This is a genomic window from Vibrio sp. V30_P3S12P165, from assembly GCF_009904905.1.
Taxonomy (GTDB): domain Bacteria; phylum Pseudomonadota; class Gammaproteobacteria; order Enterobacterales; family Vibrionaceae; genus Vibrio; species Vibrio fujianensis.
Genome location: NZ_WXWH01000041.1, coordinates 57672 through 115342, shown reverse-complemented (window position 1 = coordinate 115342; position 57671 = coordinate 57672). Strand labels below are relative to the sequence as shown.

The following is a 57671-nucleotide window of genomic DNA, read 5'->3' as shown; positions in this document are numbered from 1 at the left end:
GCATATATAATATGCAAAATAGAGGTTGGTGTAGCGGTCAAGCAGTCTGGGAGTTCATGCATTAAACTGTAATATGTTCTAATTAACCCAAGTAGTTGATTCGACTCAATATCCATTCAGTTACTTTCTCTACGTGCACTTGCGGCATAAAACTATTACGGTAGGTATCGAGAATCGCCCCTTCACCTGCGTTTAAGCGGTCATAGCGCCTTATTCTCCACAATCCTTAGCTGATGATCGTTATTCATCGCCAGAGAAAGCTTGGGTTGATAACCGGAAATACTCATGCCTTTTTGTTTTTTGGCAACTCAGTAACAAATTCAGTGCGCGAAAAAGGCAATTGGATCTGAAATTTATTCGAGCCTAGTAGGGGGTTGATCTCCAATTTTTTATACTCGACTTGTTCTCTATATTGTTCATGACCAACGACGATTTCAACAACCGAAGAACCCCTATATCTTTGCCGGAGATGCCCCCGGTAGACCTATCGCCCACCCGAAGAAGGCATTCGCTCGAACTAAGAAAGCTGCCGGAATTACAGACAACTTCCGAATTCATGATTTGAGGCATAGCTTTGTATCGATTCTGATCAACTCAGGCAATGCCACGCTTTATGATGTTCAGCATTTGTTGGGGCATCAGAGTCCACAAACTTCGACTCGTTACGCCCACTTGGCTTCGAGTAGGTTGAGAGAAGTCAGTGCGAATGTGGAGGAGTTGGTTGGAGATGTGAGTAACGGGTAGCCTAAAAACAGTGGGTAAACGCTCGCTGTTTTTTTGGGGGGGGGGCTTTGAGGAAGGGTTTGTAGGTATTTGGCGAGCATTCATCCATGCCACATTATGTGATACCTTGAGCATAATGGTAGCTAACAGAGGAAGTGAATAACTTGGATTGTTATAGAAAGAAAATATCAGCAGACGCAAAACTTACTGATCAAGATGGTAAATCGATTATGGTTGATTGCTCTGTTATATTACCTTTGCTTTTTGGTCAGCCTGCAGAGGTTCGGGTTGGAATTCCAAATGAGGCAATGCCTATACCGAACCTCAAGACTCCTTGGCAGATTAAAACTCTTCAAGGGACTGAAATAATTACTTTAGAAGATGTTCATTACCGAAGCTTAACTACCGATACCCTTTTAAAAAGAAAACTTGGTTCAACCCCAGTAGGTCTGAGTCATATAAAAAGTTTGACGATAGAAATGCCTCTTAATTCGTCTGATTATAGCTTTTCAATTTACATATCTGATACTGAATATTTTAACACATTACGTCTGGAAGATGGTCTAAATGGCATTAGCCAAATAGCTATGTTCAGTCACCCAACTCTTGGCGAAATTGTTTTACAAAAATATAGTATTGAATCCGCAATGCTTAATGATAATGGCTCATTAAAGCTACATGGCTATAGGCTAGAAGTTAAATATTGCAGACCTAATACTAGCCCTGAATCTATCATTAATATAATCCAGCCCTTACTTGATATATTGTCTTTTGTTTCACGCCAAAGAGTGTTGGTTTTAGGTTGGGAACATCAAACGGGAAATGAATATATTAGGCACTGGAAGTATCCACTAAATGCGATACAGACTAATTATGCTTTATATGAGCCTAGATCTTATTTAGTGAGCGGTAAAGTTGATGAGCTAGAAAAAATGATCAATATAGGTTTATCGAATTATTATGGTTTGGAAGACTCAGAACAGGATATGGTACATAAACTTAGCTTTGATCTTTGTTCATCAGTGCAACGTAGAGATGATGCTAAATATATGGCCTTATTCACAGCTTTGGAGTCTTATGCTAAAAAACTGAGCCTTACATTAGAGCTAGATAAAACAAGGTCAAAATCCATTCAATTAATAAAAGAAGCGGCAAAGCCACATAAAAAAGTCGACCATGAAGTATACGATATGCTAATGAACCTAACTTCAAACATTAAAAAAATTTCTGCTGCTGACTCAATCGATAATTTTTTATCTAAACATCGAGTTTTTAAAGAAGATCTTTGGGCAATCAAGACAAAAAACGGTCTACTTACTATTAGAAATCATTTAGCACATGAAGGCAATCACGGTGTAGATCATCAGGGGTTAGCAGTCGCAACGTTGCATCTGAGTATACTTATTGAAAGACTTGTTTTGGGGGTGCTTAAGTTGAAGCTTGAAACATCTGTTCAGCAGGAGCTCAGAAGAGAACCTTGGCTCGATTTAGAATACGCTAATAAATTGAAAGGGCTAATAATACAGAAGTAAATCCTAGATCGCTGGGTCGGTCACACCAGACTGGCCCTGTAATCTTACTCTAAGGCTTGCTCTGCCTAACTTCCTGCATGATGTAGTTCCAGCAACTTTGCCGACGGCGTCGTCGGTCCGGTCCCTATCCGGTCTTTAGCTGTGATTTTGGCTAGATACCGAGCTGGACACGAACCCTAATGTAAATTTCCTATTTAGGTTTTCCGTCGTCGTCGACGGTAGTTACATCCTATTCTACTAACCCAACTTGACGCTCTAACTCATACCAGATTCGCGCTGTAATCCAGTGTGGCGTTGGTTTTTCCGGTTCCAGTATGAATATCCGATGATTAGCCGCTGTTTCTGGGGCTGTGGTTGAGTGGTATGTATCTGCTCTGATTCGTGCTGTACAGACTAGAGAAGGTTCTGATGGTGGATATCACTCTAAACTAGGAACTGCGTCTCTGTGGTGACTACGTGGCGTGTTTCGGCTGACATAATGGACCAGAGCTTACCGGAAGTAATCGCAGACCGGATATAGACCGGACTAGAACGAAAAAAGGCTTACGGATTTCTCCATAAGCCTTCTGGAATTTGGTGGCCCCTATGTGACTTGAACACATGACCAATCGATTATGAGTCGACTGCTCTAACCACTGAGCTAAGGGGCCGATAGGTGTGTGATTATAGGGGAAGGCTGAGTGTCTGTCTAGCCGGAAAATAGGGTAATAGCGCTTAGTTTTTATTCACTTAGCATTTGGGGTAATAAAAAAGGCGAGCATTTGCTCACCTTTTAAACACGTTAGTTTGATTTACTCATCAAGGAAGCTGCGCAGGGTTTCTGAGCGACTTGGGTGACGAAGTTTACGCAGTGCTTTGGCTTCGATTTGACGAATACGTTCGCGAGTAACATCGAACTGTTTGCCCACTTCTTCCAGTGTGTGGTCTGTATTCATATCAATACCAAAACGCATCCGTAACACTTTAGCTTCACGTGGTGTGAGGCCAGCAAGTACATCGCGAGTAGCGGCTCTTAGACTGGTTGCTGTTGCTGAGTCTAGAGGCAGTTCAAGCGTAGTATCTTCAATAAAATCACCGAGATGTGAATCTTCATCATCACCGATTGGCGTTTCCATTGAAATTGGTTCTTTGGCAATTTTGAGCACTTTGCGAATTTTATCTTCCGGCATTTGCATGCGTTCTGCTAATTCTTCAGGCAGTGGCTCACGACCCATCTCTTGTAGCATTTGGCGCGAAATTCGGTTCAGTTTATTGATCGTTTCGATCATATGAACTGGAATACGAATGGTACGTGCTTGATCGGCAATAGAACGGGTGATGGCTTGGCGAATCCACCATGTTGCGTAGGTTGAGAATTTATAACCACGGCGATATTCAAATTTATCCACTGCTTTCATCAAGCCGATATTACCTTCTTGAATTAAATCCAAGAATTGTAAACCACGGTTGGTATATTTTTTCGCAATAGAAATAACCAGACGTAAGTTTGCTTCGACCATCTCTTTTTTCGCTCGGCGAGCTTTAGCCTCACCAATCGACATCCGACGGCTAATATCTTTGATACGGCTAACATCGAGCGACGTTTCTTGCTCAATGAGTTTCAGCTTTTGAATCGAGCGACGAATCGCTTCTTCATTGGCGCGAATTTTTTCTACGTAAGGCTTATCAGAAGCGAGGACTTGGTCAAGCCATGCTTCACTTGATTCGTTACCAGTAAAGAGAGCGATAAATGACTTTTTCGGCATTTTCGCAACTTCAACAACCGATTTCATGATCAAGCGTTCTTGAGTTCGCACTCGATCCATCGAGGTTCGCAGCGTGTTAACCAGATGGTCAAACTGCTTAGGTGTTAAGCGAAACTCGCGGAAAATGTCGAGCATTAACCCAGTGGCTTGCTGAGTTTTGTTGTTGTCATGACCGTGTTCATTGATGGCGAGCTGTAAGTCTTGATACTTATTACGTAGTTCCGTAAATTTCTCTAGCGCAAGCTCAGGGTCGATGCCGCTTTCTTCTTCGGCATCATCATCGTTGCTGTCACTCTCTTCGTCTTCATCTTCGTCGTCATCGAGATCTTTATCGTCACTGAGTTCGGTTTCTGCTAGCTCTGAACCGATGTGAGTAGCGGTTGGTGCCGTTGTACCATCTTCGTTCGGATCGATGAAACCGGAAATTAGGTCGGTCAGGCGTAATTCTTCGGCTTGAACTTTATCAAATTGTTCAAGAATATAAGGAATTGTGCCCGGATATTCAGCGACTGCGCTTTGAACTTGGTTAATACCTTCTTCAATGCGCTTAGCAATATCAATTTCACCTTCACGAGTCAGTAGCTCTACTGTACCCATTTCACGCATATACATGCGTACAGGGTCAGTAGTTCGACCAATCTCGCTCTCTACGCTTGAAAGCGCTGCGGCAGCGGCTTCAGCGGCATCTTCATCAGTGATCGTGTTATCGTCGCTTAAAGCGAGATCATCAGCATCAGGAGCCGTTTCTACGACTTTGATGCCCATGTCATTGATCATCTGAATAATATCTTCTACTTGCTCGGAATCGACGATTTCAGCAGGTAGGTGGTCATTTACTTCGGCGTAGGTCAGATAGCCTTGTTCCTTGCCTTTAATGACAAGTAATTTTAGCTGTGACTGCGGATTTTGATCCATAGACGGTATCCAACTTCGTATCTGGTGAAGGAATAGTATGCGAAATGCAAACCACGTATATTAACAAATTTATTCGTTGCTGACTATTTAAACTGGGTTACGCTTTTAATTCTAGCATTAATGCTACTAGCTCCCTTCTTTCATCGGCTGATAAACCGACGCTTCTTTCTTTTGCCTGCAAGTTTTCAATTTGTTTTTCTACGCACTGGGCAAGGATTTTGTCCAATGAGTCTAAAAAAAGTTCTTCTTGGATGTCTTCGACAAGGGGGATTTCCCAGCTTGCCAGACGAGACAGAAGTGCCTCATTTTTATTATCACGCCAATGTTCAAGTAATTGGCCGGTAGTGATATGGGGGTATTGTCGGCAATTTTCAAGCACCTCAATCAATAAACTCAATCCGGGTAGGGGTAACTCTTTCACACTAGAAAGATCGGGTACCATTTCAGCATAGCTCGGATTTTGCACAAGCAAAGCGATAACTTCACGCATTGGGGTTCGTTTGATCTCTTTGTGTGGTTGAGGTCGAGTGCTTGGTGATGCGTTGCGTTGCCGTTTATGGCCCATAAATCCAGTGAGCTTATCCAGTTTTTCATCCAGTTCTTGCTGAAAACCGGGATCGGGAATTTTCTCGATCAGTTCGCTTGATAATGTCCGTAAGGTTGATTTACCTTCCACAGTACCTAAATTGATATTATAGGAATCAATTAGGTTATCAAAGAGGTAGCTTGAAAGCGGTTTGGCTTCTTTTATCGCTTGTTCAAAACGTTCTTTACCCTGTGTTCTAATATAGCTATCCGGATCTTCGCCGTCAGGTAAAAAAAGAAATTTAAGAATATTTCCTGTTTTTAGATAACCAAGCGCATTTTCTAAAGCTCGCCATGCCGCTTCTCTTCCCGCTCTATCTCCATCGTAACAGCAGACAACGGTATTGGTTTGTCGAAATAACAGTTGGAGATGATCGCCAGTTGTTGATGTACCGAGTGATGCGACCGAGTAATCCACCCCATATTGAGCCAGCGCAACCACATCCATATAACCTTCAACAACCAAAATCTGTTCTGGTTCTCTGTAAGCTTCTAAAACTTCGTATAACCCGTAAAGTTCTTTTCCTTTATGGAAAATGGGTGTTTCTGGTGAGTTGAGATATTTTGGCGTGCCATCACCAATGACTCGGCCACCAAAGCCGATTACGCGCCCACGGCGATCTCGTATGGGGAACATGATTCGGCCACGAAAGCGATCATAGCGGTTGCCTTTGTCGTTTTCGATCAGCATACCGCCAGTCACGAGCATCTCCTGATTTTGGCGGCTTTGACCAAAATTTTTACGGATCAGATCCCATTCATCGGCCACATAACCAATGCCAAATTTTTGGACGATCTCGCCGGATAAGCCTCGATTTTTTAAATATTCAATCGCTTGACGACTGGTTGGCGCTTTTAATTGTTGGCGATAGAACTGCGCAATGCTGCCCATGAGATCATAGAGAGTGCGTTTTTCTTCACTATTCGTGCGAGGGGCTTGTTTATTAAAAGGGCCGCCGGGACGTTCTTCTCGGGGAACCTCTAACCCAAGTGATGAAGCAAGCTCTTCAATCGCTTCTGGAAATTCAAGCCGTTCATATTCCATGAGGAAGTCGATCGCATTACCGTGTACGCCACAACCAAAACAGTGATAAAACTGCTTTTCTTGGCTCACACTAAACGAGGGGGTTTTCTCATTATGAAATGGACAACAAGCGCTGTAATTTTTACCCTTTTTTTTAAGTTTTACGCGTGCGTCAATGATGTCGACGATATCGAGTCGAGCAAGCAGATCATCAATGAAACTACGGGGGATTTGTCCTGCCATACAACCTAAAAAAAGAGATAAAAAACAAAAAGTGTAGATACGAACAAGCCGTGCTGACCAAAAGATAGCACGGCTTGATGCGATAGGGTGTGGGATTAAGCGAGTTTAGCGCGAACCAAACCGCTCACTTTACCCATATCTGCACGCCCTTGAATTTGTGGTTTTAGGATAGCCATCACTTTACCCATGTCTTGCATACCCGAGGCTTGTGATTCAGTCATGGCATTTTCAATGAATGCCATGATTTCTTCATCAGTCAAAGGTTGAGGCATAAATTCCTCAAGGACCGTGATTTCAGCTTTTTCCACATCAGCGAGATCTTGACGATTCGCTGCTTCATACTGCGCAACAGAGTCGCGACGTTGTTTAACCATCTTAGTGAGCACAGCAATAATATCGTCGTCGTTCAGAGTAATCTGTTCGTCAACTTCTCGTTGCTTAATGGCCGAGAGGGCTAAACGAATAGTGCCAAGGCGCGCTTTGTCCTTGGCTTTCATCGCTAATTTTTGCTCTTCTTTGAGAGTGTCAATCAGAGCCATAACTAATTCCTTTTCTGGATTCAGCTATTAGTACAGGCGAACGCGACGAGCGTTTTCGCGAGCAAGCTTTTTAGCGTGACGCTTTTGAGCTGCTGCTTTAGCACGTTTGCGAACAGTAGTTGGTTTTTCGTAGTGCTCACGACGACGCACTTCAGAAAGGATACCTGCTTTTTCGCAAGAGCGCTTAAAACGACGTAGAGCTACGTCGAACGGTTCGTTTTCACGTACTTTAACTATTGGCATATGCCTTTCACCTCAGGGGTTAATTCGTTAACGCTGGCATTTTGTGACCAAAGTAACAAGAAAGTTTGTTAACTAGGGCGAGAACCAGCTTGATCAAAAATGGTGCCGAATTTTAATCCGATCGCTCCCCCTTTGTAAAGTACTTTGTTGTTTACTGTCTGCGCAAAATTTGTTTGTGATGCAAAGGCGAGGTAACATGAGCGCAATTTTGATTGATAGCAGGCAGCGTGCTGAGAATACTATGCGCATTATTGGAATTGAAACGTCTTGTGATGAAACAGGAATTGCGATTTATGATGACCAACAAGGCTTGTTGGCACATAAGCTTTATAGCCAAGTCAAACTGCATGCCGATTATGGTGGCGTGGTGCCAGAACTCGCCTCGCGTGACCACGTTAAAAAAACCATTCCTTTGATTAAAGCGGCAATGGCAGAAGCAAAAGTTACTGCCGATGATATTGACGGGATCGCTTATACGGCAGGGCCCGGTTTGGTCGGAGCCTTGTTGGTGGGGGCAACCATTGGTCGTAGCTTAGCTTATGCTTGGAATGTGCCTGCGGTAGCGGTTCATCATATGGAAGGGCATTTACTGGCTCCAATGCTCGAAGATAACCCCCCTCCGTTTCCTTTTGTTGCGGTACTGGTTTCTGGTGGCCACTCGATGATGGTGGAAGTGAAAGGTATTGGTGATTATACCATTTTGGGCGAGTCAATTGATGATGCGGCGGGCGAGGCGTTTGATAAAACCGCTAAGCTGATGGGGCTTGATTACCCCGGTGGCCCATTATTAGCGCGTTTAGCGGAAAAGGGTACGCCTGGACGCTTTAAGTTTCCTCGCCCCATGACGGATCGCCCAGGGTTAGATATGAGTTTTTCTGGGCTAAAAACGTTCACGGCCAATACCATTGCAGCTAATGGAGATGATGAACAAACGCGGGCCGATATTGCCTATGCTTTTCAAGAAGCGGTTTGTGACACGTTGGTGATTAAGTGCAAGCGTGCATTAGAACAAACCGGAATGAAACGAATTGTGATAGCCGGAGGTGTGAGTGCGAATCAACAATTGCGTGCAGCGTTGGCAAAATTAGCGGAAAAAATCGGCGGAGAGGTTTATTACCCTCGAACCGAATTTTGTACCGATAATGGTGCAATGATCGCGTATGCTGGAATGCAGCGTTTGAAAAATGGTGATGTGACCGAGCTTAGTATTGAGGCGAAGCCTCGCTGGCCGATAGATCAACTGACTGCAATTATCTGATAATGCTGATATATGATACGACTACGGCTACCTTTGGGTAGCCGTGATTTTTTTCGTTTTGAGTGAGATGGGGGGGCTTCACCCAGCCGTTTGCTTTAGGCGAACAGGTTTTGGCGAGCGAGTGGTGTTGGTACTCAAGGTTCGCCGCTTGAGTGTCTTTCTTCCCCCACTTTGGGTTCAGTGCCAGCAAAAAGACGTTTTATGTTTTCCTGATGACGCAAAACAATTAAGCAGCAGAGCATGGCGACGGGCAAAGTATATTGCGGTTTGACCATCCAAGTATAAAACGGAGTGAGCAGAACCGTTACCAGAGCTGCGAGTGATGAGTAACGAAAAAGAATGATAACCGCTAGCCATGTCACCATCACCATTCCTGTTAAATCTAATCCAATCGGCGCTATGGCACCTAATGCGGTGGCCACCCCTTTTCCGCCTTTAAAATGAAAAAAAAGTGGGTACATATGGCCAAGGCAAGCGGCAATACCGACTAATCCGAGCATCAATGGGGAGATATTTAAATAATATCCGCCCCAAACAGGCAGTGTTCCCTTTAACATATCGCAAAGTAAAACGGCTATCGCAGCGTGTTTGCCACCGAATCGCAAGACGTTGGTCGCGCCAGGGTTATGTGAGCCGACTGCGCGAGGGTCTGGTAAGCGTAGTACACGACAAATCAGCACCGCACTGGATATGGAACCCAGTAAATAGGCGCAAATGATCATCGTCAGTGCAAATGGCGTCATAGAATCCTCACAGGCTGATTTTGCTCACCGAGGTTTACAAGTCCTTGTTAACCAAGCTCAAAAATAAAAAATTCGATGGGAATTTCGCATCAAGAGGTGGTTTAGGTATATGATATCTCGATTAATCACAATAGTACGTTTTTTTACTCAATTTGGGTATCCGACCTGTAAAAAGGATGTAATACAATGATGGATAAAGTCTTTATCGAGCAGTTAACGGTGATCACCACGATTGGTGTCTATGATTGGGAGCAAACCATTAAACAAAAGTTAGTGCTTGATCTGGAAATGGCGCACGATAATCGCAGCGCTGGAAACAGTGATGATGTGGCAGATGCATTGGATTATGCACAGGTGAGTCAAGCGGTGATTGAACATATAGAGCAAGGCCGTTTTTTATTGGTTGAACGCGTGGCTGAAGAGGTTGCTGAACTTATCATGCAACGGTTTGCTGTGCCTTGGGTTCGTATCCGATTAACCAAGCCAGGTGCTGTTCCTCAAGCCAAAGGTGTCGGTGTTGTCATTGAACGAGGACAAAGATGATCACCTGCTATATTGGTATCGGATCCAATATTGAGCGGCGTAAGCATATTGAAGCGGCTTGTCGTGCATTAACTCAACTCGGAGAAAGGTTGCGTTTGTCGACGATTTATCAGTGCGAATCGCTAGGGTTTGATAGCCATCCTTTTTATAACCTTGTGGTTGAGTTACAAACGGCCTTGCCTTTAACCACGTTGGTTGAAAAATTACGGGCAATTGAGCATGGCTATGGTCGGGCTCTCGATGCACAGAAATTTCAAGATCGAACGTTAGATTTGGACTTAATTTTGTATGGTGACGCCATTTCTGATCAATCGCCGAAGATTCCACGGCCGGATATTTATTATTATCCTTTTGTGATTCAACCTTTATATGAACTGTGCCCACAGTTATCCATTCCCGGAGATGAGCAAACCGTTGAGCAAATATGGCTTAAGGCGGCCAATCTTACTTGTCTTACCCCCGTTCCTTTGTGGTTTTCGATTGATAATGAATAGAGAATAAAATGAATTATTTTGAAGCGTTTATGTTGGCTCTTATCCAAGGTTTGACCGAATTTTTACCCATTTCCAGTTCTGCTCATTTAATTTTACCGTCTGCTATCCTCGGTTGGGCTGATCAGGGGTTAGCCTTTGATGTGGCCGTCCATGTGGGGACTTTAGCGGCTGTGGTGATTTATTTTCGCCATGAAGTGGTGACACTGCTTCATGCTTTTTTTGCCTCTATTTTTAAGGGGGAGCGTGGTAAAGAGGCAAAATTGGCATGGTTAATTATTTTAGCAACCATTCCGGCCTGTGTTTTTGGTTTGCTTATGAAAGATATCGTGGAGTTTTATCTGCGCAGCGCATGGGTGATTGCCAGTACCACGATTATTTTTGGTTTACTGCTGTGGTATGTTGATAAGCGTGCTCGTTTAGTCAGTGATGAATATCAAGCCGGCTGGAAACAAGCTCTGTTTGTTGGGGTGGCCCAAGCTTTTGCCATTATTCCTGGCACCTCCCGCTCGGGAGCGACCATGACCGCGGCACTTTATCTAGGTTTTACTCGTGAAGCGGCGGCTCGTTTTTCTTTTTTGATGTCGATTCCAATCATTACACTTGCTGGTGGTTATTTAGGGGTGCAATTAATCTCGAGTAGTGAGCCTGTTGCGGTGAATTTTTTACTCACAGGAATAATCACTTCTTTTGTGAGTGCTTATCTGTGTATTTTCTTTTTCTTAAAGCTGATTTCACGCATGGGAATGACTCCTTTTGTTATTTACCGACTTATTTTAGGCGGCGGCTTGTTTCTCTTCTTACTGAGTCAGTAAATGGGGTTACCACTGCGAGCGATAGGGATCGCTCACTCGCCTGAGTTTTTGGCTTATGGTATAAGTGAGCTTTTGCTAGTCGAACAATCGCGACTGTGTTGTCGAACATGGCGCAGTCATGGGTCATAAGTGTGGATGTGATGCGAGTATTTGCAATAACGTTATTATTGTTATTTGGGTGGCTCCAATACCATTTGTGGTGGGGAAAAAACGGTATTGTCGACTATCGGTTAGTGGCGAGTGAAATTGCCGTGCAGGAGCAAGTAAATCACAATTTACAACTGAGAAATCAAGAAATGTTTGCTGAAATTGATGATTTACGCCAAGGGTTAGATGCCATTGAAGAGCGAGCGAGGCACGAGCTGGGGATGGTCAAAGAGGGCGAAACCTTTTTCCGAGTTGTTGGTGAGGAGGCTCGCCCATGATGCCATTGATCACCGCGATTGTCCCGGCTGCAGGCGTTGGTAAGCGTATGCAGGCAGCTTGCCCGAAACAATACCTCCGGCTAGGAGAGCAAACCGTGCTTGAGCACACTGTTGCGGCTCTATTTGCTCACCCAAAGGTCGATAAAGTTGTGATTGCGATCAGTGCTGACGACCCTTATTTTGACTCACTTCCGCTTGCGCATCATCCAAAGGTGATATGTGTTCATGGTGGCAAAGAGAGAGCCGATTCAGTGCTCAATGCGCTGCGTTTGGTGAGTCAAGCAAAGTTGAGCCATTGGGTAATGGTGCATGATGCCGCTCGTCCTTGCATTACTCAAAGTGATATAACTCGGCTAATTGCTGGTGCAACGGAGCATTCTGTCGGTGCTATTTTAGCCTCTCCGGTACGTGACACGATGAAGCGAGGAGACGCGGGAAATCGTATTGTTCATACGGTTGAACGTGAGGCGCTCTGGCATGCGTTAACACCGCAAATGTTTCCGGTCGAACGACTACTGACCGCATTAGAAAAAGCTTTAGCAGAGCAAGCTACCGTAACCGATGAAGCGTCTGCATTAGAGTGGGTGGGGTTAAAGCCCGCTTTGGTTTGTGGGCGTGCCGATAACATCAAAATTACCCAGCCAGAAGATCTCGCGCTCGCCGAGTTCTATTTAAATCGAAATAAGGAAACAAGATGATACGTATAGGTCATGGGTTTGACGTGCATAAATTTGGCGGGAATGGCCCAATAATGATTGGTGGTGTTGCCATTCCTTATGAGCAAGGACTTATTGCTCACTCAGATGGTGATGTTGCGCTGCATGCTTTGTGTGATGCCTTGCTGGGCGCTATTGCTGCAGGAGATATCGGTCAACACTTTCCTGATACCGATGAGCGCTGGAAAGGGGCGGATAGCCGAGCTTTATTAAGAGATGTGTATCAGAGAGTGAAGCAGCAAGGTTATCGATTAGGGAATGCGGATATTACCATTTTAGCTCAAGCCCCCAAAATGGCTCCGCACATCAATGCGATGTGTCGTACCATTAGTGAAGATTTACAAACAGCGCTTGGTAATATAAATGTCAAAGCTACGACCACTGAGCGTTTGGGGTTTACTGGGCGTAAAGAAGGTATTGCTTGTGAAGCGGTTGTCTTATTAGTTAAAGCAGAATAAATATTCATACTGGGCCTACGCCTAAATGACAGGATAAGTTAAATGAGCGATCTTCTCTCTTCGTTGGCCTATTTATATGGTCAGCCTATCGCAAAAGCAAAAATTAAAGCTGCCCCCGAGCACTTTAAAGTGGTTGAAGACCTAGGCTATGAGTTTTCAGGGCAAGGCGAACACGTCATGGTCTATATTCGTAAGACGGGTGAAAATACCAGTTTTGTCGCTAATGAACTGGCGAAAGCATGTGGTGTAAAATCCAAAGATGTTGGTTGGGCAGGCTTAAAAGATCGTCATGCCGTCACCGAGCAATGGTTGAGTGTGTATCTGCCGGGTGGAGGCTTTCCTAACTTAGCGACGTTTGAAGCACAATACCCTAGTATCGAAGTATTAGCGATGACGCGTCATCATAAAAAATTACGTCCAGGCGATTTGCGAGGTAATCACTTTGAGTTGTTATTGACGGACGTTACTGACCTTGATGATGTACTGCAACGCTTGCCTGCTATGGCGAAGCACGGTGTGCCTAATTATTTTGGTTCGCAGCGCTTTGGACGAGAGGGGCATAACGTCACCGAAGCGCGCCGCTGGGGACGGGATAATGTGCGGTCACGTAACCAAAATCAACGCAGTTTATATCTCTCGGCTGCTCGTTCATGGATTTTTAATCATATTGTTTCTCAACGTATTAATGCGGAGTGTTTTGAACACTTTATTGAAGGCGACATTGCCTTAAAAGCGGGGCAAACGACCTTAGTCAGTTCTGAGCAATTGGCGGAATTTAATCACCAACTCGCTCAGAACCATGTACAAATTTCAGCTGCATTGGCGGGCGATAATGCTTTACCCACCGAAAAACAAGCACGACGGATTGAGCAGCAAGTGTTGGATGCGGAGCCTGAATTGATGGCTTTGATTCGAGCGAATCGTATGCGTCATGAGCGACGTGCGATTACACTGCTGCCTCAACATTTCCGTTGGGAAGCTGAGAACAATACCATTACACTTAAATTTACCTTAGATGCCGGTAGTTTTGCTACTTCGGTCATTCGAGAGTTAGTTGAAGAAATCCCAGTTGAGCGCGTCTATGAGTAGAGAAAAACTAAAAATATTATTAAGTAATGATGATGGTGTGTATGCTGAAGGGATCGATGCTCTTGCTTGTGCCTTAGCCGATTTAGCCGATATTGTGATTGTCGCTCCTGATCGTAATCGCTCTGGCGCATCAAACTCATTAACTTTAGAGCAGCCCCTAAGGGTGACGAATATTGCAGCGAATACTTATTCGGTGCAAGGCACTCCGACTGATTGCGTCCATTTTGCACTCAACGAGTTGTTGAAAGAAGATTTACCAGATTTGGTACTTAGTGGTATCAATCACGGAGCAAATCTTGGCGATGATGTATTGTATTCCGGTACAGTGGCAGCCGCAATGGAGGGGCATTTTTTGGGGGTTCAATCGATCGCTTTTTCATTAGTGGGCCAACGGCATTTTGCGACGGCGGGGAAAATCGCTCGTCAATTAGTTTTACAGCATTTAGCCTCTCCCATTCCGACCAATCGATTGATTAATGTGAATATTCCCGATCTGCCCTTTGAACAAGTTCAGGGAATCAAAGTCACTCGTCTTGGTGCTCGCCACCACGCTGAGAACATGGTTAAACAAAAAGATCCTCGTGGTCACGACATTTATTGGCTTGGGCCTCCGGGGCGAGAGCAAGATGCAGGTCAAGGAACTGATTTTCATGCCGTGGAACATAAATTTGTCTCCGTCACGCCTATTTTGGTTGACCTAACCGCGCATGAGTCTCTTACCGCGATGGCAGAATGGGTGAAGGAATAAATCAATGGCAAACCCGAAAGCGGATAAATTGGTTGAATTTTTAATCCATCAGGGCATTGATGATCATCACGTCTTATCGGCGATACATACATTGCCTCGCGAACGCTTTGTTTCTCAGGCAATGATGCATCAAGCGTATGATAATAACGCATTACCTATTGGCTTAGGGCAAACGATTTCTCAGCCTTATATTGTGGCAAAAATGACCCAAATGTTAGCACTAACGCCCTCTAGCCGTGTGTTAGAAGTCGGGACGGGATCAGGGTATCAAACGGCAGTGTTGGCACAACTTGTTGAGCATGTTTTTTCCATTGAGCGGATTAAAAGCTTGCAGTGGGAAGCGAAGCGGCGTTTGAAGCAACTGGATATTTATAATGTTTCTACTAAGCATAGTGATGGATGGCAAGGTTGGCCAGCCAAAGCGCCCTTTGATGCCATTATTGTGACTGCCGCGGCGCAAGAAATTCCACAAGCGCTACTTGAGCAACTCAATGATGGTGGACGTTTAGTGATCCCTGTTGGCAATGATGAACAACAACTACTAAAAATTGTTCGGCAAGGAGATACTTGGGTGAGTCAGGTGGTCGAAATGGTACGTTTTGTTCCTTTAATTGCCGGTGAATTGGCGTAATGTGGAGCCAGTTCAGGTTCGGTTGGGTCATTGCTCTGTGTAGCTTGATGTTCGGCTGCACCTCGCTGACTCCTGCTCCCGTGTCTGGACTGAATAAAGACTATCATTCAATTCCTAGAGGAAGTTATCGAGGAAGTTATTACCAAGTAAAGAAGGGGGATACACTCTACTTTATTTCTTATATTACCGACAAAGATGTGAATGATATAATTCGTTACAATCAATTACAGCCCCCTTATACCATCCATCCGGGGCAAAAAATACGTCTTTGGCAGCCAGCTTATACGCCGCCAGCATACGGTGGTACAGGTGCCGGGGCTATTGTATCCACGGCCTCTGCAGCCTCTAATGTCAAAAAAACGGTGGTGGTTCCTCCTCCTATTCCCAGTGTGAGCAAAACCACGAATCCTGTTTCAACTTCTCAAAATCATAAAAAAACAGCCTCTTCAGTGAGCAAAACTTCACCAAAATCTATTGATCAGGGAAAAACAAAAGGGTATGTTGGTGGTGAAAGTAAAATAAATGTTAATAATAAGGTTGTCACTAAACCGAAACAATCTAATGATAAAATCGCTAAGTGGTTGTGGCCAACAAAAGGGAGGGTTATCAAAAACTTTTCGGCAGGAGATCAAGGAAATAAAGGGATAGATATTGCGGGTCAACGCGGTCAATCGATTATTTCTACTGCAGCCGGAACCGTTGTGTATTCAGGCAATGCGCTACGAGGTTATGGAAACTTGATTATTATCAAGCACAATGATCATTACTTAAGTGCTTATGCTCATAATGATCAATTGCTGGTAAAAGAAGGGCAAAGTATTAAAGCTGGACAAAAAATAGCAACGATGGGCAGTTCAGGAACCAACAGCGTCCGTCTACACTTTGAAATTCGTTATCAAGGCAAACCGGTGAATCCACAACGTTACTTACCATAAATTGATGAAGAGTATATCGCGACATTTGACGTTTTAATGTCTTGCTAGCTCGCCAGGGGAGGCGTTATGAGTATCAGCAATACAGCAGTAACTAAAGTCGAAGATTTTGATTTTGGCCCAGAGGTTCTCAATACCCTAGAGTCAGACTCTACCATTGAGCAATCACCCTCCAACACTAACCTCCGAGAAGAATATGACGCATCAAGTAAAAGCTTAGATGCGACACAAATGTACCTTAGTGAAATTGGCTTCTCACCATTACTGACTGCAGAAGAAGAAGTGCTTTATGCTCGAAGAGCATTACGAGGCGACGATGCAGCACGTCAACGTATGATTGAAAGTAACCTTCGTTTAGTCGTGAAAATTTCTCGCCGTTATAGTAATCGAGGGCTCGCTTTATTGGATTTAATCGAAGAGGGCAACTTAGGTCTGATTCGTGCGGTAGAGAAGTTTGATCCTGAACGCGGTTTTCGTTTTTCAACCTACGCCACTTGGTGGATTCGACAAACGATTGAACGAGCACTGATGAATCAAACTCGTACGATACGTTTACCGATTCATGTGGTTAAAGAACTCAATATTTATTTACGTACCGCGCGTGAACTCTCTCAGCGCTTGGATCATGAGCCCACCGCAGAAGATATTGCAGCAGAACTGGACAAATCTGTTGATGATGTTAATAAAATGCTGCGTTTAAATGAAAGAATTAACTCGGTGGACACACCAATTGGTGGCGATGGCGATAAAGCATTGCTGGATATTATTCCTGACTCTAACCATTCAGATCCTGAATTTTCAACTCAAGATGATAATATTCGAGACTCATTGATGAATTGGTTGGATGAGCTGAATCCAAAACAGAAAGAGGTATTGGCTCGTCGCTTTGGTCTATTAGGCTATGAACCATCAACCCTTGAAGAAGTGGGAAGGGAAATTAGTTTAACTCGTGAACGAGTAAGACAAATTCAAGTTGAAGGATTACGCCGGTTACGAGAAATTTTACTCAAGCAAGGGTTGAATATGGAGGCGTTGTTTAGTGTTGAAAATGACAGCTAAACCGATTCGCCCCTAACCGTAATACAGGCACTTATATGAGTGCCTGTATTGGTTGAACCATGTTATTACAGCATTTTCTTTAATCGATATAACGCTTCTAATGCTTGGCGAGGCGTTAGATCGTCAGGATCAATACCAGCTAAAGCTTGCTCTACTTCACTCGGTTCTGGAATTAAACTCAGTTGATTGGCAATATCAACATGGGCGCTTTTTTTCTCTGGTGATAAGCTAAGTTGTTCTAACTGGCTAAGTTTCGCTCTAGCTTGTGTGATCACCGCTTTAGGGACGCCAGCCAAACCAGCAACAGCTAAACCATAGGATTTACTCGCGGCACCTTCTTGCACAGCATGCATAAATGCAATGCTATCGCCGTGCTCAATGGCATCTAAATGGACGTTGGCTAAGTGAGGTAACTGGTTGGGTAATTCCGTCAACTCAAAATAATGGGTGGCAAATAAGGTTAGCGCACCGATCTTTTTTGCTAGCCATTCTGCGCTGGCCCAAGCCAGTGATAGGCCATCATAGGTACTGGTGCCTCGGCCAATTTCATCCATTAACACTAAACTACGATGGGTGGCATTGTGTAAGATATTGGCTGTTTCTGTCATTTCAACCATAAAGGTTGATCGACCCGAAGCGAGATCATCCGATGCACCAATACGCGTAAAAATACGATCAAGTATTCCGATTTTGGCTGATGCCGCTGGCACATAACTTCCGATGTGAGCCATCAGTGCAATCAAAGCAGTTTGACGCATATAGGTTGATTTTCCCCCCATATTCGGCCCTGTTATGATTAACATTTTCCGCTGTGGGTGTAGCTCTACGGGGTTGGCAATAAAAGGAGCATCCATCACTTGTTCTACAACCGGATGGCGTCCTGCTTGAATATGTAACCCTACATTTTCGCTTAAAGTCGGACGGCAGTAATCTAAACTTTCTGCTCTTTCGGCTAAATTTTGTAACACATCTAATTGAGAGAGAGCAGAGGCTAAGTTTTGCATATGTTCTAAATCGGGCAGTAGCTGATCAAATAATTCATCCCATAGCTGTTTTTCTAACGCCAATGCTTTTGATTTCGAGTTTAAAACTTTGTCTTCATGCTCTTTTAGCTCAGGAATAATGTAACGCTCGGCATTTTTTAATGTTTGACGACGCACATAATGGGGCGGCACAAGGTGGCTTTGGCCACGGCTGACTTGAATATAAAAGCCATGCACGTTGTTATAACCCACTTTTAAGGTATCAATGCCATGCCGTTCACGCTCTTCGGCTTCTAATTGGGCTAGATATTCAGTAGCACCTGCTGCTAAGTTGCGCCATTCATCTAATTCTGCGTTATATCCGTCAGCCAGTACACCGCCATCACGGATCACTACTGGAGGGTTATCTTTGATGGCTCGCTCAAGTAATTGACATAATTCGTCCATCGGTTGCACATCTTGCCGTAGTTGCTGTAAGTAAGGCAGCGTCACAGAGGCTAAGCATTCATTGAGTTCAGGTAACTGTTGCAGTGCATGACGCAGTCGAGCGAGATCGCGTGGTCGAGCAGAACGTAAGGCGAGGCGAGCTAAAATCCGTTCAATATCACCAATCTGCTTGAGTATAGGCTGTAAATCCGCAAACAGGGCCTGCTGTTTAAGTTCGCCAATCGTATCTAATCGTTGATTTAAACGGTCGATGCTGCGCATGGGTTGATGAATCCAGCGCTTGAGCATTCGGCTGCCCATTGGCGTTGCGCAATGGTCTAAAACGTCTGCCAGTGTGTTGTCAGTGCTGCCCGATAAATTTTGTGTCAGTTCTAAATTACGGCGAGTGGCGGCATCAAGAATAACCGACTGATCTTGACTATCGAAAGTGAGTGCCCGAATGTGGGGGAGTGCGGTACGCTGGGTATCTTTGACGTATTGAATTAGGCATCCCGCAGCACAAAGCCCTAATTTTGCTTGTTCGACGCCAAATCCGACTAAGTCTCGGGTACCAAATTGTTGATTAAGTTGCTGCTTTGCGGTGTCGAGTTCAAATTCCCATATCGGACGGCGACGGTTACCTTTACGGTTGGCCATCAATTGAACGGCGGAGAAATCTTCTGGAAACAGCAATTCTCTCGGCGAGGTGCGTTGTAGCTCTGCAGCCATTGATTCTAGAGAGTCCGGTTCGCAGAGTTGAAAGCGCCCAGAGGTAATATCAAGTGTAGCGTAACCAAATTTACCCTCTTGATGATAAATCGCAGCAATCAGGTTATCACTTCGTTCTGAAAGTAAGGCTTCATCGGTAATGGTACCCGGGGTAACAATACGCACGACTTTTCTTTCGACCGGGCCTTTACTGGTGGCCGGATCGCCAATCTGCTCGCAGATAGCGACCGACTCACCAAGCTGAACCAGCTTGGCTAGGTACCCCTCAACAGCGTGGTAGGGAACACCGGCCATAGGAATGGGTTCCCCAGCTGAAGCGCCACGCTTGGTGAGCGAAATATCCAACAGTTGTGAAGCTCGTTTGGCGTCATCGTAAAATAATTCATAAAAATCCCCCATACGATAAAACAATAGGATGTCAGGATTTTCAGCTTTTAGCTTCAGATATTGTCGCATCATCGGGGTATGTTGTTGCTCTAACTCTACTGAAGAAGCCTTGGATATACTCATGTTATTTATCACTCGGTGGCCAAGTCGTGTTGCTGACAGTCAAAGCGCTTTCAGTGGGATAGAAAGTCACTGTACTACGGCACTTTCTGATCATGCGGCCATCTTTGATCAGAACCTGAAAATAGTTAAAGAGAATAACAAATTTCGCTATTGCTGAGCAATCAAGCGATGCATCGGAAAATCGGAGTGGTAAAAGGGTACCACTCCTTCGGTGATCAAGTGCTTAAGAAAAAAGCCCAGAAGAGAGGTAACGATCCCCGCGATCGCAGATTATCGCAACCACAACAGAGCCGGGATTGGCTTTAGCAACTTGTAGAGCAGCAAAAACTGCACCTCCAGAGCTTACGCCTGCACAAATACCTTCTTGTATGGCTAAGGCGCGTGCGGTATTGATTGCATCTTGTTCGGTAATATCTAAGATGACATCTACTCGGGACTGTTCAAAAATACCGGGGAGGTATGCTTGGGGCCAGCGCCGAATTCCGGGAATCGCGCTTCCTTCAGCCGGCTGTAGTCCAACAATGGTCATGTCAGGGTTTTGTGATTTTAAGTAGCGTGAGGTGCCCATAATGGTGCCCGTTGTCCCCATGCTTGAAACAAAGTGAGTGATTTTTCCTTGGCTTTGTTGCCAGATCTCCGGCCCTGTAGAACGAAAATGCGCATCCGGATTATCGGGATTATTAAATTGATCTAATACCTTGCCTTTTCCTTCACTTTGCATTTGGAGAGCTAAGTCTCGAGCACCTTCCATTCCCTGCGCTTTACTGACAAGAATCAGTTCACAGCCATACGCTTGCATCGCATCTTTGCGCTCTTGGGTTGCATTGTCTGGCATGATTAAAATCATTTTGTAGCCTTTAATCGCGGCCGCCATTGCTAAAGCAATGCCCGTATTGCCACTGGTGGCTTCAATAAGGGTATCTCCGGGCTGAATCTCGCCGCGCAGCTCTGCTTGCACAATCATATTGAGGGCAGGGCGATCTTTAACTGAACCTGCCGGGTTATTGCCTTCGAGTTTGACTAAGACTGTGCTGGAGGTGTGTGCGGTCAGCCGCTGTAAACGCACCAGAGGGGTTTGTCCAACATAGGCTTCAATAGTGGGAAAGTCAGCCACGTGCTTATCCTTAATATAAATAGTGGATGGATCCGTTATGATGATCAAATCAACAACTCGCTTTCTATATTACAAGTATGTTACTCAAAGGGGCATACAATTTATTGCTAGATTTTATTCCAAAAAGTTCTATTAGGATGCTTTTTTATAATTCAATTTCCTCATACTCTACTGATTAAGAAAGCCATGCTGGCCATCGTAATTATGGAGTAGGAAAATATGAAATTGATTAAATCAGCGCTAGCTGGTCTATTAATGCTAGGGTCATTGAATGTATCTGCTGCCGATCAAACCATTCTCAATTCGTCATACGATATTGCTCGTGAGCTGTTTTCCGCTTATAACCCATTGTTTATTCAACATTGGAAAGACAAAACAGGTCAAACGGTAGACGTTAAACAGTCGCATGGCGGCTCTTCTGCTCAAGCTCGTTCTATCTTACAAGGTCTAGCGGCTGATGTGGTGACTTTTAATCAGGTTACGGATGTGCAGATCTTACATGATCGCGGTAAGTTGATCGCGGCAAATTGGCAGGAAAAACTGCCCAATGCCAGCTCACCCTATTATTCCACCACCGCTTTTTTAGTTCGTAAAGGTAACCCAAAGAATATTCAAGATTGGAACGATCTTGCACGAGAAGACGTTGCTTCTGTTTTTCCTAATCCCAAGACATCAGGCAATGCGCGCTATACCTATCTCGCCGCTTTAGGCTATGCACAAAAAACCTTTGGCCGAGATGCTCAGGCAGCACAAGATAAATTCCTTAAACAATTTTTAGCTAACGTAGCCGTGTTTGATACCGGTGGCCGCGGCGCGACAACCTCATTTGTTGAACGTGGTATCGGTGATGTTTTAATCACTTTTGAATCGGAAGTGAATAATATTCGTCAGCAATATGGCGTCGATGATTATCAAGTGGTGGTTCCCAAAACTTCGATCTTAGCCGAGTTTCCTGTCGCGGTGGTGGAAAAGACGACTCAACGCAAAGGAACCCATGCCGTAGCAACAGAATATTTGTCATATCTCTATAGTGAAGAGGCCCAGCGTTTGTTAGCCGGATTTAACTATCGGGTGCACAATGAAACGGTCAAAAGCGAATTTGCCGATCACTTTCCAGAGGTGGAATTGCTGACGGTTGAAAGTATCGCAGGCGGTTGGGATAACGCGATGAAAATGCATTTTGCGAATGGAGCAAAGCTAGACCAATTGCAACGTCGTTAATCGATCTTGCCACTTGCCAGTCGAGTGGCTCTTTTTGCTTAATAGAGTTTAAGAGGGCTTATGAGTCATACTCTTACTGCCGCTACCCTTCGGCCACGACATCAAAGAGTGCTGCCAGGTTTTGGGATCAGCCTCGGTACATCACTATTTTTTATCAGTTTGATATTACTGCTTCCGGCCAGTGGCTTGATTATGCAAACCAGTCAAATGTCATGGAGTGACTATTGGCAAGTGATTACAGACCCTCGTGTGGTGGCCAGTTATAAAGTGACGATTGGAGCGGCGCTCATGGCTTCGATCTTTAATGGGCTACTTGGTCTGCTGTTAGCTTGGGTACTGGTTCGTTATGATTTTTATGGTAAGCGAATTCTTGATGCTTTGGTCGATTTACCTTTTGCGTTGCCGACGGCCGTTGCTGGGATTACCTTAGCAACACTCTATTCATCAAACGGTTGGGTGGGAAGTATTCTGGAATCATTGGGAATTAAAATCGCTTATACCCCGCTTGGTATTGTGTTGGCAATGACATTTACCAGTATTCCGTTTGTCGTTCGCACGGTTCAACCCGTATTAGAAGACATATCTAAACAAGAAGAAGAGGCAGGGATGACTCTGGGGGCTTCAGATAGCACGGTTTTTTGGAAAGTGATTATGCCGTCGATTCGCCCTGCGCTTTTGGTCGGCGTTGCTTTATCGTTTACACGTAGTTTGGGGGAGTTTGGCGCAGTCATTTTTATTGCAGGCAATATGCCTTATGTGAGTGAAATTACCTCATTAATGATTTTTGTGCGTTTGCAAGAGTTTGATTTCCCTGCGGCCAGTGCGATTGCGTCAGTAGTGTTGATCACTTCTTTATTATTGTTGTTTGCTATCAATGTATGGCAAGGCGCTTATCTGCGTCGTATTCATGGACGTTAAGGAATAAAAAAGATGAGTGGACATCAACCCCGACGTGTCGGTGAAAGCCCTTGGGTTAAATGGAGTTTGATTACATTGGCGCTATTTTGGGTGACCTTATTATTGATTATTCCTTTGGTCAGCATTTTTCAGCAAGCCTTTGCTAGTGGTTTATCCAATTACTTAAAGAGTTTACTTGCCGCGGATACACGTCATGCGATTGGTTTAACCTTGATGGTCGCACTACTGACGGTACCGGTTAATTTAGTATTTGGTGTGTTGCTGGCTTGGGCGGTAACACGCTTTGAATTTCACGGCCGAAAAATACTAGTGACGTTAATTGATATTCCTTTTGCGGTTTCCCCTGTTGTGGCTGGGCTGTTGTATCTACTGTTGTATGGCAGCAGCGGTTGGTTAGGAGCATGGTTGTTTGAACGTGATTTACAAGTCATGTTCGCTTGGCCGGGGATTGTGTTGGTGACCATTTTTGTGACTTGTCCTTTTGTCGCGCGTGAATTAATTCCATTAATGCAGCAACAAGGACGATCTGATGAAGAGGCGGCAGTCATTTTGGGCGCATCGTGGTGGCAACTGTTTCGCCGTGTTACTTTGCCTAATATCAAGTGGGCACTCATTTATGGGGTGATTTTAACCAATGCGCGAGCGATTGGTGAATTTGGTGCCGTCGCGGTCGTTTCCGGTAATATTCGTGGCGAAACCAACACCTTGCCACTGCACGTGCAATTACTTTATGAAGATTATCAATCGGAAGCTGCATTCGCGAGTGCCTCATTATTAGCCTTTATCGCCTTATTAACCCTTATCTTTAAAGCCTATGTGGAATGGCGACAAGAATATAACCAGATAAAAAACAACAGTGAGCAAGGGACGGTATGAGTATACGTTTAGATAATATCTGCAAAAACTTTGGTCAATTTCAAGCCATTTCCCCGCTCTCTTTACATATTGATGATGGAGAGATGGTCGGTCTGCTTGGGCCATCTGGATCAGGGAAAACTACGCTATTACGGATCATTGCTGGTTTAGAAGGAGCGGATAGCGGCACGATTCACTTTGGTAATAGAAACGTGACCAATGTGCATGTTCGTGAGCGTCGCGTCGGATTTGTCTTTCAAAATTATGCGCTCTTTCGCCATATGACGGTGGCAGATAATGTCGCTTTTGGTTTACAAGTGATGGAACGACGCAAAAGGCCGCCAGCTGCAGTGATCGCTCAGCGCGTAAAACAGTTATTAGACATTGTTCAGTTAGGGCATCTCGCTGAGCGTTATCCAGAGCAACTTTCTGGAGGACAAAAGCAACGTATTGCATTAGCACGCGCGTTAGCGACCCAACCTGAAGTATTGCTACTCGATGAGCCTTTTGGAGCATTAGATGCCAAGGTACGTAAAGAGTTACGCCGCTGGTTACGTAACCTACATGATGAATTGAGCTTTACCAGTGTTTTTGTCACCCATGATCAAGACGAAGCATTAGAACTGTCAGATCGTGTCGTGGTGATGAGTGATGGACGGATTGAGCAGATTGACTCTCCCGTACAGCTTTATGCTCAACCTAACAGTCGGTTTGTGTTCGATTTTTTTGGTAATGTGAATGTGTTCCAAGCCGAGTGGCAACATGAACAGTGGGCTAATGGTCAGGCATTTATCTTGCCACCAAAACAACAAGCCATTTGTCACTCTGGCAAGCTTTATGTCCGCAGCCATGAGTTAACTTTGTCGCGCAAGCCTAACAGCCAAGCATCGTTACCATTTGAGGTTATTTCTATCAACCCGGTTGGCGCGGAAGTGCGTGTTGAATTGGCACCGTTAGGATGGCAAAGTAATGATCACTGGGAAGCGAAATTAACCCACCGAGCATTAAGCGAACAACCGTTGACTCGCGGCGATCATACCTTCGCAACACCACAAGTCGGTTATTTTTTTGGTGAGCAGCAAAGTACCCCACACGTGATCCGTTGGCCATTCTTAGATGCTGATAGTCTAATGTTTGAAATATAACTTCATGTTATATATTACAGCCTTGCATGGGTACGCTTATGTGCCCATGGTATGTTCTCATCACTCGAACTGTGCTAAGGGTATATACCTAATCCGTATCAATGGAGAGAAACATGACAACGCTATTTTCATTAAGCCAGCAATTAGGCCAACAGCTATTACGAAGTCACCAGGTGTTAACCAGTGCCGAGTCGTGTACCGGCGGCGGGGTTGCTTTTGCTATTACCGACATTCCGGGCAGTTCGGCTTGGTTTGATCGTGCTTTTGTTACCTATAGTAATCAGGCCAAACAAGAGATGATTGGTGTGCAAAGCGAAACATTGGCTAAATTTGGTGCGGTTTCTGAGCCGGTGGTACAAGAAATGGTACAAGGGGCGCTGGCGCATTCACGTGCGACAATGGGAGTGGCGATCAGTGGAATTGCTGGCCCGGATGGTGGTAGTGAAGAGAAACCGGTTGGAACGGTTTGCTTTGCTTGGGCTGATACACAAGGTTGGCAAAAAATTGAGACAAGGCATTTTACTGGCGATCGAGCGCAAGTTCGTCAACAGGCGATGATTCATGCATTACAAACCATAGCGGATTATTTACCTGCGCTCAGTTAACTTGAGGTCAAACACAAATTTTTCTACACAGCTCTGGACACTGTATGAATCAACAGTATAATGAGTAGCAACTTGACGAATCTGTCGACACACTATCTAAGCATTCACCGCTCACCATTTAGGTGACAGTCTGGAGAAAGTAATGGACGAGAATAAACAAAAAGCATTGGCCGCCGCGCTTGGTCAAATTGAAAAGCAATTCGGTAAAGGCTCGATCATGCGCCTCGGTGATAACCGAGCCATGGATGTTGAAACCATTTCAACCGGTTCTCTTTCTCTCGATATCGCATTAGGTGCGGGTGGTTTGCCAATGGGGCGAATTGTGGAAGTGTTTGGCCCTGAATCTTCAGGTAAAACCACACTAACCCTTGAATTGATTGCTTCTGCACAGCGAGAAGGTAAAACCTGTGCTTTTATTGATGCAGAACACGCACTTGATCCTGTCTACGCACGCAAATTGGGCGTGAATATTGATGAACTTTTGGTATCCCAGCCTGATACGGGTGAACAAGCGCTGGAAATCTGTGATGCGCTAGCGCGTTCAGGAGCCGTGGATGTTATCGTTGTCGACTCTGTGGCGGCATTAACCCCAAAAGCTGAAATTGAAGGTGAAATGGGGGATAGCCACATGGGGCTTCAGGCGCGTATGCTTTCTCAAGCAATGCGTAAATTAACAGGTAACCTCAAACAGTCTAATTGTATGTGTATCTTCATCAACCAAATTCGGATGAAAATTGGTGTGATGTTTGGTAACCCAGAAACCACAACCGGTGGTAACGCACTAAAATTCTATGCTTCGGTTCGTCTTGATATTCGCCGTACCGGTGCCATAAAAGAGGGTGACGAGGTTGTTGGTAACGAAACTCGTATTAAAGTGGTTAAAAATAAAATAGCGGCACCATTTAAAGAAGCGAATACCCAAATCATGTATGGCCAAGGCTTTAACCGAGAAGGTGAACTTGTCGATCTGGGGGTCAAACATAAGCTGATTGAAAAAGCGGGCGCTTGGTATAGCTACAACGGCGATAAAATTGGTCAAGGTAAAGCCAATGCTTGTAAATTCTTACGAGAAAATCCTGAAGCTGCTAAAACGATTGATAGCAAGTTACGTGAAATGTTACTAAGTCCAGAACAAATTGCAGTTGAAGAGCCTGAGTTTGGGATTGTACCTGAGCAAGACGAATTGTAAGTGCGGTTTTATCTGGTTTATTTAGCCCTGCTTTGCAGGGTTTTTTTACAATTGGAGCATTCGATATGTCTTTTCTTCCTCACAGCAAAGGAGAACTTAAGCCCCAAAGACGTTGCCAAGAGAGTGCGCTGGGATTGTTAAGTCGGCGAGATCATAGCCAATATGAACTGATGCAAAAGCTTTTGATGAAAGGATTTTCGCACTCAGATGTTGAGCAAGCCATTTTATACTGCCAGCACTATGGTTATATCGATGATTTACGCTACGCACTTAGTGTTATTCGTCAGCATATCAGTAAAGGACATGGTGAGAGACGGATTCGTCAATCTTTACAACAAAATCGAGTCAGTGATGATCTGATCGTCATCGCCTTTTCGCAAGTAGAGATCGACTGGTTTGAACTCGCCAAGCAGGCGGCAGATAAAAAATTTAACTCTTGCGCTTCTATCGACAGAAAAACGCAAGCAAAGCGTATTCGCTTTTTACAGTATCGTGGGTTTAGTTTTGAGCAAATTCAGTACGCATTATCTGATTTGAGTGAGATTGAAAATGAGTCTGCTTGACGCTGATGATCCCACCCCAGCCTTGTTTTTGAGAGGCTATGTTTTGCAATTTTCCTCTTTTAATTAAGAAAACTAGTCGAAGCCTTATCCATGCTTTACAATAGCTCAAAATTCTAACTTGAGTCATTCAGGAAGAGCTGCATGTATATGAGCACCGATGAGGTTCGCCGCGCGTACCTCTCATTCTTTGAAAGTAAAGGGCACCAGATCGTTGATAGTTCATCATTGGTGCCTACTAATGATCCGACCCTGCTATTTACTAACGCAGGAATGAACCAATTTAAAGATTGTTTTCTTGGCCTAGAAAAACGCGCTTATACGCGAGCGACAACCGCTCAACGTTGTGTACGTGCTGGTGGTAAGCATAATGATCTAGAAAACGTTGGCTTTACTGCTCGTCACCATACTTTTTTTGAAATGTTGGGTAACTTCAGTTTTGGTGACTATTTCAAAGAAGATGCGATTCAGTATGCATGGGAATTTCTCACCGAAGTTCTTCAGTTACCTAAAGAACGCTTATTGGTTACCGTGTATCAAACGGACGATGAAGCCTTTGATATTTGGCATCAAAAAGTCGGTATTCCACAAGATCGCATTATCCGCATTGGTGACAAACCTGGAGGGAAAGCTTACGAGTCGGACAACTTCTGGCAAATGGGTGATACCGGCCCTTGCGGTCCTTGTACCGAAATATTTTATGATCATGGTGAACACATTTTGGGTGGGCCTCCAGGATCAGCAGAAGAAGATGGTGATCGTTTTATTGAAATCTGGAACGTGGTGTTTATGCAGTTTAATCGCCATGCCGATGGAAAAATGGAGCCGTTACCGAAACCGTCGGTCGATACTGGAATGGGGATTGAACGGATTTCTGCGATTGTTCAAGGCGTCCACTCTAACTATGAGATTGATGTTTTCCAAACCTTGATCAAAGCGGCCGCCGAAGTGATTGGTGATCAAGACCTGACCAATCAATCATTGCGTGTGTTAGCCGACCATATCCGTTCATGTGCTTTCTTAATTGTCGATGGTGTAATGCCGTCGAACGAAGGGCGTGGCTATGTATTACGCCGGATTATTCGCCGTGCCGTTCGTCATGGTAATAAACTGAGTGCTCAAGGCGCATTTTTCTACAAGCTGGTGTCACCACTCATTGACGTTATGGGTAGTGCAGGCAAAGAGTTGCATAAACAGCAAGCGTTGGTTGAAAAAATCCTTCGTATTGAAGAAGAAAACTTTGGTCGTACTCTTGAACGAGGACTGGCTATTCTTAATGACGCGTTAGATGCCTTAACGGGTCAAGAGCTGGATGGTGAAACGGTTTTCAAACTGTATGATACTTATGGCTTTCCAGCCGATTTAACTAATGATGTAGCACGTGAACGAGGCTTTACCATTGATGAAGCGGGTTTTGAAACCGCAATGGAAGAGCAGCGTCAACGCGCTCGTGAAGCAGGGCACTTTGGTACAGACTATAATCGTTTGATTAAGGTTGAGGGCCAGTCTGAATTCTGTGGTTATAACGCAGTGCAACAGGCAAGCCCAGTATTAGCGATGTTTGTTGATGGTCAAGAGGTCAATGCGTTATCGGCGGGTGATAAGGCCATTGTGGTACTGGAGAAAACGCCGTTTTACGCTGAATCGGGTGGCCAATGTGGTGATACCGGCGTGTTAAAAACAGCGTCGGGGGTATTTCAAGTCGAAGATACTCAGAAATTAGGTCATGCCATAGCCCATTACGGCTTGTTACAAGAGGGGGTTATGGCCAAAGAAGATCAGGTTGAAGCGATCGTTGATGCCAAGCGCCGTGCTGCAATTTCACTAAACCATTCAGCCACTCACTTATTGCATGCGGCATTGCGTCAAGTGTTGGGTGAACATGTTGCCCAAAAAGGTTCACTCGTAAAAGCAGAAGGCTTGCGCTTTGACTTCTCACACCTTGAAGCGATGACCACTGATGAGCTTAAAGACGTTGAGCGCTTAGTTAATAGCCAAATTCGTCGTAATCATGTGATTGAAACGGCGATCATGGACATTGAAGCGGCGAAACAGAAAGGGGCGATGGCACTCTTTGGTGAAAAGTATGATGAGCAAGTACGCGTTCTTTCCATGGGTGACTTTTCAACCGAATTATGTGGTGGTATTCATGCCTCACATACAGGAGACATTGGCTTATTTAAGATTCTGTCCGAAGGCGGTATCGCGGCTGGAATTCGTCGCATTGAAGCGGTTACCGGTGAAGCCGCTCTCGATGCTTTAGAGAATCAGCAACATAAATACGAAGAAAAACTCTCTGAAACTGCCCATAAAGTGAAGCAACTTGAGAAAGAAATCCAGCAGTTGAAAGATAAATTGGCTACCCAAGCAAGCGCATCTTTAACCGATCAAGTGAAAGAGATCGCTGGGGTTAAAGTGCTTGTTGCACAACTCAATGGTGCTGATAATAAAGCACTACGTGGGATGGTTGATGAATTAAAAAATCAGCTAGGTAGCGGTATTATCATGTTAGGTAATGTCGTGGATGATAAAGTCGGCTTGATTGCAGGAGTGACCAAAGATTTGACCAGCAAAGTGAAAGCCGGAGATTTGGTTAATATGGTTGCACTACAAGTTGGTGGTAAAGGGGGCGGCCGCCCTGATATGGCACAAGCGGGAGGGAGTGACGCCAAAGCGCTTCCTTCTGCTTTAGAGTCTGTTGACGCTTGGATTGCAGAGCGTCTATAACATAGTGATAAGTTACGCTCAATCAATTATCTTTTGATTGAGCGTAATTTTATCTGGTTAACCAAGTGGTGTAATTGGCGTTGTTTTAAACAAAACCAGTTATCCACTTGGTTTTGTTGTTTATATCCCTCAATGACTCATCAAGCAATTGATTCATTGTTGGGGCCATGAGACTTTGTCTTGGGAAGGTGAATACTGGTGAAAAATCCCCTTATCGTACAAAAGTTCGGTGGAACGTCGGTCGGCTCTATTGAGAGAATATATACCGTTGCTGAACACATCATTAAAGCAAAAAATGATGGGAATCAAGTTGTTGTGGTTGTATCTGCCATGGCTGGTGAAACGAACCGTCTGTTGGGCCTTGCCCAACAAATTGAGCGTGTACCGAATGCAAGAGAGCTTGATGTTTTACTCTCTGCTGGTGAGCAAATGTCGATGGCATTACTTGCCATGGTTTTAAATAAATTGGGGTATCCCGCTTGTTCCCTTACTGGAACGCAAGCCAACATTGTCACCGATAACCAACACAACAATGCAACGATCAAGTCGATCGATACCCGAACCATTCGCGAATTATTGACTCAAGGGCTTATTGTGGTCATCGCAGGCTTCCAAGGGGTGAATGAGAAAGGGGATATCACCACATTAGGTCGAGGTGGATCGGACACGAGTGCCGTGGCGTTAGCTGGCGTACTCAACGCTGATGAATGTCAAATTTTTACGGATGTGGATGGCATATATACCTGTGATCCTCGCGTGGTGCCATCTGCGCGTAAATTGGCGGTGATCGACTTCCCTTCGATGGAAGAAATGGCCCGTAAAGGGGCGAAAGTGTTGCACTTACCTTGCGTTCAATATGCGTGGAAACATCAAGTCCCACTCAGAGTGTTATCGACCTTTGATACCAATCAAGGGAGCTTAATTAAAGGTGAGCGGGGAACACAGAACATATGTGGCATTGCGATTCAGAGGGAGATGCTACTCGTCAAGATTGAATCTGACGATGCCACGATTCTGGAAAAGCAGTGCCATATGCTGGGGATCGAACTATGGAATGTGATCGAGGAAGCAGAATGGACGGCGATAGTGATAAAACAGGACGCTTATGCGAAGTTAGAACTGGTGTTTAACGGTAAAATCCGCAATAGTGAACCTGTGAGTTTGTTAACCACCGTTGGATTGCAAGCTGCTATGTTGGTGGAGCATTCTTGTGCTTTATTGACCGAACAAGGGATAGATGTGCATTATGTCTCCACAAGCTCGCAATCATTGATGTTAACGCTTGCGCCGCATAAGGTGGATAATGCGGCTAATATTTTGCACAAGGCTTATATTTATTCGGACACTTCGCTGGCGTTTGAGGCAAAGCAGATGCTTTTAGGCTGATTTAGATGCAATAAAGTTTACTGGGAGATAACTTTTAGTAGATAATAGCGTAGTTGCAAGATAATACAGAGATTACTCAAGGAGCAAAGAATGCTAATTTTGACTCGCCGCGTTGGCGAAACACTGATGATCGGTGATGAAGTAACGGTAACAGTTTTGGGTGTAAAAGGTAATCAAGTACGGATAGGTGTTAACGCTCCCAAAGAAGTATCTGTGCACCGTGAAGAAATTTACATGCGCATTCAAGCAGAAAAAGGTAATGGTAACGTTGCTCCTAGCAACTACTAATTATCGAGATAAGGCTGGTATTAACCGGCCTTATTTATTTTTTGTTCGTTAAGAATCACGGTATTGTGCATTTGAAATAGCGTGATAAATCCTAGGCTTTGGTACTTAAGTGTAAAAAGTCAACGCTTTGGTTAAATAGCCAACGGTTAACGTTTTTTTTAAAACTTTTACCAAGAAAGTGTTTGACATATTTTTGGTAAATCGTAATATGTGCCTCCGCAAGACGGTGAGGTGGCCGAGAGGCTGAAGGCGCTCCCCTGCTAAGGGAGTATACGGTTTGTAGCCGTATCGAGGGTTCGAATCCCTCCCTCACCGCCATTCTTGCAAGGCTTATAATAATTAAGCAACTGCGCGTCCTTAGCTCAGCTGGATAGAGTACCTGGCTACGAACCAGGCGGTCGGAGGTTCGAATCCTCCAGGACGCGCCATATAATAGAGAAACATGCTTGTGGTGAGGTGGCCGAGAGGCTGAAGGCGCTCCCCTGCTAAGGGAGTATACGGTTTGTAGCCGTATCGAGGGTTCGAATCCCTCCCTCACCGCCATTTGTTGGTTTATTGCTAACAATTTTGTTTCGAAGAGATTTTAGTGTGATTTATCACATTCTGCGCGCTCATAGCTCAGCTGGATAGAGTACCTGGCTACGAACCAGGCGGTCGGAGGTTCGAATCCTCCTGAGCGCGCCATTATTTTAAGTTAGTGATATCGTCACTAGCGCCGTGCGTCCTTAGCTCAGCTGGATAGAGTACCTGGCTACGAACCAGGCGGTCGGAGGTTCGAATCCTCCAGGACGCGCCATTATTTAAGGTCATAAACAACCTTGGTGATTTGACTGTTGTGTAAAGTTTAATTTCACCGAAGCCCTGCGCGCTCATAGCTCAGCTGGATAGAGTACCTGGCTACGAACCAGGCGGTCGGAGGTTCGAATCCTCCTGAGCGCGCCATTATTTCAAGTTAGTGATATCATCACTAGCACCGTGCGTCCTTAGCTCAGCTGGATAGAGTACCTGGCTACGAACCAGGCGGTCGGAGGTTCGAATCCTCCAGGACGCGCCATTATTTAAGGTCATAAAAAACCTTGGTGATTTGACTGTTGTGTAAAGTTTAATTTCACCGAAGCCTTGCGCGCTCATAGCTCAGCTGGATAGAGTACCTGGCTACGAACCAGGCGGTCGGAGGTTCGAATCCTCCTGAGCGCGCCACCTTTTAAACCTCGCAATTAAGCGGGGTTTTGTTTTTTTACAATCCTGTAGCATTTTTTTTATTTCATTTTCACAACATACTGTTTTTATTGGTCTGTTCTCCTTTTACTAGCTGCATCTCAAATTTTATTTCAAATTCCTATTAATCTACTCATATTCACTAAAAACGTGCGAGTTTCTTAGCTCAATTACATCACGTTTTGTGATTTGTATGACGGTTCTTTCACTTGGTTACTCTGATTTGTTTAAAAATCCTAAACAAAATTGACAATTTTTCACAAGTCGAGATAATCCTGTTGGCTTTTGTCGGAATAATAATGGTTTATCGCAGACAATTGCTGTCAGGATGACACAGAAAGGAAGCAACATGACAAATATTGGAAGCCTGCTAGTTGATGCGGCTACCCTGATGGTTACAGGGATGGTCGTCGTATTTCTATTTTTAACCATTTTGGTCTATCTCGTTCGGTTCATGTCTAAATGGGTACCGCAAGAAGTACCTCAGACGATAGTCAGCCCCAAAAAATCGATTCAACCAACCTCTGCTGCAGTTCCCCCTCAGGTGGTAGCGGCTATCTCTGCCGCTGTACATCAGTACCGACACTCAGCTGCTAAGTAGTACCAATTAAAAGGAGTTAATGAGCATGTCTAAAGCACTTGCTATTACCGATGTGGTGTTAAGAGACGCCCATCAATCATTATTTGCGACGCGCATGCGTCTTGAAGATATGTTGCCTATTGCAGCAGAGTTGGACAAAATCGGCTATTGGTCGTTAGAAACTTGGGGTGGGGCTACCTTTGATGCGTGTATTCGATACTTGGGAGAAGATCCTTGGGAGCGTCTGCGTGCGCTAAAAAAAGCGATGCCCAATACCCCAATGCAGATGTTATTACGAGGGCAGAACCTGCTTGGTTATCGCCATTACGCGGATGATGTGGTTGAGAAGTTTGTCGAGCGTGCTCACGTTAATGGGATGGATGTATTCCGTATTTTTGATGCAATGAACGATGTACGCAACTTTCAGCAAGCGATCAAAGCAACGGTCAACGTTGGTGCACATGCTCAAGGAACGCTCTCTTATACCATTAGTCCAGTCCATAATACAGAAACTTGGGTTGATCTGGCGAAGCGATTAGAAGATCTTGGCTGTCACTCATTATGTATTAAAGACATGTCAGGACTTTTAAAACCTTATGAAGCGGAAGAGTTAATATCGCGGATTAAAGCATCGTGTGATGTTCCTCTTGCTTTACATTGCCATGCGACAACTGGATTATCAACGGCAACCGCAATAAAAGCGGTAGAAGCTGGGGTGGATATCCTTGATACTGCCATTTCGTCAATGAGCCAAACCTATGGACACACGCCAACGGAAACGGTGGTTGCTATGTTGCAAGGGACAGCACGAGATACCCAGCTTAATCTTGAACATCTTGCGCCTATTGCAGCGTATTTCCGTGACGTTCGTAAAAAATACGCCCAATTTGAAGGACAACTAAAAGGGGTTGACTCGCGAATTTTGATTGCTCAAGTCCCGGGTGGTATGTTGACTAATATGGAAAGCCAACTAAAAGAACAAGGCGCTGCAGAGCGTCTCGATGAGGTGTTGGAAGAAATTCCTCGTGTTCGGCAAGATCTTGGTTACATCCCTTTAGTTACACCAACATCTCAAATTGTTGGTACTCAAGCGGTGATTAATGTTTTAACTGGTGAGCGCTATAAAAGTATAACCAAAGAAACTGCCGGGGTACTGAAAGGAGAATATGGGGCAACACCTGCTGAAGTGAATCAAGATCTACAGGCGCAAGTGTTAAAAGGAAGTAAAGCCATTACTTGCCGCCCTGCTGACTTGCTTCAAGATGAAATGACACATTTAACCACGGAATTATTAGCTAAAGCTAAAGAGGATGGTATTTCATTAGCGCAAGAGACCGTGGATGATGTACTGACTTATGCTTTATTCCCTCAAGTCGGACTTAAATTTCTAAAAAACCGTCATAACCCCAATGCATTTGAACCCGCACCGGGATCTGAAACGGTCGAATCTGCCGCAGCTCCTGTAGTAAAAGATTCTGTACCGAGTATCGAAACCTATAGTGTCAAAGTTGACGGGCAAGTGTATCAAGTAGAAGTGGGTCCCCAAGGTCAAATTAGCTCGGTGACCGCTAGTCAGTCTACAGCGACAACTTCTGCTCCTGTTCCGGCCTCAGCAGCTGAAGCTGTGCCCGCTCCTCTTGCCGGAAATATTTTTAAGGTTCAAGTTCAACCTGGAAGCGAAGTGGTTGAAGGTGATGTGCTGGTTATTTTAGAAGCGATGAAGATGGAAACCGAAGTTCGGGCTGCGCGTAGTGGTGTTGTTCAAGAGCTGCATGTGAAGGAAGGGGATGCAGTGACAGTCGGTGCGCCGATCTTAAGTTTGGCATAAGGGTGTAACATGGACGGATTATTAACCCTGTGGCACGAAACAGGGATTGCTAACTTTACGCTTGGCCAAATCATGATGATTCTTATCGGCTGCGTATTGCTTTTTTTAGCCATACGTAAAGGTTTTGAACCTCTATTGCTGTTACCGATTGGGTTTGGAGCTATCTTGGCAAATATTCCTAATGCCGGTTTTACTGAGCCGGGTGGGTTGTTGTACTACGTGTACTATATTGGGATCGAATCGGGTATTTTCCCGTTGTTGATTTTTATGGGCGTGGGCGCAATGACCGACTTTGGTGCTTTGATTGCCAACCCTAAAACCTTGTGGTTAGGTGCCGCTGCACAGTTCGGTATTTTTGCAACATTATTTGGTGCGATCATGCTTAACTATGTGCCAGGAATGGAGTTTTCGTTAGCTGATGCTTCGTCAATAGCCATTATCGGTGGCGCTGATGGTCCGACAGCTATCTTTTTAGCCAGTCAACTATCACCGAAGTTATTAGGAGCAATCGCAGTTGCTGCGTACAGTTATATGGCATTGGTTCCTATCATTCAGCCACCGATCATGAAGGCATTAACTACACCACAAGAGCGTCAGATTAAAATGGCTCAGTTGCGTCATGTAGGGAAAACGGAAAAAATTATTTTTCCGCTGCTCGTGTTACTGATGGCCATTTTGTTCCTACCTTCGGCTACGCCATTGGTTGGAATGTTCTGCTTGGGGAATTTAATGCGTGAAGCCGGTGTGGTTGAGCGCTTATCGAAAACGGCACAAAATGAACTGATTAATATTGTTACTATCTTCTTAGGTCTTGGAGTGGGTTCAAAACTTCAATCCGATCAATTCCTTAATATTTCGACCTTAGGTATTTTAGTGCTTGGTGCTGTCGCATTTAGTATTGGTACTGCAGGGGGAGTTTTGATGGCAAAAGTGCTCAATAAATTCTCTAAAGAAGATATTAACCCATTGATAGGTGCTGCCGGAGTTTCTGCTGTACCAATGGCGGCGCGTGTTGTTAATAAAGTCGGGTTAGAAGCTAACCCACAAAACTTTTTATTGATGCATGCTATGGGGCCAAATGTTGCTGGCGTGTTAGGCTCGGCGGTTGCGGCTGGGATTTTATTAGCTTTAGTCGGCTAAATAAGGGCATTTTAGGGTTGAGCGTTAATGACGATTGACGATAGTGTATTAAGTGATGTCGTTGTCGCGCGGTAGCGATGCTTGACTCGCTTGTCGCCTGCCTGCAATTCCAAGTTGTTTGGGTATAGTAATAAAATGATATATATTCAAAGGGATGCTTTAGCATCCCTTTTTTCATCACCAGCCACAGGGACTTAGAATATGGATAATAAGCAGATTGTCATCACCCAATTTGGTGGGCCAGAAGTGCTCGCTATTCAGTCATCACCAATTCCAGAGCCTCAGGAAGGAGAAGTGTTGGTTAAAGTCGCTTTTACCAGTATTAATCCTATTGATACTAAAACTCGAGCTGGACTGGGTTGGGCTGCTGCGCAAAATCAAGATAAATTACCTTGGGTTGCTGGATATGACATCGCAGGGCAGGTGGTGAAAGTTGGACAGGGTATTTCAGCGCTTGAAAAAGGGATGAACGTCGCGGGGTTTGTGGGTTTTCCTCTCCGTGGGGGTGGTTATAGCCAATATCTTTGTGTTCCTGAAAGAGAGCTGAGTATCGTGCCCGATTCCGTTACGCTAGAAGCGGCTGCGGCATTACCCCTTGCAGGACAAACTGCGGCGCAGGCATTGAGTAAAGCTCAAATTCAAGAAGGTGAACGCGTGTTAATTTTAGCGGGAGCCGGTGGAGTCGGACATATTGCATTGCAAGTAGCGATAGCCGCTAAAGCCGAAGTGTATACCACGTGTAGTGAAAGTAACCTTGATTACCTCGCGACGTTAGGGGCTCATGCTATTAACTATCAATTTGCTCCAGTTTCACAACGTTTGGAAGCGGTGGATGTTCTGATCGACCTTGTGGGCGGAGATGCGGCATTGGATGCGCTTAAATGCCTTAATGATCATGCTCGTGTGGTGAGTGTGCCAACATTAAGTGCGGAATTAATCTGTGAAAAGGCGAAGATGTTAGGCTTTCAGGCAACCGGTATGTTAGTTGATCCAAACCCTGAGCAGTTAGATACCTTGTTATACATGGTCAGTGTTGGTTTATTAAAAGTGGAAATTCAACACGTTTACCCAATGGATCAAGTTCGTCAAGCACATGAGCAGATGGAAACTGGGCATACGCGCGGTAAAATTTTGCTTAATATGCAGAGTTAGCATATCTTGGCGATTGACCTTACTCAGATTGCTCAGTTCTTTTCAGAATCGGCACTATGGGTGCTGTTTTTTGTTAGTTTTCTTAGTGCCACTCTGTTACCGGGTGGTTCTGAAGCTATACTATTGGCCACTTTTTCGATTCAGACATTTTCTCCTATAACCATTATTATGATTGCCACCTTCGGGAATACGTTAGGGGGGATGACTAATTATTGGCTAGGTTGGCTGTTGCCTAATCGAACTCAACAAGAAAAACAGGGTCATAAAGCACTACGATGGTTAAATAAACATGGTTATTGGGCTCTATTGTTGAGTTGGTTACCCATTATTGGTGATCCGCTTTGTTTAGCCGCTGGATGGTTAAGAATGAAAAGCTTCCCCGTATTGAGCATGATTATGCTTGGTAAGGCTTTCCGTTATATCATGCTGGGGGCATTTTTTTATGGTTTTTTCTAAGGAGTTATGATGAAAAAACTTTGGCTAGGTTTGATTACGTGTATTGCGTTGTACGGTTGTACATCTTCAACATCACTTCCCTTTTTCTCATCTTTACCCGATGGCGTCACTTTAATCGAGCAAGTGGATACCCAGTCCGATACGGTGGGCATTCCTTATCGTAAATACCAACTTTCGAATGGGTTAACGGTAATTTTATCCCCCGATCATTCCGATCCTCTTGTGCATGTGGATATGACTTATCATGTGGGATCAGCAAGAGAAGAGGTGGGTAAATCTGGCTTTGCTCACTTTTTTGAACATATGATGTTTCAAGGCTCAAAGCATGTTGCCGATCAAGAGCACTTTCGTTTGATCACAGAGGCGGGCGGCTCCTTAAATGGCACCACAAATCGAGATCGAACCAATTATTTTCAAACCGTTCCTGCGAATCAATTGGAAAAAGTACTGTGGTTAGAGTCAGATCGCATGGGCTTTTTGCTTGAAGCGATTTCACAGCGTAAATTTGAAATTCAGCGAGACACGGTTAAAAATGAGCGAGCGCAAAATTACGATAATCGTCCATATGGTTTGATTTGGGAAAAAATGTCAGAAGCGCTTTATCCAGAAGGCCATCCTTATTCTTGGCAAACGATAGGTTATGTGGAAGATTTAGATCGAGTTGATGTGAATGATCTTAAGGCTTTCTTCTTACGTTGGTATGGGCCAAATAACGCGGTATTGACGATCGGGGGGGATATTGATATTGCACAAACCTTAGCCTGGGTAAACCGTTATTTTGGATCTATACCTAAAGGCCCACAGGTTGATAGTGCCCCTAAACAGCCCGTTCATTTAAAGCAAGATCGCTATATTACTCTTGAAGATCGAATTCAGCAGCCGATGGTTGTGATCGGTTGGCCAACCGCTTATCAAGGCGCAGAGCAGCAAGCTTCACTCGATACGTTAGCGCAAGTATTAGGCAGTGGTAGTAATAGCTTGCTCTATCAAAATTTAGTGAAAACCCAGCAAGCGGTTGATGCTGGGGCATTTCAAGACTGTGCAGAGTTGGCTTGTACGTTTTATGTCTACGCAATGGCTCCATCAGGTGAACAGTCGCAATTAGCACCACTATATCAAGCATTGATGGATACTTTGCAGCAGTTTTCTCGGCAAGGCGTCAGCAACTCGCGGTTAGCGCAGATCAAGGGTCAAGCAGAAGCTAATGCGATTTTTGCTTTGCAAAGTGTACAAGGGAAGGTGAGTCAGTTAGCCAGTAATCAAACATTTTATGGTCAACCGGATCGCATTGAGCAGCAGTTAAATCAGTTGCGGGCCGTTTCTTCTGATTCTATCACGAAGGTGTTTCAGCAGTATATTGACCAGCATCCCAAAGTGACATTAAGCGTGGTTCCCAAAGGGAAAACAGAATGGGCCGTCCAACGTGCTACATTTGTTACCCCTAAACGACAGCTCCCTGAATATAAAAAAATAACAGAGGAGCAGTTAGCGTATCGTCATGTTAATGATTCGTTTGATCGCTCTATCATTCCCGATGCCGCTCAAGCCGTTCAAATAGAGATGCCTGTACTTTATGACTGGTATTTTGATAATGGCTCAGAGTTATTAGGAACAAAGATGACCGAGACGCCAACCGTGCTAATCGACATACGGCTTCCCGCCGGAGAACGTCATGTTGAGGTTGGAAAAGAAGGACTTGCCCATTTAACGGCCGCTCTGTTAGAGCAAGACTCTGCGCAACGAAGTGTAGAAAAAATTCAAGCTGAACTCGATAAACTTGGGTCGGTGATTCGAATTAATGCAGGTTCGTATGCAACCAATATCACCATCTCTAGCTTGAAAATGTACCTACCAGAAACCTTAGCCGTGGTTGAAGAGCGGTTATTAAGTCCAGGGTTTAATAAGCAAGATTTTTCACGTATTCAACAACAGATGATGCAAGGCATCGTCTATCAACATCAGCAACCCAGTTGGTTAGCCGCTCAAGCGACGCGTCAAGTGCTGTTTGGCCACTCGGTATTTGCGCGTTCAAGTGAGGGCACGACGGCCTCTATCGCGGCGCTTACACTTGATGATGTTAAGGATTTCTATCGTCAGCATTATACCCCTAATGGAGCGAAAATCGTTGTTGTCGGTGATATTGATCGCCAAGAGGTGGTAAAACAACTAACATTTTTTGCCCGATGGCACGGGGAGCCAGCTCCGATGATCAATCCTCAAGTCATTGCACCTTTGAGCGAACAAAAAATTTATGTGGTAGATAAACCAGGAGCACCACAAAGTGTCGTTCGTTTTGTTCGTAAAGGATTGCCTTTTGATGCGACAGGGGAACTCTACCTTAGCCAATTAGCAAATTTTAATTTAGCGGGTAACTTTAATAGCCGACTCAACCAAAACCTACGTGAGGATAAAGGCTATACCTATGGTGCTAGCGGCTATTTTACTGCTAACCGAGAAATCGGTGCAGTGGTCTTCAACGCACAAGTGCGAGCGAATGTGACCGTTGACTCAATCAAAGAGATCCAGCAAGAGTTAGCGCATTTTAGTCAACAAGGCTTAACAGATAAAGAAATGGAATTTCTACGCCTTGCGGTTGGACAGCAAGATGCTTTGAGTTATGAGACGCCCTCTCAAAAAGCTCAGCTCATCAGTCAGATTTTGACTTATAACCTCGATCGAGATTATTTACAGCAACGCAATCAATTGGTTCATCAGGTCGATAAAAGCACGTTAAATCAATTAGCGAAGAAATGGTTTCAGCCACAGGATTATCAAATTATTGTGGTTGGGGATATGAAAAAACTGAAGTCGCAATTAGAAAAGTTAGCAATTCCTATAGAAGAGCTTGAAATCATCCGTTAGAGTACGCATATATCCAAGTAATGGCACAGGGAATAGTATTTATTTGGCTGCTTGCTACTCATTTCGAGGCATTGTTGAACTCAGTGAGTTGCACGAGGAAAAGTCAGTTGCTCAACGCTAGGTCATCGAGGAAGCCGGTGGTTTAGCATTTTATTTGCAAGAGACAAGTTACGCTCAGCTGCATTTCAAACATAACCAATATAAGCGAATCTCATTTTGACTAATTTTGCTGCGCGACTTAAACGAGTTGCTAACCAACCTGAAATCTTTCAACAGTTCAGCCGTGGGGTTGAACGTGAAACCTTACGCTACACAGCCGACGGTGCTATTGCCCAAACCCCTCATCCACAAAGTCTCGGTTCCCCATTAACACATCGCTGGATAACAACCGATTTTGCTGAATCACTGCTTGAATTTATTACGCCCGTTTCTCATGATGTTTCAACTTTAATGGCTCAGCTTGCTGACGTTCACCATTTTGCTCAGAGTCAAATGGGAAGTGAAAAGTTGTGGCCGTTATCAATGCCTTGCTACGTTGGTTGTGAAGATGATATCCAACTGGCTCAGTATGGCCGTTCAAATTCAGGTCGAATGAAAACGCTCTACCGCATGGGGTTAAAGCAGCGTTATGGCAGCCTTATGCAAATTATTTCTGGGGTTCATTTTAACTTTTCATTTCCAGATACCTTTTGGGATGCCCTGTATGGCGAACAGACAGAAGAAGATCGCCAAGAGAGTCAATCAGCGGCATATTTTGCAATGATTCGTAACTATTATCGTTTTGGATGGTTGATTCCTTATTTCTTTGGGGCGTCACCAGCCTTATGTTCTTCTTTTATTCAAGATCGTAAAACCGATCTACCGTTCGAATCTATTGGTAAAACCCTTTATTTACCTTATGCAACCTCATTGCGTTTGAGTGACTTAGGGTATACCAATCATGCGCAAAGTGTTTTGAAAATTGGTTTCAACCACATTGAGCAATATTTGGCAGGGTTAAACCAAGCAATCAGAACGCCTTCCGAGCAATTTGCCAAAATCGGGATTAAAGTCGATGGGGAATATCGACAATTGAATAGCAATATCCTACAAATTGAAAATGAGCTGTATGCACCTATTCGTCCTAAACGAGTGGCAAAAGCGGGTGAAAAACCGTCCGATGCTTTAGCGCGTGGTGGGGTGGAATATATCGAAGTTCGTTCGCTGGATGTGAATCCATTTAGTCCGATAGGGATTACCGAGCAGCAGATTCGCTTCCTGGATCTCTTCCTTACATGGACTGCATTGTCCGATTCTGATCCTATGGATAATTGTGAACTGGAATGCTGGCGTGATAACTGGCGCAAAGTGGTATTAGAAGGACGCAGGCCTGGTCTTGAGTTGAAAATAGGTTGTCATGGCGAAAAGTTAACGTTAGCGTCGTGGGCAAAGCGTGTATTCGCTGATCTAACCATAATTGCTGAGCAGATGGATAAAGCTAATGGTGATACTGCTTATCAAGAGGTTTGCCAACAATTAGTTGATTGGATTGATCATCCAGAAAAAACGTTATCAGCTCAAATTCTTCAGCAAACTCTCAAAATGGGGGGATTGGGTAAGGTTGGTCGTAGCTTGGGTGAGGCCTATCAACAGATAAATCTAAATCATACTTATCAGATTTATTCAGCAGTAATCATGGAGCAAGAAGCTAGACGTTCATTGGATGCTCAGTACACGATAGAACAACAAGAAACTCAGACTTTTGACCAGTTTTTATGCGCCTATTTTAGTTATTTAACAGAATAAACTTGCAAGCTAAAACCGGTTGTTAGCCAGGTTGCTACCCTTATGATCTACGAAAACAAAATAGTCTCGTTTAGGGATAGATTCAAGGAGAGAAGTATATGCCATTGCTAGATAGTTTTACGGTTGACCACACACGAATGCAAGCGCCCGCGGTACGCGTGGCTAAGACGATGCAAACACCGAAAGGCGACACAATTACGGTGTTTGATTTGCGTTTTACGTTGCCCAATAAAGCGATTTTATCTGAAAAAGGAATTCACACGCTAGAGCATTTGTATGCTGGATTTATGCGGGATCACTTAAATAGTGATGCCGTGGAAATTATCGATATTTCACCGATGGGATGTCGAACCGGCTTTTATATGAGCTTAATTGGTCGACCTAGTGAAGAGCAGGTTGCCCACGCCTGGCTGGCCGCAATGCACGACGTTCTTAAGGTTGAAAGCCAAGATAACATTCCTGAGCTGAACGAATATCAATGTGGTACGGCTGCTATGCATTCTTTATCTGAAGCTAAAGCGATTGCTAAGCAAGTTATTGATGCCGGAATCCAAGTCAATAAAAATGATGAGTTAGCTTTACCCGCAGCGATGCTTAACGCCTTAAAAATTGACTGATTGAATTGTCTCTGAGATAAAAAGGCTTGGTCTTATGTGACCAAGCCTTTTTGTTTGAAATCGTGCACGAAATCTATTGCGCTTTTTTGACTTTACGAGGAAAAACGCGCACCAGTTTAATGCGATTTTCTTCTAGCTCTATAATTTCCATGGGGTGGTTGGCAACTTTGACGCTTAAATGGTTTTCTGGGATCTCTTCAAGATGTTCTAAAATCAAACCATTCAATGTTCTTGGGCCATCCGTTGGAAGGTTCCATTTCAAACTCTTATTAATATCTCGAATATTCGCACTGCCTTCAATTAAGAAACTGCCATCCCCCTGTGGTGTGATCTCTTCCGCCAGACTAGGAGACATTGAGGTGGTAAATTCACCAACGATCTCTTCTAAAATATCTTCTAATGTTACTAAGCCGATAATGTCGCCGTATTCATCAACAATAAGCCCAATGCGCTCTTTATTGCGTTGGAATTTCAGTAACTGCACATTTAACGGCGTACCTTCAGGAATGAAATAAACTTCATCAGCGGCCCGAAACAATCGTTCTTTATTGAATTCATTTTTTTCGAGCATCAAGCGGGCGGCTTCTCGCAGGCGCAGCATACCAACTGCTTCATCAATATTATCGCGGTATAGTACGACTCGCCCATGTGGGGAGTGGGTTAACTGCCGGATGATGGATTTCCAATCATCGTTAATATTGATGCCGGTGATTTCATTTCGAGGGATCATAATATCATTCACCGTGACATGTTCGAGATCGAGAATGGATAGCAACATATCTTGGTGGCGGCGAGGGATGAGTCGGCCAGCTTCATTGACTATTGTGCGCAGTTCATCGGAACTGAGTGGATCATCACCACCATGCTTCGCTCGAACGCCAAGTAAGCGTAAAAAACCGTTAGTGATCAAGTTGACAAAAATCACTAACGGTGCCATCAGCTTCATAAGTAGAGTTAGAACAATGCTGCTGGCGTAAGAAACACGCTCAGGATAAAGCGCCGCCAATGTTTTTGGGGTCACTTCAGCAAACACTAATACCACTAAGGTGAGTGCTCCGGTGGCAATGGCCACGCCAATATTGCCATACAAACGCATCCCGATAATGGTAGCGATGGCGGAAGCGAGAATATTAACTAGATTATTGCCGATTAAAATAAGACCAATTAAGCGGTCTGGGCGGCTGAGTAATCTTTCAACGCGTTGTGCTCCTTTATGTCCGGTACTTGCTAGATGCTTTAAGCGGTAACGGTTAAGAGCCATCATCCCTGTTTCTGAGCCTGAGAAGTAGGCTGAAATAACGATAAGACACGCGAGTAGCGCAAATAAGATACCCGTTGAGATGTCGTCCAAAACGCACTGTTTCCTTATATAAAATTAAAATGAACAATGATCCGTGTGATCTTATCTGAGAATAATTTCTCTGACAAAACGGCTGCCGAAATAGGCCAAGGTTAATAGTGTGGCTCCCGCAATCGCAAACCAAGTAACTTTACGTCCACGCCAACCTTTTTGATAATGTCCCCACAGTAAAACGGAATACACAATCCAAGCAATAAAAGACAAAATGCCTTTATGGGCTTTCCCTTGAGCAAACATATCTTGAACAAAAAACAATCCGGTTAATAATGTTCCCGTTAACAGTAGGTTACCAATTAGAATGATTTTAAATAAGTGCCGTTCAACCATCATCAATGGAGGAAGATTTGGATTAATGGATAACCCTTTTTTCTTCTTTAATTTATAGTCAAGCCACGCCAGTTGTAGCGCATAAAGAGCCCCAATCGACAACGTTGAGTAGGAAAATAACGCAAAAGAGATATGCACCATTAATTTGGGATCATGTTCTAAATGGGTAATAAAGGTACTAGGAAGAAATGCCGCTAAGGATAAGTTGATCGCCGAGAAACTATATACCACCGGCAGTAAAAACCACAGACGAGCTTTAAACATCGCTAAACTCATCACCAAAGAAATAATAAAGCTGATCAATGAGGCGACATTAAGAATACTCAGGTTCTGACCGGAGCTGTGTAAAATTAGCCCGACGAGTAACCAGGCATGAAAAAAGAGCCCCAATGCGGCACTAATAAAAACAGTTTTTGCTTTGACGCCTGTTTGATTGACCAGTCCTGGGACAATGGCTGCAATCGACAAAAAATATAAAACAGCGGCAACGATAGCGATTAGGTTATCCATACTTGTCACAAAATTGGTTGCTCAATTAAAGAATTATACCTTGCTAAGCCTCAATGGGCTACGTTGGATCGTTATCGTTTTTAAGTGTTGAGATATTGCCGTATAACCCAATCTTATAAAGAAACCCGTTTGTTACTCCGCAATGGGTATGCCTAGCCAATAGGCTAAGGTATACTCAAGAGTATTGATCGCCTAATCGCGAAGAGAAAAAAATGTTTGAGAATTTAACAGATCGATTATCTAACACGCTGAAAAATATCAGTGGTAAAGGGCGTCTTACTGAAGACAACATCAAAGACACCTTACGTGAAGTTCGTATGGCCTTACTTGAGGCCGATGTTGCATTGCCTGTGGTGCGAGAATTTGTCAGTCGAGTGAAAGAAAGCGCGGTTGGCGTTGAGGTTTCTAAATCCCTTACCCCTGGTCAAGAATTTATTAAGATCGTCCGTCAAGAACTCGAAGCGGTAATGGGGGCGGCTAATGAGGCTTTAAATCTAGCAGCTCAACCACCAGCGGTGATTTTAATGGCTGGCCTGCAAGGGGCAGGTAAAACCACCAGTGTCGGTAAACTTTCTAAATTACTGAAAGAGCGCGATAAGAAGAAAGTCTTGGTGGTTTCTGCTGACGTATATCGTCCGGCAGCAATTAAACAACTTGAGACACTAGCCAGTGATCTAGCGGTGGATTTCTTCCCCTCTTCAGCCGATCAAAAACCGATTGATATCGCCACGGCAGCGGTTGAGCACGCCAAGAAAAAGTTTTATGACGTTTTGATTGTTGATACCGCAGGTCGTTTAGCGGTCGACGAACAAATGATGGGTGAAATTCAAGCATTACATCAAGCCATAAACCCTGTTGAAACCTTATTTGTGGTTGATGCCATGACAGGGCAAGATGCAGCGAACACCGCTAAAGCCTTTGGTGATGCACTACCATTGACTGGCGTCATTCTTACTAAAGTTGACGGTGATGCACGGGGTGGGGCGGCGTTATCTGTCCGTTATATCACAGGTAAACCCATTAAATTCTTAGGGGTTGGTGAAAAAACGGATGCCTTAGAACCTTTCCATCCTGATCGCGTCGCCTCTCGGATCTTAGGTATGGGCGATGTGTTGTCGCTGATCGAAGATTTACAGCGTAATGTTGACCATGAAAAAGCAGAAAAACTAGCGAAAAAATTCAAAGAGAAAAAGGGCTTTGATTTAGAAGATTTTCGTGAGCAACTTGGGCAAATGCAGAATATGGGTGGCATGATGGGCATGTTAGACAAGCTGCCGGGTATGTCTCAGCTTCCTGCCGGTGTTAAAGATAAAGTTGATGACCGGATGTTTAAACAGATGGAAGCTATCATCAATTCGATGACCATGAAAGAGAGACAAAATCCTGATTTAATCAAAGGCTCGCGCAAAAAACGTATCGCCGCAGGTTCTGGAACCCAAGTGCAAGATATAAACCGGTTGCTTAAACAGTTTACCCAAATGCAGAAAATGATGAAAAAAATGCAAAAAGGCGGCATGAAAGGCATGATGCGTAATATGCAAGGCATGATGGGAGGTGGTTTTGGTGGTGGTGGTTTCTTTGGCCGTTAAGCTTGGTGAATAAAATGAGCTTGAACAGTAGATTAAGAATCTTTTATTAAACTGCTAACACGCTCACAGTAATTGTTGTTGGGTTTTGGTGGTGAAAAATTGGCTAAAGCCCTTGCAAAGCCTCGGAATAAGAGTAAAATTCCGAGGCTTTATTTTGGCACGAGACCCCAAACTGTTTTTAATCGAATAGTTGCTGGGGTTAATTTTATTTTTGAGAAAGCAAAGAGGACGACATGGTAACCATTCGTTTGGCACGTCACGGCGCTAAAAAGCGTCCATTTTATCAAATCGTTGTAGCAGACAGCCGCAACGCTTCTACTGGCCGTTTTATCGAAAAAGTAGGTTTCTTTAACCCTACCGCAACAGGTCAAGAAGAAGGCCTACGTGTTGATCTAGATCGCGTGAACCACTGGGTATCACAAGGTGCATCTTTATCAGATCGCGTAGCTAAACTAGTAAAAGACGCTCAAAAAGCGGCTTAATTCAATCATGACTAGTTTATGTCGATGGAAGGCAAAAAAATAATGAGCAAGCAAAGCGAAAAAATTGTTGTAGGCAAGTTTGGTGCTTCTTATGGCATTCGTGGCTGGCTTAAAGTTTTGTCCTACACAGACAACGCTGAAAGCATTTTTGATTATAGCCCTTGGTTAGTAAACCAAAAGGGCGAATGGGTAGAATACAAAGTAGAAAGTTGGAAACGCCATAACAAAGGTTTGGTGGTAAAACTTCAAGGGCTTGATGTTCGTGAAGATGCAAACCTACTGACTAACTTTGAAATTTCAATTAATCCAGCTGCATTACCTGAATTGTCAGAAGATGAGTTCTACTGGCGGGAATTGTTTGGCATGCGAGTGGTAACAACACAAGGTTATGATCTTGGTGAAGTTATCGATATGTTAGAAACTGGCTCCAACGATGTTTTGGTAGTGAAAGCAAATCTAAAAGATGCTTTTGGACAAAAGGAACGATTAATTCCGTTTCTTGAAGAGCAAGTGATCAAACACATTGATCGCACCGCTCAACGGATCGAAGTTGACTGGGATCCTGCGTTTTAACTCTGAATCGATAAGGCGAAGAACACATGTGGGTTGGGGTTATCAGCCTATTTCCTGAAATGTTCCGTAGCGTGACGGATTTTGGAGTAACAGGCCAAGCGGTAAAAAAAGGCTTATTATCTATTGAAAGTTGGAATCCTCGTGATTTTACAAGCGATAAACGTCGCACTGTAGACGATAAACCATATGGTGGTGGTCCAGGCATGTTAATGATGGTGCAACCTTTGCGTGATGCCATTCATGCCGCTAAAGCCGCTGCACCGGGTAAGACGAAAGTGATTTATCTCTCTCCCCAAGGTCGTAAACTCGATCAGCAAGGAGTCGAAGAGTTGGCTAACAATGATAATTTATTACTCATTTGTGGCCGCTATGAAGGGATAGATGAGCGCATTATAGAATCAGAAGTTGATGAAGAATGGTCAATCGGTGATTTTGTAATGACCGGGGGAGAAATCCCAGCGATGACGTTGATCGACTCGGTTTCTCGGTTTATACCGGGAGTCTTAGGCGATTTTGCGTCAGCAGAAGAAGATTCTTTTGCGAATGGCTTATTGGATTGCCCACACTATACGCGCCCTGAAGTATTGGATGGCAGAGCAGTACCAGCGGTACTGATGTCTGGCAATCATCAGGATATTCGTCATTGGCGACTCAAACAGTCGTTAGGTCGAACTTGGCTAAGAAGACCAGAGCTCCTGGAAAACCTAGCTCTGACTGACGAACAGGAACAATTATTGGCCGAGTTTATTAAAGAAACTCATCACCAGTAACCTATTAAATTTAGTATCAGTTTATTCTAGGAATTTAAAAAATGAGTAATATCATCAAGGCTCTAGAACAAGAGCAAATGAAGCAAGACCTACCTAAGTTCGCACCAGGTGATACTGTTGTGGTTCAAGTTAAGGTAAAAGAAGGTGACCGTGAGCGTCTACAGGCCTATGAAGGTGTTGTAATCGCAATCCGTAACCGTGGTCTACACTCAGCGTTTACCGTTCGTAAAATCTCTAACGGTGAAGGTGTTGAGCGTACGTTCCAAACTCACTCTCCAGTTGTTGATAGCATTGAAGTGAAACGCCGTGGTGCAGTACGTCGTGCCAAATTGTACTACCTACGCGATCGCTCTGGTAAAGCTGCTCGTATTAAAGAGAAGCTTGCTAAGAAGTAATGCTAGAACTCGCGTTCTCATAAAAAACGGAGCCATTAGGCTCCGTTTTTTTATACTAATTATCGGCTTATTAATTATCGGACGTAATGGTTATTCTCTAGTATCTTCCGCGATAGTGACGGGGACAATGATTTCTTGACCTTTACGAAGCAGAGTAAATTCAACTGCGGTGCCTGGACGTAAATCCGTAACTGTATCCATCACACTTTGCCGACCATTAATTTTTTGTCCATCGATTTTCAAAATGATATCACGAACCATAAACCCTGCTTTTGCCGCAGGGCCAGTTGGATCGACACCCAAAATCACGATGCCACCAATATGTTCGCTACCCAGTAATCGCGAGGTGACGGAATTAATATCTTGCCCATCCACACCGATATAACCACGGATAACCCGTCCATCGGCAATGATTTTTTCCATAATTTTATGTGCAAGATCGAAAGGGATGGCAAATGAAATACCGTAGGTTTCAAGATCTGTTGCTTGTTGAAAAGAAGCGGTATTAATTCCAACTAACTCACCTTGGGTATTAACCAAAGCTCCGCCTGAATTGCCCTCATTAATAGCCGCATCGGTTTGAATAAAGGCTTGTCTGCCATCTGCGCTAATCGATGAACGTCCCGTTGCAGAAATAATACCAAAGGTAGTCGTTTGCCCTAAGTTATAAGGATTTCCAATCGCTAAAACGACGTCGCCGACTTTAGCTTGGTAGTGAGGGTTTTGTGGAATAACGGGTAAGTTATTACCTTCTATTTGTAAAATTGCAATATCTGTGCGGCGATCTTGCCCGACTAACTGAGCCGCTGCGATACGACCATCTTGCAAGGCGACGATAATTTGATCCGCTTGAGCGATGACATGATAATTGGTAATAAGGTAGCCTTTTTCATTCACAATAACTCCGGAGCCTAACCCTTGGGTGGATAGCTTACTTCGGTCACTTTCTGAATATTTTCGGCTATAGATATTGACGACGGCAGGAGCGGCTCGTCGCACGGCCTCATTAAAGGAAAGTTGCAATGAACCTATGTGTGTTGGAACTTCACTTGCTTGAGGAAAAATAGGGGCACGTAAAGAGGGAACGGCGAGAATCACCACAATGGCAGCAAGCAAGCCAAATCCAACAGAACGAACCAGAAATTTCAGCATGTTTTCCCCAAATCAATAAAGTGTTATAAGACGAGTTTAACCCATATAGATAGGTTATATTAGTCAAAAAGTCTGTTGGTAGTAATACGCTTTGGTTGCGCATCAATAGCTATTTTCCCACCAATACAGTTTGACAGAGTTGATGGGCCGGTATTAAACATGAAGAATAACATTGCTTAGAAAAATCACAAAAGGGCAGTATAACCCTGCCCTTTGTTGTATGTTATTTATCCACTTTTTACCGAACAACAAGATAGATAGTCCGATCACCTCGCTGAATATTAAGCGCTAATATTGAGGGAGATTTATCTAAAATTGCACGCAACTCTGCAATGTTTCTGACTCGTTGACGGTTGACTCCTATAATAATGTCGTCTTTTTGAATTTGATAAGCTTCCGCCGGAGATCCTTTTTCGACTTGAGTAACTTTCACCCCTTGGATGACATCATTTTCTGTCGTATTAGTGAGTTCTGCACCGGACAGCCCTTGGTGTAGGTTATCAGCTTTGGTTTTACTATTAGCTTGCTCACCAAGCGTGACATGGTAGGTCTTTTCTTTACCGTCACGAATGACACCGAGTTTAACCTGCTTACCTGCGCCTAATGTTGCAATCGTGGCTCTCAGTTCTGAAAAAGTATCCACTTTTCGACCGTTAATTGAAACGATAATATCACCGGCTTTTAAACCAGCTTTGTCTGCGGCGCTGTCTGGTACCACTTGGCTGACAAAAGCGCCTTTACTGGATTCGTAACCTAAAGCATCGGCTAATTCCGAAGATACCTCTCCACCTTGAACCCCTAGCATGCCACGTTTTACTTCACCAAATTCTAAGATTTGGTCGGTGAGGTTCTTCATCATATTGGCTGGAATTGCAAAACCAATTCCAACATTCCCGCCATTCGGACCAAGAATGGCGGTGTTAATACCAATTAATTCACCGTTTAGGTTGACTAATGCTCCGCCAGAGTTGCCGCTGTTGATCGCCGCATCGGTTTGAATGAAGTTTTCAAAGTTTTCAATGTTTAATCCGCTGCGACCCAGAGCAGATATAATGCCGGAAGTGACCGTTTGCCCTAGACCAAAAGGGTTACCGATTGCAACGGCAAAATCACCGACCCGTAGTGCGTCTGAGTCTGCAATCGGCATTTGAGTGAGTGATTTAGCCTTATTGAGTTTTAGCAGCGCGATATCTGCCATTTGATCGCCACCAACCAGTTCCGCATCAAACTCTCGGCCATCATGCAGTTGGACTCGAATTTTTTCCGCACCATTAATCACATGATAATTGGTCACGACATGACCTTGTTTAGCATCAATAATAACGCCGGAGCCCAACCCTCGGAAAGGGCGCTCACGGAACTGTTCGGTAGGGAAATCTGGGCCAAAGAAAAAGCGAAATTGATCGGGAATACGCTGGCGAGAAACCTGAGTTCCTTCAACTGCGATACTAACCACTGCGGGGGTGATTTTTTCTAGCATCGGGGCTAGGCTTGGTAATTGCTCACCTTGTACAGAGAGAGGCAACGCAGCACTGACTTGTAACGGGGTGATGAGAGAACTTAAACTTAAGGTTAATGCTGTGAAAACAAGCAAAGGTTTTTTCATCGTAACACTCCTCAATGAATTAAAGCCTGATGTCGTTTATATGTGTCTTTTTATAAAAACTTCAACAGACAGAATGAGAGTTATGACTTAAAAACCTTTGCAAAGTTCATTACTTTTTACTGCGCTTTGGCCGTACTTTAATTAAAGCAAGGCTAGTTCGTTTTACTGCTGATCACCTCTGAAGAGTGAAGGATGGCTTTTTCTTCATTTTTTAATAAGCCTGTCGCACCTAATGCATAATCCTTAGGGGGCTGTTCTAGATTTTCCTCGTTATCTTCTGATATTGCTGTGTCTTTATTTTGCTGCGCAATTTTTTTTAAAAATGGATTATCTTGCTCTGGGAGATTAGAAAGCAGCTCTGAAGAGGATTTTGTCATATGCTGATAGAGTTTGGTGTAATCTTTTCCCAGTATATCGAGCATTTCTGCCGTATGAGCAAAATGATCCGCTAGCTCTTGACGTTGCTGTTCCATGGCAAACTTTGTGTTATCCAATTCTTTTTGTAGAGATTTCTGATTTTTATAGTGTGGTGTGGTAAGACGAGCAATGACAATCCCAACCACCATCCCCACTAATAGCCCGACAACGGCATAGATCCAAGGCATAACGACTCCTTATTGTTGTTATTTAACATGTTTTTTACTAGCTGGTTACACATGCTTGTGAGACATGTTACTATGAGAGCTCTATTGGATAAAGTAAAATGCATGTGCGCTAGATGGCAGTTTCTGCCCTTTATAGATGTAGTAGACAGTCATGACACCGAAACAACGATATGAACAAGATCTAAAACGCTCCGGTTTTCAACAAGATGATTCGCAAGCTCGTGCGATTGATGCACTGGATTCTCTCTATCATCAATTGATGGAATTTTTCTCCAAGTCAGTGATAAAACCATCCTTTTGGCAGCAATGGTTTGGAAAAAAAACAGCAACGCTACCCGCTCCAAAAGGGCTTTATTTTTGGGGGGGCGTAGGGCGTGGCAAAACCTATTTGATGGACACCTTTTTTGATGCGTTACCCAGTGAACACAAAATGCGAGTTCATTTTCATCGTTTTATGTATCGAGTACATGATGAACTGAAACAACTGCAAGAGGTCAGTGATCCGCTGGAGCGGGTTGCTGATAAATTTAGTCAGGAAGCCACAGTGATCTGCTTCGATGAATTTTTTGTGTCAGATATTACTGATGCAATGATCTTGGCAACGTTATTACAAGCCTTATTTAAACGAGGGGTTGTGTTAGTGGCAACGTCTAATATTCCTCCTCATGAATTGTATCGTAATGGCCTACAGCGAGCTCGTTTTCTCCCCGCGATAGATTTAATTGAAGAGTATTGCTTGGTGTTTAATATTGATAATGGTATCGATTACCGATTAAGAACATTAACTCAAGCTGAAATTTATCACTATCCTCTTGATCAAAAAGCACAAGACAACCTGAATAATTACTACAAGCAATTAACCAGTAGAGATAAAAACACAGGCAATGAAATTGAGGTTAACCACCGCCAGATATCGGTTCTCCAAGCTAGTGATGGGGTTCTTTTTGCCACTTTTGCGCAACTATGCCAAACGGCTCGTAGTGCAAATGATTATATTGAGCTATCACGCCTTTATCATACGGTATTATTGGCTGAGGTGAAGCAAATGGGAGCATTATCTGACGATGCTGCTCGACGTTTTATTGCTTTGGTAGATGAGTTTTACGAACGCCACGTTAAATTGATTATTTCTGCGCAAGTGTCATTAGATAAATTGTACACAGAAGGGCGACTCAATTTTGAATTTAAACGTTGTCAATCCCGATTAATTGAAATGCAAAGCTATGATTATTTAGCAAAACCACATCTACCATAACAAAGAAATAAAAAGCAGCTGAGGAAGAATTTTTTGTGTTTTTACACAAAAAAAGGTGATTTTTTCTGCGCTCTTCTCTATAATCCTGCGACCCACCGTTACTGCAGGTCTTTTTAGGCCGAGAGTGCCATCCACTCGAAGGGGTGATGTCTGGGCTCTTAGACAGTGGGAGCAAATGTGCTCCTTTAAGTGTAAATTTTAATTAACGGGTTATTATTAGCATGAAAACTTTCGTTGCTAAACCAGAAACTGTAAAACGCGACTGGTATATTGTAGACGCTGAAGGTAAAACTCTTGGTCGTCTAGCAAGTGAAATTGCATCTCGTCTACGTGGCAAACACAAAGCTGAGTACACTCCACACGTTGACACTGGTGATTACATCATCGTGGTTAATGCGGAGAAAGTTACTGTAACTGGTAACAAGGCTAAAGACAAAATGTACTACCGTCACTCTGAGTTCCCAGGTGGCCTAAAATCTTTCAGCTTTGAAAAGCTGATCGAACGTAAGCCTGAAATGGTACTTGAGCTAGCGGTTAAAGGTATGCTTCCACGTGGTCCTCTAGGCCGAGCTATGTACCGTAAGCTAAAAGTTTACGCTGGCGCTGAGCACAACCATGCTGCTCAACAACCAAAAGTACTAGACATCTAATTGGGGATTTCGGAAATGGCAGAGAATCAATACTACGGCACTGGCCGTCGCAAAAGCTCAGCTGCGCGTGTTTTCATTAAACCAGGCAGCGGCAACATCGTAATCAACAAGCGTAGCCTTGATGAATACTTCGGTCGTCCAACTTCTCGTATGGTTGTGAAACAACCTCTAGAGTTAGTTGAAATGACAGAGAAACTTGATCTATACATCACTGTTAAAGGTGGTGGTATTTCTGGTCAAGCAGGTGCTATCCGTCACGGTATCACTCGCGCTCTGATGGAATACGATGAATCTCTACGTCCTGCTCTACGTGCAGCTGGCTATGTGACTCGCGATGCTCGTCGCGTTGAACGTAAGAAAGTTGGTCTACGTAAAGCACGTCGTCGTCCACAATTCTCTAAACGTTAATCTTTTCAAGATTATTGTTTTTCAACTTCGGTTGAATTGTGGTTGCAAAGCTCGGTTTTATACCGAGCTTTTTGTTTTTTTATTTCCTCTATATTCCTTTCCAGTATGCTAGCCTTCGTGGATATTGCTCCACGTTACTTTGTTATCCATTCCATTTGGTTATTAAACTCGCCGTATTCTTTTGAGTCGGGCCTCTTTATGTGACTTCACATACGAATTATTTGATGAATGTTAATAAAAGGTAGCTTTATCTTGTCAAAAAGTGGGGTTTTATTTATCATTTGCTATCAAATAAATACAACTAATTAGTATTTTTGTTAGCCATGCTCTTAAACGGAATAGCAGCAATCCATAAGGAGCAAGTGGGAGAATGTCTGGATGAGCAATGCGCCTTTAAATCATGGTCGCAGACGGTTCTTAACTGCAACAACAGCCGTTGTCGGTGGTTTAGGAGCAGTCGCAGTGGCTGTACCCTTTATTAAATCTTGGAATCCAAGTGCAAAAGCGAAAGCAGCAGGGGCTCCTGTTGAAGTCGATGTGAGTAAACTCGAAGAAGGGCAAATGGTTCGTGTCGAGTGGCGAGGCAATCCAGTATGGGTCGTTCGGCGTTCGCAAACGATTGTCGATAGCCTTAAAAATCATGATACACAGTTGCGAGATCCAAACTCTCAGGAACAGCAGCAGCCAGATTACGCACAAAATACTTACCGTTCGATTAAACCAGAATATTTTGTTGCAGTAGGAATTTGTACTCATTTAGGTTGCTCACCCACTTATTTACCTGATTCATTTAATGAGCAAGTTAAAGGGGTAAGAGCTGGTTTTTTCTGCCCTTGCCATGGCTCTAAGTTTGATATGGCAGGCCGTGTATTCCAAAGTGTACCTGCACCACTCAATTTGGTTGTCCCTAAACACATGTATCTTAGTGAGACTCAAATAATTATCGGCCTAGATGAAAGTGGGGAGGCATAATGCAAGCGCTACTTGATTGGGTGGAAAAACGCATACCGGCTATGAATGCGTATAAAAAACACCTTTCTGAATACCCAATGCCAAAGAACTTTAACTTTTGGTATTTATTTGGCTCTTTAGCGATGTTGGTGTTGGTTAACCAGCTTTTAACCGGCATCTGGCTCACTATGAATTATGTTCCTTCCGGTGATGGTGCCTTTGCATCGGTTGAATATATTATGCGAGATGTTGAGTATGGTTGGTTGTTGCGCTATATGCACTCAACAGGAGCTTCGGCTTTTTTTGTCGTGATTTATCTGCATATGTATCGCGGTCTGATTTATGGTTCGTACCAAAAACCACGAGAATTATTGTGGATTTTTGGCATGCTGATCTTCCTTGTGTTGATGGCAGAAGCTTTTATGGGCTATTTATTACCTTGGGGGCAAATGTCGTATTGGGGCGCTCAGGTGATTATTTCACTATTCGGCGCAATACCTGTGATTGGCGATGACCTTACCTTATGGATTCGCGGAGATTATGTGATCTCTGGAGCAACACTTAACCGCTTTTTTGCCTTACATGTGATAGCGTTGCCGATTGTACTATTATTGCTTATTGTGTTGCACATCTTGGCGTTGCATGAGGTTGGTTCAAATAACCCTGATGGCATTGAGACCAAATTGCCTAAAGGGGCAATGGGCGAGCATTATCAGTCACAGTTTAAATTCCACGAATATTATACCAAGAAATACGACATCATTGATTCAATTCCTTTTCACCCTTATGGTACGGTGAAAGATCTTATTGGTGTCGCGGGTTTCCTATTTCTATTTTGTTACGTTCTGTTCTTTAATCCGGAGATGGGGGGATATTTTCTTGAGCCGCCTAACTTCGAAGCTGCTAACCCATTAAAAACACCGGAACATATTGCTCCTGTTTGGTATTTCACGCCCTTTTATGCCATTTTGCGTGCTGTTCCTGATAAGTTGCTTGGTGTCATTGCAATGGGGGCATCCATCGTTATGCTGTTTTTATTACCATGGCTGGATCGCTGCAAAGTCCGTTCGTACCGCTATCGTAGTAAATTTCATTTAATTAATATTATTCAATTCACCATCAGTTTTATTGCCTTAGGGATATTAGGCGCTTTACCTGCAACACCAACCTATACATTGCTAGCTCAGCTGTTTAGCTTAGGCTACTTTATGTTCTTTGTTTTGTTGTTCTTCTACAGCAAAAATGAGGCAACGAAGCCGCTACCAACGAGGGTGACATTCAAATGAA

54 protein-coding genes, 9 tRNA genes and 1 pseudogene (1 of these 64 only partly in view) are annotated in these 57671 nt (G+C 44.0%); 51 read left to right on the top strand and 13 right to left on the bottom strand.

The genetic code is table 11. The features are described from left to right. Window positions 1-414: 414 nt before the first annotated feature. Window positions 415-744, top strand: a pseudogene (locus tag CAG57_RS09390) (tyrosine-type recombinase/integrase); the annotation flags it as partial. Window positions 745-878: 134 nt separating this feature from the next. Then, window positions 879-2255, top strand: a complete 1377-nt coding sequence (locus CAG57_RS09385) for a hypothetical protein (RefSeq protein ID WP_161455489.1) — start codon at window positions 879-881, stop codon at window positions 2253-2255. Window positions 2256-2829: 574 nt separating this feature from the next. Here CAG57_RS09385 and CAG57_RS09380 read toward each other — a convergent pair. From CAG57_RS09380 to rpsU, 5 genes are all read right to left on the bottom strand, one after another. After that, a tRNA-Ile gene (locus CAG57_RS09380) sits at window positions 2830-2905 on the bottom strand. A gap of 141 nt (window positions 2906-3046) precedes the next feature. Next, window positions 3047-4915, bottom strand: a complete 1869-nt coding sequence (gene rpoD, locus CAG57_RS09375; RefSeq protein ID WP_161427329.1) for an RNA polymerase sigma factor RpoD — start codon at window positions 4913-4915, stop codon at window positions 3047-3049. Between the two features lie 97 nt (window positions 4916-5012). After that, window positions 5013-6767, bottom strand: coding sequence for a DNA primase (gene dnaG / locus CAG57_RS09370; RefSeq protein ID WP_161427328.1), 1755 nt, complete (start codon window positions 6765-6767; stop codon window positions 5013-5015). A 95-nt stretch (window positions 6768-6862) separates the two neighbouring features. Then, on the bottom strand, window positions 6863-7306 hold the full coding sequence (locus CAG57_RS09365; protein ID WP_099611770.1) for a GatB/YqeY domain-containing protein: 444 nt from the start codon (window positions 7304-7306) through the stop codon (window positions 6863-6865). A gap of 27 nt (window positions 7307-7333) precedes the next feature. Beyond that, window positions 7334-7549 carry a 30S ribosomal protein S21 gene (gene rpsU / locus CAG57_RS09360; RefSeq protein WP_004396009.1) on the bottom strand — a complete coding sequence of 72 codons (216 nt, stop codon included), beginning with the start codon at window positions 7547-7549 and terminating at the stop codon, window positions 7334-7336. A gap of 241 nt (window positions 7550-7790) precedes the next feature. Here rpsU and tsaD point away from each other — a divergent pair, with 241 nt between their 5' ends. Beyond that, window positions 7791-8807, top strand: a complete 1017-nt coding sequence (gene tsaD / locus CAG57_RS09355) for a tRNA (adenosine(37)-N6)-threonylcarbamoyltransferase complex transferase subunit TsaD (RefSeq protein WP_099612021.1) — start codon at window positions 7791-7793, stop codon at window positions 8805-8807. A gap of 134 nt (window positions 8808-8941) precedes the next feature. Here the strand turns inward: tsaD and plsY are convergent, their stop codons facing one another. Further along, window positions 8942-9550, bottom strand: coding sequence for a glycerol-3-phosphate 1-O-acyltransferase PlsY (gene plsY / locus CAG57_RS09350; RefSeq protein ID WP_099611771.1), 609 nt, complete (start codon window positions 9548-9550; stop codon window positions 8942-8944). A 189-nt stretch (window positions 9551-9739) separates the two neighbouring features. Here plsY and folB point away from each other — a divergent pair, with 189 nt between their 5' ends. From folB to rpoS, 11 genes are all read left to right on the top strand, one after another. Continuing rightward, a complete protein-coding gene (folB, locus tag CAG57_RS09345) occupies window positions 9740-10093 on the top strand; it encodes a bifunctional dihydroneopterin aldolase/7,8-dihydroneopterin epimerase (protein WP_161427332.1) in 354 nt (117 codons plus the stop codon). Beyond that, the gene (folK, locus tag CAG57_RS09340; RefSeq protein WP_099611772.1) at window positions 10090-10587 is read left to right on the top strand and encodes a 2-amino-4-hydroxy-6-hydroxymethyldihydropteridine diphosphokinase; all 498 of its coding nucleotides are present in this window, start codon (window positions 10090-10092) and stop codon (window positions 10585-10587) included. Before folB ends, folK begins: the two co-directional genes overlap by 4 nt. 8 nt (window positions 10588-10595) lie before the next feature. Continuing rightward, window positions 10596-11399 (top strand): undecaprenyl-diphosphate phosphatase, encoded by an 804-nt coding sequence (locus tag CAG57_RS09335; RefSeq protein WP_161427327.1) that lies wholly within the window; start codon window positions 10596-10598, stop codon window positions 11397-11399. 140 nt (window positions 11400-11539) lie between these two features. Further along, window positions 11540-11824: a cell division protein FtsB gene (gene ftsB, locus CAG57_RS09330; protein WP_099612023.1), complete on the top strand. Its 285-nt coding sequence runs from the start codon at window positions 11540-11542 to the stop codon at window positions 11822-11824. Further along, the gene (gene ispD, locus CAG57_RS09325) at window positions 11824-12522 is read left to right on the top strand and encodes a 2-C-methyl-D-erythritol 4-phosphate cytidylyltransferase (protein WP_161427331.1); all 699 of its coding nucleotides are present in this window, start codon (window positions 11824-11826) and stop codon (window positions 12520-12522) included. The genes ftsB and ispD overlap by 1 nt, the downstream gene beginning before the upstream one ends. Beyond that, window positions 12519-12998 carry a 2-C-methyl-D-erythritol 2,4-cyclodiphosphate synthase gene (ispF, locus tag CAG57_RS09320; protein WP_161427326.1) on the top strand — a complete coding sequence of 160 codons (480 nt, stop codon included), beginning with the start codon at window positions 12519-12521 and terminating at the stop codon, window positions 12996-12998. The genes ispD and ispF overlap by 4 nt, the downstream gene beginning before the upstream one ends. 42 nt (window positions 12999-13040) lie before the next feature. Beyond that, window positions 13041-14087 (top strand): tRNA pseudouridine(13) synthase TruD, encoded by a 1047-nt coding sequence (gene truD, locus CAG57_RS09315; RefSeq protein ID WP_161427325.1) that lies wholly within the window; start codon window positions 13041-13043, stop codon window positions 14085-14087. Further along, entirely contained in the window at window positions 14080-14835 is a 756-nt protein-coding gene (surE, locus tag CAG57_RS09310) for a 5'/3'-nucleotidase SurE (protein ID WP_099611775.1), read from the top strand. The genes truD and surE overlap by 8 nt, the downstream gene beginning before the upstream one ends. Window positions 14836-14839: 4 nt before the next feature. Beyond that, window positions 14840-15466 carry a protein-L-isoaspartate(D-aspartate) O-methyltransferase gene (locus CAG57_RS09305; RefSeq protein ID WP_099611776.1) on the top strand — a complete coding sequence of 209 codons (627 nt, stop codon included), beginning with the start codon at window positions 14840-14842 and terminating at the stop codon, window positions 15464-15466. Further along, window positions 15466-16401: a murein hydrolase activator NlpD gene (nlpD, locus tag CAG57_RS09300; protein ID WP_161427324.1), complete on the top strand. Its 936-nt coding sequence runs from the start codon at window positions 15466-15468 to the stop codon at window positions 16399-16401. Before CAG57_RS09305 ends, nlpD begins: the two co-directional genes overlap by 1 nt. A 66-nt stretch (window positions 16402-16467) precedes the next feature. Next, window positions 16468-17457: an RNA polymerase sigma factor RpoS gene (rpoS, locus tag CAG57_RS09295; protein ID WP_161427323.1), complete on the top strand. Its 990-nt coding sequence runs from the start codon at window positions 16468-16470 to the stop codon at window positions 17455-17457. Between the two features lie 65 nt (window positions 17458-17522). Here rpoS and mutS read toward each other — a convergent pair whose 3' ends face one another. Beyond that, window positions 17523-20105: a DNA mismatch repair protein MutS gene (gene mutS / locus CAG57_RS09290; protein WP_161427322.1), complete on the bottom strand. Its 2583-nt coding sequence runs from the start codon at window positions 20103-20105 to the stop codon at window positions 17523-17525. Window positions 20106-20328: 223 nt separating this feature from the next. Further along, window positions 20329-21219, bottom strand: coding sequence for a cysteine synthase CysM (cysM, locus tag CAG57_RS09285; protein WP_161427321.1), 891 nt, complete (start codon window positions 21217-21219; stop codon window positions 20329-20331). Window positions 21220-21438: 219 nt separating this feature from the next. Here cysM and cysP point away from each other — a divergent pair, with 219 nt between their 5' ends. The 26 genes from cysP to luxS all read left to right on the top strand — a co-directional run bounded on the left by cysP (window position 21439) and on the right by luxS (window position 43751). Further along, window positions 21439-22440 (top strand): thiosulfate ABC transporter substrate-binding protein CysP, encoded by a 1002-nt coding sequence (gene cysP / locus CAG57_RS09280; RefSeq protein ID WP_161427320.1) that lies wholly within the window; start codon window positions 21439-21441, stop codon window positions 22438-22440. Between the two features lie 60 nt (window positions 22441-22500). Further along, entirely contained in the window at window positions 22501-23358 is an 858-nt protein-coding gene (cysT, locus tag CAG57_RS09275; RefSeq protein ID WP_161427319.1) for a sulfate/thiosulfate ABC transporter permease CysT, read from the top strand. A 12-nt stretch (window positions 23359-23370) separates the two neighbouring features. Beyond that, window positions 23371-24234: a sulfate ABC transporter permease subunit CysW gene (gene cysW, locus CAG57_RS09270; RefSeq protein WP_099611782.1), complete on the top strand. Its 864-nt coding sequence runs from the start codon at window positions 23371-23373 to the stop codon at window positions 24232-24234. Further along, complete coding sequence (locus CAG57_RS09265; RefSeq protein ID WP_161427318.1) at window positions 24231-25358, top strand: sulfate/molybdate ABC transporter ATP-binding protein; 1128 nt, start codon at window positions 24231-24233, stop codon at window positions 25356-25358. Before cysW ends, CAG57_RS09265 begins: the two co-directional genes overlap by 4 nt. A 113-nt stretch (window positions 25359-25471) precedes the next feature. After that, the gene (pncC, locus tag CAG57_RS09260) at window positions 25472-25963 is read left to right on the top strand and encodes a nicotinamide-nucleotide amidase (RefSeq protein ID WP_099611784.1); all 492 of its coding nucleotides are present in this window, start codon (window positions 25472-25474) and stop codon (window positions 25961-25963) included. A 142-nt stretch (window positions 25964-26105) separates the two neighbouring features. Beyond that, window positions 26106-27152 (top strand): recombinase RecA, encoded by a 1047-nt coding sequence (gene recA / locus CAG57_RS09255; protein WP_099611785.1) that lies wholly within the window; start codon window positions 26106-26108, stop codon window positions 27150-27152. 65 nt (window positions 27153-27217) lie between these two features. Continuing rightward, window positions 27218-27715 (top strand): recombination regulator RecX, encoded by a 498-nt coding sequence (gene recX / locus CAG57_RS09250; RefSeq protein WP_099611786.1) that lies wholly within the window; start codon window positions 27218-27220, stop codon window positions 27713-27715. A 141-nt stretch (window positions 27716-27856) separates the two neighbouring features. Beyond that, window positions 27857-30439: an alanine--tRNA ligase gene (alaS, locus tag CAG57_RS09245; protein WP_161427317.1), complete on the top strand. Its 2583-nt coding sequence runs from the start codon at window positions 27857-27859 to the stop codon at window positions 30437-30439. Between the two features lie 198 nt (window positions 30440-30637). Then, window positions 30638-31825 carry an aspartate kinase gene (locus CAG57_RS09240; RefSeq protein WP_161427316.1) on the top strand — a complete coding sequence of 396 codons (1188 nt, stop codon included), beginning with the start codon at window positions 30638-30640 and terminating at the stop codon, window positions 31823-31825. 90 nt (window positions 31826-31915) lie between these two features. Next, the gene (gene csrA / locus CAG57_RS09235) at window positions 31916-32113 is read left to right on the top strand and encodes a carbon storage regulator CsrA (RefSeq protein WP_099611788.1); all 198 of its coding nucleotides are present in this window, start codon (window positions 31916-31918) and stop codon (window positions 32111-32113) included. Between the two features lie 225 nt (window positions 32114-32338). Continuing rightward, window positions 32339-32431, top strand: a tRNA-Ser gene (locus CAG57_RS09230). 33 nt (window positions 32432-32464) lie between these two features. After that, a tRNA-Arg gene (locus tag CAG57_RS09225) sits at window positions 32465-32541 on the top strand. A 22-nt stretch (window positions 32542-32563) separates the two neighbouring features. Further along, window positions 32564-32656, top strand: a tRNA-Ser gene (locus CAG57_RS09220). Window positions 32657-32720: 64 nt separating this feature from the next. Then, window positions 32721-32797: transfer RNA gene (locus CAG57_RS09215), tRNA-Arg, on the top strand. Window positions 32798-32832: 35 nt separating this feature from the next. Further along, window positions 32833-32909: transfer RNA gene (locus tag CAG57_RS09210), tRNA-Arg, on the top strand. A gap of 69 nt (window positions 32910-32978) precedes the next feature. Then, window positions 32979-33055: transfer RNA gene (locus CAG57_RS09205), tRNA-Arg, on the top strand. A gap of 35 nt (window positions 33056-33090) precedes the next feature. Next, window positions 33091-33167 (top strand) — tRNA-Arg (locus tag CAG57_RS09200). A gap of 69 nt (window positions 33168-33236) precedes the next feature. Further along, window positions 33237-33313, top strand: a tRNA-Arg gene (locus CAG57_RS09195). A gap of 367 nt (window positions 33314-33680) precedes the next feature. After that, the gene (locus tag CAG57_RS09190; protein WP_099611789.1) at window positions 33681-33932 is read left to right on the top strand and encodes an oxaloacetate decarboxylase subunit gamma; all 252 of its coding nucleotides are present in this window, start codon (window positions 33681-33683) and stop codon (window positions 33930-33932) included. A gap of 25 nt (window positions 33933-33957) precedes the next feature. Further along, entirely contained in the window at window positions 33958-35739 is a 1782-nt protein-coding gene (gene oadA, locus CAG57_RS09185) for a sodium-extruding oxaloacetate decarboxylase subunit alpha (RefSeq protein ID WP_161426863.1), read from the top strand. Window positions 35740-35748: 9 nt separating this feature from the next. Further along, the gene (locus CAG57_RS09180; RefSeq protein WP_099611790.1) at window positions 35749-36879 is read left to right on the top strand and encodes a sodium ion-translocating decarboxylase subunit beta; all 1131 of its coding nucleotides are present in this window, start codon (window positions 35749-35751) and stop codon (window positions 36877-36879) included. A gap of 201 nt (window positions 36880-37080) precedes the next feature. Continuing rightward, window positions 37081-38031 (top strand): NADP-dependent oxidoreductase, encoded by a 951-nt coding sequence (locus tag CAG57_RS09175; protein ID WP_161427578.1) that lies wholly within the window; start codon window positions 37081-37083, stop codon window positions 38029-38031. A gap of 6 nt (window positions 38032-38037) precedes the next feature. Beyond that, complete coding sequence (locus tag CAG57_RS09170) at window positions 38038-38487, top strand: YqaA family protein (RefSeq protein ID WP_099611792.1); 450 nt, start codon at window positions 38038-38040, stop codon at window positions 38485-38487. Between the two features lie 9 nt (window positions 38488-38496). After that, a complete protein-coding gene (locus CAG57_RS09165) occupies window positions 38497-41349 on the top strand; it encodes a M16 family metallopeptidase (RefSeq protein WP_161427579.1) in 2853 nt (950 codons plus the stop codon). Between the two features lie 216 nt (window positions 41350-41565). Further along, window positions 41566-43134, top strand: coding sequence for a glutamate--cysteine ligase (gene gshA, locus CAG57_RS09160; RefSeq protein WP_161427577.1), 1569 nt, complete (start codon window positions 41566-41568; stop codon window positions 43132-43134). Window positions 43135-43232: 98 nt separating this feature from the next. Further along, window positions 43233-43751: an S-ribosylhomocysteine lyase gene (gene luxS / locus CAG57_RS09155; RefSeq protein ID WP_099611795.1), complete on the top strand. Its 519-nt coding sequence runs from the start codon at window positions 43233-43235 to the stop codon at window positions 43749-43751. Window positions 43752-43824: 73 nt separating this feature from the next. On the opposite strand, the gene CAG57_RS09150 is transcribed toward luxS, so the two are convergent. Together CAG57_RS09150 and CAG57_RS09145 are read right to left on the bottom strand one after the other, a co-directional pair. Next, complete coding sequence (locus CAG57_RS09150; protein WP_161427576.1) at window positions 43825-45102, bottom strand: HlyC/CorC family transporter; 1278 nt, start codon at window positions 45100-45102, stop codon at window positions 43825-43827. 51 nt (window positions 45103-45153) lie between these two features. Continuing rightward, window positions 45154-45948, bottom strand: a complete 795-nt coding sequence (locus tag CAG57_RS09145; protein WP_099611796.1) for a cytochrome C assembly family protein — start codon at window positions 45946-45948, stop codon at window positions 45154-45156. Window positions 45949-46160: 212 nt separating this feature from the next. Between CAG57_RS09145 and ffh the strand changes: the two genes are divergently transcribed. From ffh to rplS, 5 genes are all read left to right on the top strand, one after another. Next, on the top strand, window positions 46161-47537 hold the full coding sequence (gene ffh, locus CAG57_RS09140; RefSeq protein WP_161427177.1) for a signal recognition particle protein: 1377 nt from the start codon (window positions 46161-46163) through the stop codon (window positions 47535-47537). A 233-nt stretch (window positions 47538-47770) separates the two neighbouring features. Beyond that, complete coding sequence (gene rpsP, locus CAG57_RS09135; protein WP_099611797.1) at window positions 47771-48019, top strand: 30S ribosomal protein S16; 249 nt, start codon at window positions 47771-47773, stop codon at window positions 48017-48019. Window positions 48020-48037: 18 nt separating this feature from the next. Further along, window positions 48038-48592 (top strand): ribosome maturation factor RimM, encoded by a 555-nt coding sequence (gene rimM / locus CAG57_RS09130; protein WP_099611798.1) that lies wholly within the window; start codon window positions 48038-48040, stop codon window positions 48590-48592. Between the two features lie 26 nt (window positions 48593-48618). Further along, window positions 48619-49362: a tRNA (guanosine(37)-N1)-methyltransferase TrmD gene (gene trmD, locus CAG57_RS09125; protein WP_099611799.1), complete on the top strand. Its 744-nt coding sequence runs from the start codon at window positions 48619-48621 to the stop codon at window positions 49360-49362. Window positions 49363-49403: 41 nt separating this feature from the next. Continuing rightward, window positions 49404-49757 carry a 50S ribosomal protein L19 gene (gene rplS, locus CAG57_RS09120; RefSeq protein ID WP_099611800.1) on the top strand — a complete coding sequence of 118 codons (354 nt, stop codon included), beginning with the start codon at window positions 49404-49406 and terminating at the stop codon, window positions 49755-49757. Window positions 49758-49847: 90 nt separating this feature from the next. Here the strand turns inward: rplS and degS are convergent, their stop codons facing one another. The 3 genes from degS to zapG form a co-directional block, all read right to left on the bottom strand. Further along, complete coding sequence (gene degS, locus CAG57_RS09115) at window positions 49848-50909, bottom strand: outer membrane-stress sensor serine endopeptidase DegS (RefSeq protein ID WP_161427178.1); 1062 nt, start codon at window positions 50907-50909, stop codon at window positions 49848-49850. A 238-nt stretch (window positions 50910-51147) separates the two neighbouring features. Further along, window positions 51148-52515 carry a Do family serine endopeptidase gene (locus CAG57_RS09110; RefSeq protein ID WP_099611801.1) on the bottom strand — a complete coding sequence of 456 codons (1368 nt, stop codon included), beginning with the start codon at window positions 52513-52515 and terminating at the stop codon, window positions 51148-51150. 152 nt (window positions 52516-52667) lie between these two features. Beyond that, entirely contained in the window at window positions 52668-53120 is a 453-nt protein-coding gene (zapG, locus tag CAG57_RS09105) for a Z-ring associated protein ZapG (RefSeq protein WP_161430633.1), read from the bottom strand. Between the two features lie 151 nt (window positions 53121-53271). Here zapG and zapE point away from each other — a divergent pair, with 151 nt between their 5' ends. From zapE to CAG57_RS09075, 6 genes are all read left to right on the top strand, one after another. Next, window positions 53272-54375 carry a cell division protein ZapE gene (gene zapE / locus CAG57_RS09100; protein WP_161430630.1) on the top strand — a complete coding sequence of 368 codons (1104 nt, stop codon included), beginning with the start codon at window positions 53272-53274 and terminating at the stop codon, window positions 54373-54375. Window positions 54376-54596: 221 nt separating this feature from the next. Then, window positions 54597-55025 carry a 50S ribosomal protein L13 gene (rplM, locus tag CAG57_RS09095; protein ID WP_099611805.1) on the top strand — a complete coding sequence of 143 codons (429 nt, stop codon included), beginning with the start codon at window positions 54597-54599 and terminating at the stop codon, window positions 55023-55025. Between the two features lie 15 nt (window positions 55026-55040). Then, window positions 55041-55433 carry a 30S ribosomal protein S9 gene (rpsI, locus tag CAG57_RS09090; protein ID WP_078925572.1) on the top strand — a complete coding sequence of 131 codons (393 nt, stop codon included), beginning with the start codon at window positions 55041-55043 and terminating at the stop codon, window positions 55431-55433. A gap of 378 nt (window positions 55434-55811) precedes the next feature. After that, window positions 55812-56405 carry a ubiquinol-cytochrome c reductase iron-sulfur subunit gene (gene petA / locus CAG57_RS09085; RefSeq protein ID WP_161427231.1) on the top strand — a complete coding sequence of 198 codons (594 nt, stop codon included), beginning with the start codon at window positions 55812-55814 and terminating at the stop codon, window positions 56403-56405. After that, window positions 56405-57670: a cytochrome b gene (locus tag CAG57_RS09080; protein ID WP_099611807.1), complete on the top strand. Its 1266-nt coding sequence runs from the start codon at window positions 56405-56407 to the stop codon at window positions 57668-57670. Before petA ends, CAG57_RS09080 begins: the two co-directional genes overlap by 1 nt. Then, a protein-coding gene (locus CAG57_RS09075; protein WP_161427230.1) for a cytochrome c1 crosses the window boundary here: on the top strand, window positions 57667-57671 show its 5' portion. The gene runs 733 nt beyond the window's last position; 5 of the gene's 738 nt are visible here — the first part of the coding sequence; its start codon is at window positions 57667-57669; its stop codon lies off the right edge, out of view. Before CAG57_RS09080 ends, CAG57_RS09075 begins: the two co-directional genes overlap by 4 nt.

What these genes read in the sequence shown, in the direction of transcription:
- rpoD (WP_161427329.1), bottom strand. Translation starts at nt 4,915, where the DNA reads ATGGATCAAAATCCGCAGTCACAGCTAAAATTACTTGTCATTAAAGGC.
- dnaG (WP_161427328.1), bottom strand. Translation starts at nt 6,767, where the DNA reads ATGGCAGGACAAATCCCCCGTAGTTTCATTGATGATCTGCTTGCTCGA.
- CAG57_RS09365 (WP_099611770.1), bottom strand. Translation starts at nt 7,306, where the DNA reads ATGGCTCTGATTGACACTCTCAAAGAAGAGCAAAAATTAGCGATGAAA.
- rpsU (WP_004396009.1), bottom strand. Translation starts at nt 7,549, where the DNA reads ATGCCAATAGTTAAAGTACGTGAAAACGAACCGTTCGACGTAGCTCTA.
- tsaD (WP_099612021.1), top strand. Translation starts at nt 7,791, where the DNA reads ATGCGCATTATTGGAATTGAAACGTCTTGTGATGAAACAGGAATTGCG.
- plsY (WP_099611771.1), bottom strand. Translation starts at nt 9,550, where the DNA reads ATGACGCCATTTGCACTGACGATGATCATTTGCGCCTATTTACTGGGT.
- folB (WP_161427332.1), top strand. Translation starts at nt 9,740, where the DNA reads ATGGATAAAGTCTTTATCGAGCAGTTAACGGTGATCACCACGATTGGT.
- folK (WP_099611772.1), top strand. Translation starts at nt 10,090, where the DNA reads ATGATCACCTGCTATATTGGTATCGGATCCAATATTGAGCGGCGTAAG.
- CAG57_RS09335 (WP_161427327.1), top strand. Translation starts at nt 10,596, where the DNA reads ATGAATTATTTTGAAGCGTTTATGTTGGCTCTTATCCAAGGTTTGACC.
- ftsB (WP_099612023.1), top strand. Translation starts at nt 11,540, where the DNA reads ATGCGAGTATTTGCAATAACGTTATTATTGTTATTTGGGTGGCTCCAA.
- ispD (WP_161427331.1), top strand. Translation starts at nt 11,824, where the DNA reads ATGCCATTGATCACCGCGATTGTCCCGGCTGCAGGCGTTGGTAAGCGT.
- ispF (WP_161427326.1), top strand. Translation starts at nt 12,519, where the DNA reads ATGATACGTATAGGTCATGGGTTTGACGTGCATAAATTTGGCGGGAAT.
- truD (WP_161427325.1), top strand. Translation starts at nt 13,041, where the DNA reads ATGAGCGATCTTCTCTCTTCGTTGGCCTATTTATATGGTCAGCCTATC.
- surE (WP_099611775.1), top strand. Translation starts at nt 14,080, where the DNA reads ATGAGTAGAGAAAAACTAAAAATATTATTAAGTAATGATGATGGTGTG.
- CAG57_RS09305 (WP_099611776.1), top strand. Translation starts at nt 14,840, where the DNA reads ATGGCAAACCCGAAAGCGGATAAATTGGTTGAATTTTTAATCCATCAG.
- nlpD (WP_161427324.1), top strand. Translation starts at nt 15,466, where the DNA reads ATGTGGAGCCAGTTCAGGTTCGGTTGGGTCATTGCTCTGTGTAGCTTG.
- rpoS (WP_161427323.1), top strand. Translation starts at nt 16,468, where the DNA reads ATGAGTATCAGCAATACAGCAGTAACTAAAGTCGAAGATTTTGATTTT.
- mutS (WP_161427322.1), bottom strand. Translation starts at nt 20,105, where the DNA reads ATGAGTATATCCAAGGCTTCTTCAGTAGAGTTAGAGCAACAACATACC.
- cysP (WP_161427320.1), top strand. Translation starts at nt 21,439, where the DNA reads ATGAAATTGATTAAATCAGCGCTAGCTGGTCTATTAATGCTAGGGTCA.
- cysT (WP_161427319.1), top strand. Translation starts at nt 22,501, where the DNA reads ATGAGTCATACTCTTACTGCCGCTACCCTTCGGCCACGACATCAAAGA.
- cysW (WP_099611782.1), top strand. Translation starts at nt 23,371, where the DNA reads ATGAGTGGACATCAACCCCGACGTGTCGGTGAAAGCCCTTGGGTTAAA.
- CAG57_RS09265 (WP_161427318.1), top strand. Translation starts at nt 24,231, where the DNA reads ATGAGTATACGTTTAGATAATATCTGCAAAAACTTTGGTCAATTTCAA.
- pncC (WP_099611784.1), top strand. Translation starts at nt 25,472, where the DNA reads ATGACAACGCTATTTTCATTAAGCCAGCAATTAGGCCAACAGCTATTA.
- recA (WP_099611785.1), top strand. Translation starts at nt 26,106, where the DNA reads ATGGACGAGAATAAACAAAAAGCATTGGCCGCCGCGCTTGGTCAAATT.
- recX (WP_099611786.1), top strand. Translation starts at nt 27,218, where the DNA reads ATGTCTTTTCTTCCTCACAGCAAAGGAGAACTTAAGCCCCAAAGACGT.
- alaS (WP_161427317.1), top strand. Translation starts at nt 27,857, where the DNA reads ATGTATATGAGCACCGATGAGGTTCGCCGCGCGTACCTCTCATTCTTT.
- csrA (WP_099611788.1), top strand. Translation starts at nt 31,916, where the DNA reads ATGCTAATTTTGACTCGCCGCGTTGGCGAAACACTGATGATCGGTGAT.
- CAG57_RS09190 (WP_099611789.1), top strand. Translation starts at nt 33,681, where the DNA reads ATGACAAATATTGGAAGCCTGCTAGTTGATGCGGCTACCCTGATGGTT.
- oadA (WP_161426863.1), top strand. Translation starts at nt 33,958, where the DNA reads ATGTCTAAAGCACTTGCTATTACCGATGTGGTGTTAAGAGACGCCCAT.
- CAG57_RS09180 (WP_099611790.1), top strand. Translation starts at nt 35,749, where the DNA reads ATGGACGGATTATTAACCCTGTGGCACGAAACAGGGATTGCTAACTTT.
- CAG57_RS09175 (WP_161427578.1), top strand. Translation starts at nt 37,081, where the DNA reads ATGGATAATAAGCAGATTGTCATCACCCAATTTGGTGGGCCAGAAGTG.
- CAG57_RS09165 (WP_161427579.1), top strand. Translation starts at nt 38,497, where the DNA reads ATGAAAAAACTTTGGCTAGGTTTGATTACGTGTATTGCGTTGTACGGT.
- luxS (WP_099611795.1), top strand. Translation starts at nt 43,233, where the DNA reads ATGCCATTGCTAGATAGTTTTACGGTTGACCACACACGAATGCAAGCG.
- CAG57_RS09145 (WP_099611796.1), bottom strand. Translation starts at nt 45,948, where the DNA reads ATGGATAACCTAATCGCTATCGTTGCCGCTGTTTTATATTTTTTGTCG.
- ffh (WP_161427177.1), top strand. Translation starts at nt 46,161, where the DNA reads ATGTTTGAGAATTTAACAGATCGATTATCTAACACGCTGAAAAATATC.
- rpsP (WP_099611797.1), top strand. Translation starts at nt 47,771, where the DNA reads ATGGTAACCATTCGTTTGGCACGTCACGGCGCTAAAAAGCGTCCATTT.
- rimM (WP_099611798.1), top strand. Translation starts at nt 48,038, where the DNA reads ATGTCGATGGAAGGCAAAAAAATAATGAGCAAGCAAAGCGAAAAAATT.
- trmD (WP_099611799.1), top strand. Translation starts at nt 48,619, where the DNA reads ATGTGGGTTGGGGTTATCAGCCTATTTCCTGAAATGTTCCGTAGCGTG.
- rplS (WP_099611800.1), top strand. Translation starts at nt 49,404, where the DNA reads ATGAGTAATATCATCAAGGCTCTAGAACAAGAGCAAATGAAGCAAGAC.
- degS (WP_161427178.1), bottom strand. Translation starts at nt 50,909, where the DNA reads ATGCTGAAATTTCTGGTTCGTTCTGTTGGATTTGGCTTGCTTGCTGCC.
- CAG57_RS09110 (WP_099611801.1), bottom strand. Translation starts at nt 52,515, where the DNA reads ATGAAAAAACCTTTGCTTGTTTTCACAGCATTAACCTTAAGTTTAAGT.
- zapG (WP_161430633.1), bottom strand. Translation starts at nt 53,120, where the DNA reads ATGCCTTGGATCTATGCCGTTGTCGGGCTATTAGTGGGGATGGTGGTT.
- zapE (WP_161430630.1), top strand. Translation starts at nt 53,272, where the DNA reads ATGACACCGAAACAACGATATGAACAAGATCTAAAACGCTCCGGTTTT.
- rplM (WP_099611805.1), top strand. Translation starts at nt 54,597, where the DNA reads ATGAAAACTTTCGTTGCTAAACCAGAAACTGTAAAACGCGACTGGTAT.
- rpsI (WP_078925572.1), top strand. Translation starts at nt 55,041, where the DNA reads ATGGCAGAGAATCAATACTACGGCACTGGCCGTCGCAAAAGCTCAGCT.
- petA (WP_161427231.1), top strand. Translation starts at nt 55,812, where the DNA reads ATGAGCAATGCGCCTTTAAATCATGGTCGCAGACGGTTCTTAACTGCA.
- CAG57_RS09080 (WP_099611807.1), top strand. Translation starts at nt 56,405, where the DNA reads ATGCAAGCGCTACTTGATTGGGTGGAAAAACGCATACCGGCTATGAAT.